General features: G+C 65.7%; 60 protein-coding genes and 1 pseudogene. 28 read left to right on the plus strand and 33 right to left on the minus strand.

Annotation, left to right across the window (positions count from 1 at the left end; all coding sequences use genetic code 11):
* Positions 1–49 precede the first annotated feature (49 nt).
* The 3 genes from NOW55_RS09545 to NOW55_RS09555 all read left to right on the plus strand — a co-directional run bounded on the left by NOW55_RS09545 (position 50) and on the right by NOW55_RS09555 (position 3,393).
* Entirely contained in the window at positions 50–1,120 is a 1,071-nt protein-coding gene (locus tag NOW55_RS09545) for a glycosyltransferase (protein WP_256399868.1), read from the plus strand.
* A gap of 71 nt (positions 1,121–1,191) precedes the next feature.
* Positions 1,192–2,094, plus strand: a complete 903-nt coding sequence (locus NOW55_RS09550) for a DUF7351 domain-containing protein (protein ID WP_256399869.1) — start codon at positions 1,192–1,194, stop codon at positions 2,092–2,094.
* A 66-nt stretch (positions 2,095–2,160) separates the two neighbouring features.
* Positions 2,161–3,393, plus strand: a complete 1,233-nt coding sequence (locus tag NOW55_RS09555; RefSeq protein ID WP_256399870.1) for an MFS transporter — start codon at positions 2,161–2,163, stop codon at positions 3,391–3,393.
* A gap of 4 nt (positions 3,394–3,397) precedes the next feature.
* Here the strand turns inward: NOW55_RS09555 and folP are convergent, their stop codons facing one another.
* The 4 genes from folP to NOW55_RS09575 all read right to left on the minus strand — a co-directional run bounded on the left by folP (position 3,398) and on the right by NOW55_RS09575 (position 9,820).
* Positions 3,398–5,872, minus strand: a complete 2,475-nt coding sequence (gene folP, locus NOW55_RS09560; RefSeq protein WP_256399871.1) for a dihydropteroate synthase — start codon at positions 5,870–5,872, stop codon at positions 3,398–3,400.
* Between the two features lie 266 nt (positions 5,873–6,138).
* Positions 6,139–8,175 carry a right-handed parallel beta-helix repeat-containing protein gene (locus NOW55_RS09565; protein WP_256399872.1) on the minus strand — a complete coding sequence of 679 codons (2,037 nt, stop codon included), beginning with the start codon at positions 8,173–8,175 and terminating at the stop codon, positions 6,139–6,141.
* Positions 8,176–8,426: 251 nt separating this feature from the next.
* Positions 8,427–9,293: a hypothetical protein gene (locus tag NOW55_RS09570; protein ID WP_256399873.1), complete on the minus strand. Its 867-nt coding sequence runs from the start codon at positions 9,291–9,293 to the stop codon at positions 8,427–8,429.
* 95 nt (positions 9,294–9,388) lie between these two features.
* Positions 9,389–9,820, minus strand: a complete 432-nt coding sequence (locus tag NOW55_RS09575) for a hypothetical protein (protein WP_256399874.1) — start codon at positions 9,818–9,820, stop codon at positions 9,389–9,391.
* 124 nt (positions 9,821–9,944) lie between these two features.
* Here NOW55_RS09575 and NOW55_RS09580 point away from each other — a divergent pair, with 124 nt between their 5' ends.
* The 3 genes from NOW55_RS09580 (at position 9,945) to NOW55_RS09590 (ending at position 11,300) form a co-directional block, all read left to right on the plus strand.
* Positions 9,945–10,286 (plus strand): ArsR/SmtB family transcription factor, encoded by a 342-nt coding sequence (locus tag NOW55_RS09580; protein ID WP_256399875.1) that lies wholly within the window; start codon positions 9,945–9,947, stop codon positions 10,284–10,286.
* Positions 10,286–10,606, plus strand: a complete 321-nt coding sequence (locus NOW55_RS09585; RefSeq protein ID WP_256399876.1) for a DUF7521 family protein — start codon at positions 10,286–10,288, stop codon at positions 10,604–10,606. Before NOW55_RS09580 ends, NOW55_RS09585 begins: the two co-directional genes overlap by 1 nt.
* 76 nt (positions 10,607–10,682) lie before the next feature.
* Entirely contained in the window at positions 10,683–11,300 is a 618-nt protein-coding gene (locus tag NOW55_RS09590; RefSeq protein WP_256399877.1) for a GNAT family N-acetyltransferase, read from the plus strand.
* A gap of 33 nt (positions 11,301–11,333) precedes the next feature.
* On the opposite strand, the gene NOW55_RS09595 is transcribed toward NOW55_RS09590, so the two are convergent.
* From NOW55_RS09595 to NOW55_RS09605, 3 genes are all read right to left on the minus strand, one after another.
* The gene (locus NOW55_RS09595; RefSeq protein WP_256399878.1) at positions 11,334–11,846 is read right to left on the minus strand and encodes a hypothetical protein; all 513 of its coding nucleotides are present in this window, start codon (positions 11,844–11,846) and stop codon (positions 11,334–11,336) included.
* 4 nt (positions 11,847–11,850) lie between these two features.
* On the minus strand, positions 11,851–12,258 hold the full coding sequence (locus NOW55_RS09600; protein ID WP_256399879.1) for a zinc ribbon domain-containing protein: 408 nt from the start codon (positions 12,256–12,258) through the stop codon (positions 11,851–11,853).
* Between the two features lie 145 nt (positions 12,259–12,403).
* Positions 12,404–12,694 carry a DUF8142 family protein gene (locus NOW55_RS09605; protein WP_256399880.1) on the minus strand — a complete coding sequence of 97 codons (291 nt, stop codon included), beginning with the start codon at positions 12,692–12,694 and terminating at the stop codon, positions 12,404–12,406.
* A 91-nt stretch (positions 12,695–12,785) separates the two neighbouring features.
* Between NOW55_RS09605 and NOW55_RS09610 the strand changes: the two genes are divergently transcribed.
* Both NOW55_RS09610 and NOW55_RS09615 read left to right on the plus strand, forming a co-directional pair.
* On the plus strand, positions 12,786–13,076 hold the full coding sequence (locus NOW55_RS09610) for a DUF7967 family protein (protein ID WP_256399881.1): 291 nt from the start codon (positions 12,786–12,788) through the stop codon (positions 13,074–13,076).
* Positions 13,077–13,145: 69 nt separating this feature from the next.
* The gene (locus NOW55_RS09615) at positions 13,146–14,828 is read left to right on the plus strand and encodes an acyl-CoA mutase large subunit family protein (RefSeq protein ID WP_256399882.1); all 1,683 of its coding nucleotides are present in this window, start codon (positions 13,146–13,148) and stop codon (positions 14,826–14,828) included.
* Positions 14,829–14,837: 9 nt separating this feature from the next.
* Here NOW55_RS09615 and NOW55_RS09620 read toward each other — a convergent pair whose 3' ends face one another.
* The 3 genes from NOW55_RS09620 to NOW55_RS09630 all read right to left on the minus strand — a co-directional run bounded on the left by NOW55_RS09620 (position 14,838) and on the right by NOW55_RS09630 (position 17,328).
* A complete protein-coding gene (locus NOW55_RS09620) occupies positions 14,838–15,815 on the minus strand; it encodes a hypothetical protein (protein WP_256399883.1) in 978 nt (325 codons plus the stop codon).
* Positions 15,816–15,902: 87 nt separating this feature from the next.
* On the minus strand, positions 15,903–17,015 hold the full coding sequence (locus tag NOW55_RS09625) for an aminotransferase class V-fold PLP-dependent enzyme (RefSeq protein ID WP_256399884.1): 1,113 nt from the start codon (positions 17,013–17,015) through the stop codon (positions 15,903–15,905).
* A gap of 73 nt (positions 17,016–17,088) precedes the next feature.
* Positions 17,089–17,328 (minus strand): YgaP-like transmembrane domain, encoded by a 240-nt coding sequence (locus NOW55_RS09630; RefSeq protein WP_256399885.1) that lies wholly within the window; start codon positions 17,326–17,328, stop codon positions 17,089–17,091.
* Between the two features lie 117 nt (positions 17,329–17,445).
* Here NOW55_RS09630 and mce point away from each other — a divergent pair, with 117 nt between their 5' ends.
* Positions 17,446–17,832, plus strand: coding sequence for a methylmalonyl-CoA epimerase (gene mce / locus NOW55_RS09635; protein WP_256399886.1), 387 nt, complete (start codon positions 17,446–17,448; stop codon positions 17,830–17,832).
* Here mce and NOW55_RS09640 read toward each other — a convergent pair.
* Positions 17,766–18,008, minus strand: coding sequence for a hypothetical protein (locus NOW55_RS09640; protein ID WP_256399887.1), 243 nt, complete (start codon positions 18,006–18,008; stop codon positions 17,766–17,768). The two genes, mce and NOW55_RS09640, sit on opposite strands and share 67 nt — an antisense overlap.
* 37 nt (positions 18,009–18,045) lie before the next feature.
* Positions 18,046–18,630, minus strand: a complete 585-nt coding sequence (locus NOW55_RS09645; protein WP_256399888.1) for an NUDIX domain-containing protein — start codon at positions 18,628–18,630, stop codon at positions 18,046–18,048.
* A 119-nt stretch (positions 18,631–18,749) separates the two neighbouring features.
* Here NOW55_RS09645 and NOW55_RS09650 point away from each other — a divergent pair, with 119 nt between their 5' ends.
* Positions 18,750–19,166: a VOC family protein gene (locus tag NOW55_RS09650; protein ID WP_256399889.1), complete on the plus strand. Its 417-nt coding sequence runs from the start codon at positions 18,750–18,752 to the stop codon at positions 19,164–19,166.
* Here the strand turns inward: NOW55_RS09650 and NOW55_RS09655 are convergent.
* Entirely contained in the window at positions 19,163–19,801 is a 639-nt protein-coding gene (locus tag NOW55_RS09655; protein ID WP_256399890.1) for an FAD-dependent oxidoreductase, read from the minus strand. The two genes, NOW55_RS09650 and NOW55_RS09655, sit on opposite strands and share 4 nt — an antisense overlap.
* A gap of 124 nt (positions 19,802–19,925) precedes the next feature.
* Here NOW55_RS09655 and NOW55_RS09660 point away from each other — a divergent pair, with 124 nt between their 5' ends.
* Positions 19,926–21,680, plus strand: coding sequence for a 2-oxoacid:acceptor oxidoreductase subunit alpha (locus tag NOW55_RS09660; protein WP_256399891.1), 1,755 nt, complete (start codon positions 19,926–19,928; stop codon positions 21,678–21,680).
* Positions 21,677–22,540 (plus strand): 2-oxoacid:ferredoxin oxidoreductase subunit beta, encoded by an 864-nt coding sequence (locus tag NOW55_RS09665; protein ID WP_256298540.1) that lies wholly within the window; start codon positions 21,677–21,679, stop codon positions 22,538–22,540. Before NOW55_RS09660 ends, NOW55_RS09665 begins: the two co-directional genes overlap by 4 nt.
* 201 nt (positions 22,541–22,741) lie before the next feature.
* Here NOW55_RS09665 and NOW55_RS09670 read toward each other — a convergent pair whose 3' ends face one another.
* On the minus strand, positions 22,742–23,398 hold the full coding sequence (locus NOW55_RS09670) for a DUF6517 family protein (protein WP_256399892.1): 657 nt from the start codon (positions 23,396–23,398) through the stop codon (positions 22,742–22,744).
* Positions 23,399–23,446: 48 nt separating this feature from the next.
* Entirely contained in the window at positions 23,447–24,079 is a 633-nt protein-coding gene (locus tag NOW55_RS09675; RefSeq protein ID WP_256399893.1) for a rubrerythrin family protein, read from the minus strand.
* 157 nt (positions 24,080–24,236) lie between these two features.
* On the opposite strand from NOW55_RS09675, the gene NOW55_RS09680 reads away from it, so the two are divergent.
* Positions 24,237–25,397 carry an MBL fold metallo-hydrolase gene (locus tag NOW55_RS09680; protein WP_256399894.1) on the plus strand — a complete coding sequence of 387 codons (1,161 nt, stop codon included), beginning with the start codon at positions 24,237–24,239 and terminating at the stop codon, positions 25,395–25,397.
* Between the two features lie 66 nt (positions 25,398–25,463).
* Complete coding sequence (locus NOW55_RS09685; protein WP_256399895.1) at positions 25,464–26,309, plus strand: AAC(3) family N-acetyltransferase; 846 nt, start codon at positions 25,464–25,466, stop codon at positions 26,307–26,309.
* Between the two features lies 1 nt (position 26,310).
* Here NOW55_RS09685 and NOW55_RS09690 read toward each other — a convergent pair whose 3' ends face one another.
* Positions 26,311–26,649 (minus strand): 2Fe-2S iron-sulfur cluster-binding protein, encoded by a 339-nt coding sequence (locus tag NOW55_RS09690; RefSeq protein ID WP_256399896.1) that lies wholly within the window; start codon positions 26,647–26,649, stop codon positions 26,311–26,313.
* A gap of 110 nt (positions 26,650–26,759) precedes the next feature.
* On the opposite strand from NOW55_RS09690, the gene NOW55_RS09695 reads away from it, so the two are divergent.
* Positions 26,760–28,130, plus strand: a complete 1,371-nt coding sequence (locus tag NOW55_RS09695; protein WP_256399897.1) for a geranylgeranyl reductase family protein — start codon at positions 26,760–26,762, stop codon at positions 28,128–28,130.
* Here the strand turns inward: NOW55_RS09695 and NOW55_RS09700 are convergent, their stop codons facing one another.
* The 4 genes from NOW55_RS09700 to NOW55_RS09715 form a co-directional block, all read right to left on the minus strand.
* On the minus strand, positions 28,131–28,559 hold the full coding sequence (locus NOW55_RS09700) for a hypothetical protein (protein WP_256399898.1): 429 nt from the start codon (positions 28,557–28,559) through the stop codon (positions 28,131–28,133). It abuts the gene before it with no gap.
* Between the two features lie 75 nt (positions 28,560–28,634).
* Positions 28,635–29,075, minus strand: a complete 441-nt coding sequence (locus tag NOW55_RS09705) for a hypothetical protein (protein ID WP_256399899.1) — start codon at positions 29,073–29,075, stop codon at positions 28,635–28,637.
* Between the two features lie 81 nt (positions 29,076–29,156).
* Positions 29,157–30,428, minus strand: coding sequence for an amidohydrolase (locus tag NOW55_RS09710; RefSeq protein WP_256399900.1), 1,272 nt, complete (start codon positions 30,426–30,428; stop codon positions 29,157–29,159).
* Between the two features lie 461 nt (positions 30,429–30,889).
* The gene (locus NOW55_RS09715) at positions 30,890–31,222 is read right to left on the minus strand and encodes an uS10/mL48 family ribosomal protein (RefSeq protein WP_256399901.1); all 333 of its coding nucleotides are present in this window, start codon (positions 31,220–31,222) and stop codon (positions 30,890–30,892) included.
* Positions 31,223–31,324: 102 nt separating this feature from the next.
* Between NOW55_RS09715 and NOW55_RS09720 the strand changes: the two genes are divergently transcribed.
* Positions 31,325–31,771: a bis(5'-nucleosyl)-tetraphosphatase gene (locus NOW55_RS09720; RefSeq protein ID WP_256399902.1), complete on the plus strand. Its 447-nt coding sequence runs from the start codon at positions 31,325–31,327 to the stop codon at positions 31,769–31,771.
* A gap of 86 nt (positions 31,772–31,857) precedes the next feature.
* Here the strand turns inward: NOW55_RS09720 and NOW55_RS09725 are convergent, their stop codons facing one another.
* Complete coding sequence (locus NOW55_RS09725; RefSeq protein WP_256399903.1) at positions 31,858–32,778, minus strand: alpha/beta fold hydrolase; 921 nt, start codon at positions 32,776–32,778, stop codon at positions 31,858–31,860.
* Positions 32,779–32,863: 85 nt separating this feature from the next.
* Here NOW55_RS09725 and NOW55_RS09730 point away from each other — a divergent pair, with 85 nt between their 5' ends.
* Positions 32,864–33,520, plus strand: coding sequence for a helix-turn-helix domain-containing protein (locus NOW55_RS09730; RefSeq protein ID WP_256399904.1), 657 nt, complete (start codon positions 32,864–32,866; stop codon positions 33,518–33,520).
* Position 33,521: 1 nt separating this feature from the next.
* On the opposite strand, the gene NOW55_RS09735 is transcribed toward NOW55_RS09730, so the two are convergent.
* Complete coding sequence (locus NOW55_RS09735; protein ID WP_256399905.1) at positions 33,522–34,157, minus strand: HAD family hydrolase; 636 nt, start codon at positions 34,155–34,157, stop codon at positions 33,522–33,524.
* 102 nt (positions 34,158–34,259) lie between these two features.
* Here NOW55_RS09735 and NOW55_RS09740 point away from each other — a divergent pair, with 102 nt between their 5' ends.
* Positions 34,260–35,321 (plus strand): DUF5787 family protein, encoded by a 1,062-nt coding sequence (locus tag NOW55_RS09740; protein ID WP_256399906.1) that lies wholly within the window; start codon positions 34,260–34,262, stop codon positions 35,319–35,321.
* Positions 35,322–35,732: 411 nt separating this feature from the next.
* Here the strand turns inward: NOW55_RS09740 and NOW55_RS09745 are convergent, their stop codons facing one another.
* The gene (locus NOW55_RS09745; protein ID WP_256399907.1) at positions 35,733–36,551 is read right to left on the minus strand and encodes an Nmad3 family putative nucleotide modification protein; all 819 of its coding nucleotides are present in this window, start codon (positions 36,549–36,551) and stop codon (positions 35,733–35,735) included.
* 16 nt (positions 36,552–36,567) lie between these two features.
* A complete protein-coding gene (locus NOW55_RS09750) occupies positions 36,568–37,074 on the minus strand; it encodes a DUF5797 family protein (RefSeq protein ID WP_256399908.1) in 507 nt (168 codons plus the stop codon).
* Between the two features lie 91 nt (positions 37,075–37,165).
* On the opposite strand from NOW55_RS09750, the gene NOW55_RS09755 reads away from it, so the two are divergent.
* The 3 genes from NOW55_RS09755 (at position 37,166) to NOW55_RS09765 (ending at position 38,565) form a co-directional block, all read left to right on the plus strand.
* Entirely contained in the window at positions 37,166–37,435 is a 270-nt protein-coding gene (locus tag NOW55_RS09755) for a DUF5789 family protein (protein ID WP_256399909.1), read from the plus strand.
* A 91-nt stretch (positions 37,436–37,526) separates the two neighbouring features.
* Complete coding sequence (locus NOW55_RS09760) at positions 37,527–38,159, plus strand: DsbA family oxidoreductase (RefSeq protein ID WP_256399910.1); 633 nt, start codon at positions 37,527–37,529, stop codon at positions 38,157–38,159.
* 79 nt (positions 38,160–38,238) lie between these two features.
* Positions 38,239–38,565 (plus strand): transcription factor S, encoded by a 327-nt coding sequence (locus NOW55_RS09765; RefSeq protein WP_256298566.1) that lies wholly within the window; start codon positions 38,239–38,241, stop codon positions 38,563–38,565.
* Here the strand turns inward: NOW55_RS09765 and NOW55_RS09770 are convergent.
* The 4 genes from NOW55_RS09770 to NOW55_RS09785 form a co-directional block, all read right to left on the minus strand.
* Positions 38,562–38,951 carry a hypothetical protein gene (locus tag NOW55_RS09770; RefSeq protein ID WP_256399911.1) on the minus strand — a complete coding sequence of 130 codons (390 nt, stop codon included), beginning with the start codon at positions 38,949–38,951 and terminating at the stop codon, positions 38,562–38,564. The genes NOW55_RS09765 and NOW55_RS09770 overlap by 4 nt on opposite strands.
* Before the next feature lie 63 nt (positions 38,952–39,014).
* The gene (locus tag NOW55_RS09775) at positions 39,015–39,206 is read right to left on the minus strand and encodes a DUF7333 family protein (RefSeq protein WP_256399912.1); all 192 of its coding nucleotides are present in this window, start codon (positions 39,204–39,206) and stop codon (positions 39,015–39,017) included.
* Positions 39,207–39,432: 226 nt separating this feature from the next.
* Positions 39,433–40,155 (minus strand): hypothetical protein, encoded by a 723-nt coding sequence (locus tag NOW55_RS09780; RefSeq protein ID WP_256399913.1) that lies wholly within the window; start codon positions 40,153–40,155, stop codon positions 39,433–39,435.
* A gap of 63 nt (positions 40,156–40,218) precedes the next feature.
* Complete coding sequence (locus tag NOW55_RS09785) at positions 40,219–41,049, minus strand: aldo/keto reductase (protein WP_368407749.1); 831 nt, start codon at positions 41,047–41,049, stop codon at positions 40,219–40,221.
* Positions 41,050–41,385: 336 nt separating this feature from the next.
* On the opposite strand from NOW55_RS09785, the gene NOW55_RS09790 reads away from it, so the two are divergent.
* Together NOW55_RS09790 and NOW55_RS09795 are read left to right on the plus strand one after the other, a co-directional pair.
* Positions 41,386–43,428, plus strand: coding sequence for a hypothetical protein (locus tag NOW55_RS09790; protein ID WP_256399914.1), 2,043 nt, complete (start codon positions 41,386–41,388; stop codon positions 43,426–43,428).
* A gap of 69 nt (positions 43,429–43,497) precedes the next feature.
* Positions 43,498–44,703 carry a DUF6498-containing protein gene (locus NOW55_RS09795; protein WP_256399915.1) on the plus strand — a complete coding sequence of 402 codons (1,206 nt, stop codon included), beginning with the start codon at positions 43,498–43,500 and terminating at the stop codon, positions 44,701–44,703.
* Positions 44,704–44,828: 125 nt separating this feature from the next.
* Here the strand turns inward: NOW55_RS09795 and NOW55_RS09800 are convergent, their stop codons facing one another.
* Positions 44,829–46,142: a hypothetical protein gene (locus NOW55_RS09800; protein WP_256399916.1), complete on the minus strand. Its 1,314-nt coding sequence runs from the start codon at positions 46,140–46,142 to the stop codon at positions 44,829–44,831.
* Between the two features lie 124 nt (positions 46,143–46,266).
* Here NOW55_RS09800 and NOW55_RS09805 point away from each other — a divergent pair, with 124 nt between their 5' ends.
* Together NOW55_RS09805 and NOW55_RS09810 are read left to right on the plus strand one after the other, a co-directional pair.
* A complete protein-coding gene (locus NOW55_RS09805) occupies positions 46,267–46,839 on the plus strand; it encodes a hypothetical protein (RefSeq protein WP_256399917.1) in 573 nt (190 codons plus the stop codon).
* A 3-nt stretch (positions 46,840–46,842) separates the two neighbouring features.
* A complete protein-coding gene (locus NOW55_RS09810) occupies positions 46,843–47,784 on the plus strand; it encodes a tyrosine-type recombinase/integrase (protein ID WP_256399918.1) in 942 nt (313 codons plus the stop codon).
* 17 nt (positions 47,785–47,801) lie between these two features.
* Here the strand turns inward: NOW55_RS09810 and NOW55_RS20770 are convergent, their stop codons facing one another.
* Together NOW55_RS20770 and NOW55_RS09815 are read right to left on the minus strand one after the other, a co-directional pair.
* Positions 47,802–48,056, minus strand: a complete 255-nt coding sequence (locus NOW55_RS20770; protein WP_368407750.1) for a DUF2321 domain-containing protein — start codon at positions 48,054–48,056, stop codon at positions 47,802–47,804.
* A gap of 42 nt (positions 48,057–48,098) precedes the next feature.
* A complete protein-coding gene (locus tag NOW55_RS09815) occupies positions 48,099–48,767 on the minus strand; it encodes a hypothetical protein (RefSeq protein WP_256399919.1) in 669 nt (222 codons plus the stop codon).
* A gap of 365 nt (positions 48,768–49,132) precedes the next feature.
* Here NOW55_RS09815 and NOW55_RS09820 point away from each other — a divergent pair, with 365 nt between their 5' ends.
* The 3 genes from NOW55_RS09820 to NOW55_RS09825 all read left to right on the plus strand — a co-directional run bounded on the left by NOW55_RS09820 (position 49,133) and on the right by NOW55_RS09825 (position 52,160).
* On the plus strand, positions 49,133–49,549 hold the full coding sequence (locus tag NOW55_RS09820) for a hypothetical protein (protein WP_256399920.1): 417 nt from the start codon (positions 49,133–49,135) through the stop codon (positions 49,547–49,549).
* Positions 49,550–49,746: 197 nt separating this feature from the next.
* Positions 49,747–50,562 (plus strand): DUF429 domain-containing protein, encoded by an 816-nt coding sequence (locus NOW55_RS20945; protein WP_390292844.1) that lies wholly within the window; start codon positions 49,747–49,749, stop codon positions 50,560–50,562.
* Between the two features lie 1,130 nt (positions 50,563–51,692).
* On the plus strand, positions 51,693–52,160 hold the full coding sequence (locus NOW55_RS09825; protein WP_256399921.1) for a hypothetical protein: 468 nt from the start codon (positions 51,693–51,695) through the stop codon (positions 52,158–52,160).
* Positions 52,161–52,172: 12 nt separating this feature from the next.
* On the opposite strand, the pseudogene NOW55_RS09830 reads toward NOW55_RS09825, so the two are convergent.
* Positions 52,173–52,421 (minus strand): annotated as a pseudogene (locus NOW55_RS09830) (tyrosine-type recombinase/integrase); the annotation flags it as partial.
* A gap of 52 nt (positions 52,422–52,473) precedes the next feature.
* Complete coding sequence (locus NOW55_RS09835; protein WP_256399923.1) at positions 52,474–53,259, minus strand: DUF8164 family protein; 786 nt, start codon at positions 53,257–53,259, stop codon at positions 52,474–52,476.
* Between the last annotated feature and the right edge of the window lie 370 nt (positions 53,260–53,629).

Genomic DNA, 53,629 nt, shown 5'->3' on the forward strand with positions numbered 1-53,629 from the left:
GAGAGCCGGGGTATTTATTATGGAACCGACTGCCTACTTGGCATAGACGATGCGTGTCGCGTTCGTCGCGCTGGAGACGGCACTCCACGTCGACAGCGAGGCGAACCGACGGCTGAAGGGAATCGCGGAGGACCTCGCGGCTCGCGGCCACGACGTCTGCGTGTTCTGTGCGAAGTGGTGGACCGGCGACATCCCGGAGTGGGAACACGAGGACGTCACCTACCGCGGACTGGTGGACGACATCGAGTCGGAGCGGAAGTTCCGCTACGCACTGCCGATGGCGGTCCGGAAGTTCGGCGCGGAGGTCGTCCACGCGGCCGGCCGGCCGGCGAAGCAGGTGTCGGCGGCGAAGAAGGCGGCGCGGGTCGCGAGAGCGCCGCTGATAACCGACTGGTACGGCGATTGCGAGGAGTACGGGCGGGCGCACCGGAAGGCGCTGAGGAAGTCCGACCGGGTGGTCACGCCGTCGGAGATGGTCCGTACGCACGTCTGGGAGCACGGCGCGGCGGACGACGGGGTCGAGGTCATTCCGAACAGTATCGACTTCGACCTGCTGCAGTCCGTCGAGCCCCGACGGGTCGCCGACGTGGTGTACGCCCGGCGGCTGGACGAGGGGGCGAACCTCGAATCGCTCCTCCTGGCGCTCGCGGAACTCCGGCAGGTGGACTGGTCGGCGGTGGTCATCGGCGACGGGCCGGAGCGGGCCGCGTACGAGCAGCAGGCACGGGACCTGCGCATCGACGACCGCATCACGTGGCTCGGCGAGTGCGACCGCGAGCAGCAGGTCGCGGTGTACCGCGGCGCGCACGTGTTCGCCCAGACCGCCCGCGAGTGCCTGTTCGCCACCGAGCTGCTGTGGGCGCTCGCCTGTGGCTGCATCGGCATCGTGGAGTACCACGCCGACTCGTCGGCCCACGAGCTGCTCGTCCGACGGGACGCCGAGTTCGACCGCGGCTTCCGCACCACGAGCGAGCAGGAGCTCGCCGCCGCCATCAGCGAGGCCGCGGGCATGGAGCGGTACACCGTGGACGACCGGTTCGCGGAGTTCGACGACCGGCAGATCCTGGAGCGCTACCTGGCGTGCTACCGCGAGGAGATGGAGTCGGTGGGGCTGTTCTGACCGAAGATTGAGGGCCCCCCGCGGGCAAGTTGGGGCGATGACGGCGGTGAGTCGATGACGGAGGTGGCTCGATGACCGACGGCTTCGACGAGGACCGCGCGCTCTCGCTGCTCGCGAACGGGGTGCGCGTCGAGATCGTCCGCGCGCTCGGCGAGGCGACCGTCGAGAGCGACGGACTCGGCTTCCTCGCGTACTCGGAGCTGCTGGCCCGCGTCTCCGTCTCGGACTCGGGGCAGTTCAACTACCACCTCGGCGAGCTCACGGGGCCGTTCGTCCGGAAGACCGACCGGGGGTACGTGCTCTCCTCGCGGGGGATGCTCGCGTTCCAGCACCTCGTCGGCGGCGGGTTCACAACGGGCCTCCGGGTCGACGCGTTCGACATCGACCAGGACTGTCACCAGTGCGGGAACGAACTCGTCGCGGAGTACGGCATCGGCTGGAGACAGCCACTGGAGCCACTGTTCACCGTCAAGTGCTGGGACTGCCGCGCGGAGTACGCCCGGACGTACGTGCCGCCACGGGGTGCCGGGGCGCGCTCGCAGGCGGAGCTGCTCGTCGCGGCCGACCAGTGGAACCGCATGGAGACCGCATCCCTCGTCCGCGGTGTCTGCCCGTGGTGCGGCGGACACGTCGACACCACGGTCCAGGAGCGCGACGGCGACCTCCCGGCGTCGGACGACGGGAAGGACCTTGAGGTGTACGTGGAGCATCACTGTCGTTCCTGCACCGGTTTTCACTACACCGCCGTCGGTGAGACGCTCCGGTACCACCACGAGGTCATCGCCTTCTTCGCCGAGCGCGGGCACGACCTCCACACCATCCCGAAGTGGGAGCTCCCGTGGGCCGTCGTCGACGATCACCTCACGTGGTACACGGACCCGTGGGACCTGTACGTCGAGGTGCCCTGCGAGGGCGACACGCTGCGGGCCCGCCTCGACGGCGAGGCACGGGTCGTCGAGACCGAACTCCTGTAAGCGAGATTACCGAAGCGCGGTTCGCAGAACCTTCTTGGTCGCCACGGCGTTCGGGGCCAAGCGGCGATGGCTGCCGCTCGCACGACCGTCCTGAAGTACTACGCCCTCCGCGCCGTATCGACCCCCGGCTTCATGTGGCCGGTGTCGATCCTCTACCTCGTCAGCCACGACGTCTCCTACGCGACGCTGGCGCTCGCTGGTGCCGCCGCCGCGGTCCTGACCGTCGTCGGCGAGGTGCCGACGGGGTACGTCTCCGACCGGCTCGGCCGGCGCAACACCATCGTCGTCGCCCAGGTGCTCTTCGGCACCTACCCGCTGACGCTGCTGTTCGCACGCTCGCCGCCCACCGTCGTCGCCGCCTTCTGCCTGCTCGGGCTCGCGGAGACCCTCCAGTCCGGCGCGGTGACGGCGTGGCTCTACGACGCGCTCGACGCCCACGACGCGACCGCCCGCTACACCAGGGTCGAGGGGCGCGGGCAGGCCATCCGGCTGGCCGTCCTCGCCGTGACGATGGTCGCCGGCGGCCTGCTGTACGCCCTGAACCCGGACCTCCCGTTCGTCGCCTCCACGGTGATGGGGAGCACCGGCGCGCTGGTCGCGACGACCCTCCCCGCGACCGGCGAGGGCGACGGGTCCGACCACCTCGGCGTCCGCGAGGCACTGACCGTCGTCCGCGAGCACCTGCTCTCGCGGGAGCTCCGGGGCTTCATCGCGCTCTCCTCGCTGGCGGTCGCCGTCGGCGTCTCCGCGCGCTCGTACGTCCAGCCCATCACGGTCGACGCGATGTCGCCGCTGCTCGCCGGGGTCACCGTCGCCGGCAGCCCCCTCCCCGAGACCGCGGTACTCGGCGTGGTCTACGCCTCCTTCACCGGGTTCGGCGCGCTCTTGAGCGACCGTGCGGCCGGCGTCGAGGCGTGGCTCGGCACCCGTCGGACCGTCCTCTGCTCCTTCCTCGTCGACGCACTGGCGATGTGTGCCGTCCTCGTCGAGCCGCTGCTCGTCGTCCCCATGATGTTCGTCCACCGGGGCGTCGTCTCGGTGCTCGGCCCCGTCAAGCGCAGCTACCTCAACGAGCAGCTGGAATCGGTCGGCCGCGCGACCGTGCTGTCGGCGGTGTCGATGGTCGTCTCGCTCGTGCAGGTCCCGGTCGGGCTCGGCGGTGGCGTCCTCGCGGACCGTCTCGCGCCCGAGGTGGCCGTCGCCGCCCTCGGCGCGCTGTTGCTCGTGACGACGGTGCTCGCCGCGCTCTCTACCCCGGTCGTCTTCGAGGAACGGGAGACGGCTGCGCCGGCAGACTGACTGCTTATTCGTCCAGCGTCTCGGGGTCCCGAACTCCCTCGGCGACGCGGACGGCGTCGACGTTCTCGTGCACGTCGTGGACCCGAATCACGTCCGCGCCGCGGTCGGCGGCGATGGCCGTCCCGGCGACCGTCGCCGGGAGCCGCTCGCCGTCTGCGCGACCGATGGCCCCGAACATCGACTTGTGGGAGTGCCCGACGAGGATGGGACAGCCGAGCGCGTCGAACTCGTCGATTCGGTCGAGCAGCTCGAACGACTCGGCGGCGGTCTTCCCGAAGCCGAGGCCGGGGTCGACGACGATCTGCTCGCGGTCGAGCCCCGCCTTCTCCGCCAGAAGCACCCGTTCGCGGAGCTGGTCGAGCACGTCGGCCACCACGTCGTCGTACGCGATGTCGTTCCCGGGGTCGACCGGCGTGTCGATGCTGTGCATCACGACCAGCGGCGCGTCGTACTCGGCGGCGACGAAGCGCATCTCGGGGTCGCCCAGCCCGGACACGTCGTTGCAGATGTCCGCGCCGGCGTCGAGCGCGGCGCGGGCGACCTCGGCCCGGCGCGTATCGACCGAGATGGGAACGTCGATACCGGCGTCGCGGACGGCATCGATGACGGGGACGACCCGGTCGCGCTCCTGTGCCGTCGAGACGGGGTCGGCCCCTGGCCGGGTCGACTCGCCGCCGATGTCGACGATGTCGACGCCGGCGTCGACCATCTCCCGCGTCCGTTCGAGTGCGTCGTCGACGGCGTCGTACTCGCCGCCGTCGTGGAAGGAGTCCGGCGTGACGTTCAGGATGCCCATGACGGCCGCGCCGTCGGTCCATGGGTAGTCGTCGGCGACCTCGTCGTCGCCGTCGAGCTCCAGCGTCTCGCGGAGCTCCCGGGCGAACTGCGCCAGCCCGTCGGGGCCGTCCGCGATGTCGTCCGCGAGTGCCTCGAACTCGGCCAGCGTGCCCATGAGAACCACGTCGAGGCGCTCGCCCTCGGTCTCCAGTCCGGAGACGGCGCATTCGCCGCCGTGGGTCAGCAGCGAGTCGCGGATCTTCGTCGCCTGCCGGCCCTGGAGTCGCGTCCGGAGCACGCGGTGGACGCCGTCTGCGCGCAGTTCCACAATCTCGTCGTCGGTGACCGCCGCGTCGGCGAGCACGTCGGTCGCGTCGTCGACGTCCCGAACTCTGGTGGGGACCTGCACCCGGGTCCAGCGCGTGCGGGCCTCCGCGACGGTGAAGAGGGAGCCCGTCACGAGCACGCAGTCGTCCGGGTCGGCGGCGTCGAGCGCCCGGTCGAGCGCCGAATCGACTGCACCGCAGGGCTGCGGGGTGTCGACGCCTGCATCCTCGAACACCCGGGCGAGCACCGCGTCGTCCTCGGCGCGCTGGAGGTCCGGCTCGCAGGTGTATACCGCGTCCGCGGCCGGCAGTCCAGCGGCCATCTCGCGGTGGGGCTTGTCGTGCATCGCACCGAAGACTATGTGCAGCGCGTCGTAGTCGAACTCCGCCAGGGTCTCGCCGGCGCGCTCGCAGGCCGCCGGGTTGTGCGCGCCGTCCAACACCGTCAGCGGCGCGTCGTCGAGCACCTCGAACCGCCCCGGCCAGTGCGCGTTCCGGAGCCCGCGGCCGAGAACGTCCTCGGTCACGGCCGCGCCCAGCTCGTCGCCGGCCTGCCGGGCCAGTGCGCAGGCGATACCCGCGTTCGTCGCCTGATGTGCGCCCAGCGTCGGCACGCGCGTGTCGACCCGCCAGTCGGTCCCGTCCGCGTCCGCGCCCGAGACCGACACCGCCGCCTCGACGTGGTTCTCCCGGCCGCCGTAGCTCGTCCGCACGGCCGCGTCGTCGTCGCCGACGGTGAGAACCGCCCCCGCCTGCTCGCGGACCGCCGCCAGCGCGTCGCCCGTCGCACCCGTGACGAGGGGGCGGTCCGCGGGCGCGACGTGGGCCTTGTCCGTCGCGATCTCCTCGACCGTCTCGCCGAGCAGCTGGGTGTGCTCCAGCGAGACGTTCGTCACCGCGCTCGCGATGGGGTCCACCACGCTCGTCGCGTCGAGCCTGCCGCCGATGCCGACCTCCAGCACGGCCACGTCGACGTCCTCGCGGTCGAACTGCCACAGCGCCAGCGCCGTCATGGCCTCGAAGAACGTCGGCGACTCACCGTCGGCCGCCCGGTCGACCACGTGCGGCTGGATGGTCGCGACGAACTCGCACATGGCCGAGCGGGGCACCTTCCGTCCGTCGACCCGAACCCGCTCGCGCACGTCCTCGAAGTGCGGCGACGTGTACAGCCCCACCGACAGTCCGGCCTCCCGCAGGACCGACTCCACCATCCGGGTCGTGCTGCCCTTTCCGTTCGACCCCGCGACCTGCACGCAGGCCAGGTCCTCGTGGGGGTCGCCGACGGTCGCGAGGAGGTCCGCCGTCGACTCCGTGCCCGGCCGCGCGCCGTAGCGCCGGAGGTCGAACAGCAGGCTCGCGGCCTCGTGATACTGCATACGCGAGCATCTTCCGGCGAGCGCTTTAGCGTGTCGGAGTCCGAATTCGGCCTCGGTCGGGAGCTGTGTCGTCGGTGGCGCGAACAGCGAGACGGTCCAGCTAGCCGTGGAACGTTCTCGAATCGACGTCAGCCAGAAACCCGCGACTCTCTCGGGGATGTCGACGATGTCGTCACCAGCCGGACGGACCCGCACCGACCGGCAAGGAGTTTACAATATGTGTAAACTCTCGGGTCGGGGCGCTCGCGGCGTCTCGAACCAGCGCGTCACTCGATCTGGCAATCCCCGGCCGCGTTGCCGCGGAACTCGTTGACCTCGCAGGCGTCTCTGTTGACGGTGCCGTCCGCGTGGACGAAGAGGCCCCAGTTGCCACCGTCCAGCAGCTCGCTGTTCCGCAACGTCAGTTGCGCGGTGCGCAACCGCGTGCCGACTTCGACGGTCCCCGGGTGGTCGCCGCCCCCGCCGTACTCGACGACGACACGGGCAAGCAGGTTGTCGGCCGAGTCGGAATCGCGTACGTGGACGCCGTTCCACCAGCCCGGCGTCGACTCCGTGCCCGTGAACACGATGGGGTCCGACTCGGTGCCCTCGGCGACGAGGATGCCGCGCTCGTTCACGACGAGACCACCGGACTCCTCGAACCGCAGTCTGGCCCCCGCTTCGATGTCGAGTCGGGCCTCGACGACTTCCACCACGTCGGAGATGTGATACGGGACGCCCAGCGACGGGAACGTCCGTGACTCCGTGTATATCGGCTCCCCCCGAACGACCACGGCGTCCTCGCCGTTGCCGGTGAACGAGGACTCCGGGTCCAGCGAGTGGACGTTGTCGGCGGTCGTCGCCACGGGTCCCGCCGCGTTGTCCGTGTAGACGTTGCCCGCAGACGTGGGCGTCTGCCCGTCCGAATGGACGTACAGCCCGTACGCTGCGCCGTGACGGAGTGTGCAGTTGGTGAGTTCGATGCTCGCGGTGCGCAGCCGCGTGCCGACCTCGACGGTCCCCGAGCGGTCGCCGCCCCCGCCGTACTCGACCACGCAGTGGTTCAGGACGTTCTCCTCCGCATCCGAGTCGGAGAGGTGGATCCCGTCCCACCAGCCCGGCTCCGCCGTCGTGCCCGTGAACGTGACCGGTTCGTCGGCGTTCCCGTCGGCGACGAGGACGCCGTCCTCCCACACCTCGAATCCGGTCCCTTCCCCGAACTCGACCGTCGTTCCCGGCTCGACGGTGAGGGTGGCGGCGACTTCGACCGCCCCGGTGACCACCCAGCGCGTGTCCGCCGTGAGCGTGCGGTCCTCGCCCAGGTAGCCGGAGAGCTCCGCCGTCTCCACCGGTTCGTCGGGCGTGGCCGTCCCGTCCGCGTCGGGTGCGGGCTCCCAGCCACCCGCCGGGAGCAGGACGCCGCCGGAGTCGAGGAGTGCGAGGCTGTCCTCGTCCAGGTCGTCGCGCCGTCGCATGAGCATCGAGTTCCCCTGTGCGTACGCCATGTCCGCCCTGAACAGCGTGTCGCCGGGGAACAGCGCGTCGCCAGGGAACAGTGTATCACCAGGGAACAGCGTGTCGCCAGGGAACCAGGTGTCACCGGGGAACAGTGTATCACCGGGGAACAGTGCGTCGCCGGGAAACAGAGCGTCGCCGGGGAAGTACGAATCACCGGCGGCGTACACGGCGGCCCGCTGGAGCACGGCCGCGTCGGCCTCGCTCCCGGTGTCCAGTGCATCCCCGGGGAACAGCGTTCCGCTGTTCTCCAGGAACGTCACGATCTCTCCCTCGGGAACGCCTTCGCGCACTGCGTTTGCGACGTATCGACCCTCCACGGCCTCGATGTCCTCGTCGACCAGCGCGTCTCCGGGGAAGAGTGCGTCGCCCGGGAACCGGGCGTCGTCGGGGAGTGCGTCGTCGAGCGCCGAGAGTTCGCGTTCGTCGAAGCTGTCGCCGGGGAAGAAGAAGACGCCCCCGTCCAGCGAGAGCGAACCGGGCGCTGCAACCGTGCCGTCCTCGACGAACACGTCCCCGCCGACGGCCACCTTGTCGTCTGCCGTCATCGGCGTGTACGACGGGTCCTCGACCGGTGGGTCGAGGATCTGTGCACCGGAGACGGCCATCGCCACCTCCTGGGCCTCGATGTCGCGGGTCGTCCTGTAGAACTCGTGGTCGTCCGCGTCGTCCCGACCCTCCTCAGACGTTCGCTCCGACGTCGGTTCAGTTCGGGTACGCGTGGGTGTCCCACCGTCGTCCGACTGTTCGGTACAGCCGGCGACGGCTGCCACCGTTGCGACCGCCAGAAGCTCGCGCCGTTTTAACATACGCCATATGTTAGGTCACTCAGTAAAAATGTTCTGCCCAGTGGTCTGTTCCCTCACTTCGTTCGCAGCCGGGACGGAGGCCGGGAACTCGCGTTCGACAGAAACCGACGGTTCCCGGGTTTAGCTAGCCCTGATGGCGTAGCTTGCTGTGGTTTCTGGCAGTCGCTATCTGTGGCTCCCTACCTGACGCATTACGTAGTCGACCACCGACCAGTCGGGCTGCCCATACTTTGGACGCCACGGAGACCGGGTCACGACAGCCAGCCCTGGAGCCAGAACACGCCTTCGACGTCGTCGCCGGGTTCGGGCACGTAGCCGTCGCAGACGTGCTCGGCGGCGTAGAGCGAGATCTCGTAGTCGGTCCCGTGGGCGTCGCGAAAGAGGGGCACACGGCAGCGGTAGAGGGTCACGTCGCCGAACTCGCACTCGCGCACCGACTCGATGCGGGTCTGGAACACGTAGTCGTCGACGTCGCCGCCGTCGAACGGGACGAAGCCGGCCATGCCAGCGGTGGAGAACTCGTGTTCGTCGTCGACGGTGAGCGTCTCGTCGTCGGCCGGGTTGAGGTCGTAGCAGAGCGCGGCGAGCTCGACCTGGCGGGGGCCCTCGATGGGTTCGTCGATGGTGACGAAGTTGGTGGCGAACAGCGAGACGGTGGCGTCGCCGAGGGTGCCGGTCAGCTGGGCTTCGGCGCCGTTGGCCCACGGGACGACCGACTGGACGGTGAGCTCGTGAGTGAGACCCTCGGCGACGGGGTAGGCGGTCCACAGCTCGCCGCCGGTGCTGGTGACGACCAGCGTGGAGACGGGGCCGGCACCGGCACGGTAGCCGACGACCGGCTCGCCGTCGCCGGTGCGCCACTCGGTCGGCATCCCGGACTCGACCGCGCCGCGGATCGTGCTGATGACGTCCATCTGCCCCGTCGTCACGGTGTCCCAGTGGCTGCCGTGGCTGCCGCTCTTCTCGTCCTCTGTGGCCTCGTTGACGCCGCCACGGGCGCGGCCCTCGGGGTCGGACGCCGGCTCCGGTGCGACCTCGGCATCGTCGTGGCCGGTCGCCGGCTGTGGCTCGGGGTCGTCGCCGCCGAAGAGGCCCCGGACGCGGTCGAACAGTCCCATGTCTCGGACTGCGTGGCGACGCGTGAAGGGCTTTCCGTCGTGGGGGCGGCCGGCATCAGCAGGGGTGGGGGCGTGCGGAGGGTGGACTGCTGGTGTCAGACCGCATTCGACAGGTCGGCCCGCAGCTCGCCCAGAATCGTGGTGGAGAGCCCGGCGACGAGGCCGCCGAGGACCGCGAACCCGACGAACGTCCCTGCGACGAGACTGGCGATGGCGACCTCCTGCCAGAACGTGAGGAGTTCCGGTGCGGCGGTGTTGATGCCGACGTGGACGCCGTTCTCGTGGTAGCCGACTGGCGCGAACGCACCGGCGCTGGCGAGGTAGACCAGGGCGGCCCACGGCAGCGAGCCGAGGAGACCGGCGATACCGCCGGCGACCGCACCGCGCAGGGGGTCGGTCGTGCCGCGGCCGGCGAGCCAGCCGCCGAGGGCGGCTCCGATACCCGTGGGCGCGGTCACCAGCACGGCGACGCTGCCGAGGAGTACTCGTGCGATCCGCGTCGGGAGAGGTGGCTTCGAGCGTGCCATCTATGTCCCGACAGATGCGGGCGACGGGTATCGTCCCGGCCGGCTGGCTTCAGGGGCTGAAGCCAGCCGAAACGTGGAGGATGGCCGAACAGTTATTGTGTGCTGTGGAGATGTCAGATTTGCCGTGTCCGACTCGCCAGACGTCGCCGCCCTCACGGACCTGCTCGCCGACGACTGTGCCCGACAGATCCTCGTCGAGACGAAGGAGCAGGCGTGCTCGGCGGCCGTGCTCAGCGAGCGGATCGGGGTGTCCGAGCCGACGGTGTACCGGCGGCTCGAACGGCTCCGTGCGGCCGACCTCGTGACCGAGGAGGTGCAGGTGGTCACCGATGGGAAGAACTTCAGCGTCTACCGCGCACAGCTCGACGGCGTCGAGTTCGACCTCACCGAGGACGGGTTCGAGGTCACCGTCTCGCGCCGCCAACGGATGGCCGACCGGTTCACGCAGCTCGTAGAGGACATGTGATGATGCTCGAACTCCCACTCCAGTCGTTCGACCTGGAAACGCTCAGTCTCGCCCGCCAGCTCAGCGAGATAGTCACCATCGTGCTCGGACTGGCGATCAGCTACATTGCCTACCGCGGCTATCGGCGGAACCAGAGCCGTGCGATGCTGTTCGTCGCGGCGGGGTTCGTCCTCATCATCGGCATCCCCGCGGTCGTGACGGTACTCCTCTACTTCCTGCTGGACGTCCCCATCGAGATCGTCAACAGCGTCGGTCAGGTGAGCGAGCTCGTGGGGATGACGGCCATCCTCTACGGCCTGTGGACCCCCCGCAGCGGCTGAACCGGACGACGGGACGGCACGACCGACAGACGGGATTGGGACAACTCATATTGTGTTCGGCCTGCTATCCTGCATCATGTACGTCCGGGACGCGAAAAACAGGGAGGAAGTGTGGTTGCTGGACCACATCGAGGCCATGGGACTGGACGGTACGGCGTTCCGGTCGCGCGATTACGTCGTGGCCATCGACGAGGAGGCCGGCTCGAAGGCCGGCTTCGGACGCATCCGTGTCCACACCGCGGGCGACGGAGAGCGCACACAGAGCGGGCGGCGAGACCCCGACGAGGACGACGTCTGCGAGCTGACGAGCATCGGCGTGCTCGAGGGGTGGCAGGGCCAGGGCGTCGGCGCGCACATCATCGAGCGGCTGGTCGAGTACGCGGGCGACGCCGGCTTCGAACAGGTGTACGCGCTCACCGACGAGGGCGGCTACCTCGCGCAGTTCGGCTTCGAGGCCATCGACGTCGACGACCTGCCGCCCGTGCTGCAGGAGCGCCTGACCGAGAAGCGCGAGTCGACGACGCCTGACGCCCGGCCGATGCGCCTCCGGGTGACGGAGCTCACCATGCCGACCCGGTTCCGCGAGCGGTTCAAGGAGGCCGGAGAGGAGGAGTCGCCGGAGCCGGAGGAGACGCCGGAGGACTTCGGCATCGACCCGGAGAAGGCGACGTACAAGTACGATACGGGGCGATAGGGCGTCGTTCCGCCCTGCGAGGCCCCCTCCGTCTCAGGGGGTGCCCAGCTTGTCGTGTCGCTGGTAGAGGTAGGCCGCACCGACGACGATGTTCACCAGCCAGACCGCCAGCAGGACCACCCAGAGAGCGGTGCTCGGTCGCCAGTCGCTGTTCGCGCAAACGTACTGCATATCGAAGTAGGCGGCGAGAGGGAGTCCGAACCAGGCGAGCAACGTGAGGAACCCACCCAGCGCCCCCAGCGCGTCCGGTGCCGCACCGGCGATGACGAAGACGACCACCCACAGGCCGGTGCCGCCCGCGACGGCGTACCACCAGTTCTCGGAGACGGAGCTCTCGTACTGGCGGGGCGGCGTCTGGTGCGGGGACGATGCCCCACCGGACCCGGTCCCTTCCGCCGGAGAGCGGGACGACCGTCCCGGCGGCGGTGCGGTCGGTTTCTCGTTCTTCACGCCGCAGTCCGGGCAGATCTCGGCCGCCTTCTTGATGCGGTCGCCGCAGTTGCGACAGAACATCTCGTCGACTGCCTTCTGTCTCTTCTCGGCCATCGACTCACCAGGTTTCCCCGTGGCGGCGGAGTTCGCTCCGGGCGTTCCCGATGATGCTCGAGGTGTGTATCGGGACGATGATGACGCCGAACAGGAGGTAGTTGAACGTCAGGAAGTTGATGATGGCCAGCCCCGTCTTCCCGACCATCAGGTAGCCGACCGGCGAGAGGAAAAAGCCCATGAGGGCGACGATTCCCTTGTCCTTCCGGGCGACCTTCCGCAGCTCGTACGTCCGGGCGTCCGGCAGGCCCGACCCGCGAGGGCTGCGTCGTTCGGGTGCCGGCTCGATCTGGCGGACCCCGCACTCCGGACAGATCTCGGCGTGTTCCTTGATGACGACGCCACAGCTGGTGCAGAACACCTCGTCCGGGCCGACACCGCTTCGGACCTCACCATCGTCCCTTGTTGACATTACAGACTGAGTGACAGGCGGATGGAACAAAGCGCTTGTGCCCGTTTTCCACCGGTTTCGAGTGCTGGGTTGCGACCGACGGACAGGGGTGTGACGGCGGATTCTCGTCAGTCGAGCGTCGGGCGGGTACCGGGGTCGACTGCCATCACTCGGTGCCGGCGAACTCGTCGTCGGTCCGGTCCCCGACGAAGCCGTACTTGAACGCGATCCAGCCGAGGAAGCTGATGAAGAGGATGGGCGGGAGGATCATGAAGCCCCAGAGCGGGTCGAGCCCCCACCCGAGCAGGAGCACCACGTCCGCGAGGCCGAGCGCGAGGAACGGCGCGATGAACAGCGCGGCCTGCTTGCGCGACACCTCGTCGTCCTCATCGGGGATGGGTGCGCCGGCCGGGTCGACCGTCGAGTCGGGCGTCGCGCGGTCGTCGGTGCCGTCCATGGCCGACGGTCGGGTCCGGACGAGCAAAAGTGCCGCGGTACCACCCTCGGAGGGACGACAGAATCTCGACGGCCGAGCCCGTAGTACGGGTATGGACGCAGAGAGCGAGGCCGAGACCCGTCGCGTGTGGCTCGTCGAGCGCACCTACTCGGACGACGAGCTGAACATCGTCATCCTCACCTACGCGACGCCTGACGGCGAGTGGTATCACCGGAAGGAGCGCGCATTGACGAGCTTCACCGGCGACCAGCGTGAGACGCTCGCGGCGCTCGACGTGTCCGTCTCGAACCTCGGCCGGGTCGAGGACGACGAGGAGCGCGAGTGGTTCGCGACGGAGGCGTCGCGGATGCAGGCGGCGCACGAACCGGACGACGCCGTGTGAGCGGGAATCGTTCGACCGTTTCCGTCGGTTCGTCAAAGGTTAATGCGGAGGCCGTCGTGGCTTCGAGTAATGTTCGACGAAGACGACCTCGACGCCATCCGCTCCGCCAAGGAGGAGTGGGAGGCGGACGAGGTCGAACCGGTCGTCGACCGGTTCGGCGAACGCAAGGAGACGTTCACGACAGACACGGGGGGCCACGAGGTCGACCGGCTGTACACGCCGGACGACGTGGGTGACCTCGACTACGAGGACGACCTCGGCTACCCCGGGCAGGAGCCGTACACCCGCGGCGTCTACTCCACGGGCTACCGGGGCCGACTGTGGACGATGCGCCAGTACGCCGGGATGGGAACGCCCGAGGAGACCAACGAGCGGTTCAACTACCTGCTCGACGAGGGACAGACCGGGCTCTCGATGGCGTTCGACCTCCCGACACAGATGGGCTACAGCTCCGACGCCGCGATGGCCGCCGGCGAGGTCGGCAAGTCGGGCGTCGCCATCGACACGCTCGCCGACATGGAGACGGTGTTCGACGGCATCCCGCTCGACGAGGTCTCCACGTCGATGACCATCAACGCACCCGCGTCGGTCCTGCTCGCGATGTACATCGCCGTCGGCGACCGCCAGGGCGTCGACCGCGAGGAGCTCCGGGGCACCATCCAGAACGACGTGCTGAAGGAGTACATCGCCCGGAACACGTACATCTACCCGCCCGAGCCGTCGATGCGCATCATCACGGACATCTTCGAGTTCTGCGCCGACGAGACGCCGAAGTTCAACACCATCTCCATCTCGGGCTACCACATCCGCGAGGCCGGCTCCACCGCCGCACAGGAGATCGCGTTCACCCTCGCCGACGGCATCGAATACGTCGAGACGGCGCTCGACGCCGGGCTGGATGTCGACGAGTTCGCGCCCCAGCTCTCCTTTTTCTTCGCCTCCTACAACAACATCCTGGAGGAGGTCGCGAAGTTCCGCGCCGCCCGCCGGCTCTGGGCGAAGCTGATGGAGGAGCGCTTCGACCCGGAGAACCCGAAGTCCAAACAGTTGAAGTTCCACACTCAGACCGCCGGCTCCACCCTCACCGCCCAGCAGATCGAGAACAACATCGTCCGCGTCGCGTACCAGGCGCTCGCCGCCGTCCTCGGTGGCACGCAGAGCCTGCACACCAACGGGAAGGACGAGGCGCTCGCGCTCCCGACCGAGGAGTCGGTGCGGACCGCGCTGCGCACCCAGCAGATCCTCGCCCACGAGTCCGGCGCGGCGGACACCGTCGACCCGCTCGCCGGCAGCTACTACGTCGAGAACCTGACCGACGAGCTGGAAGAGGAGGCACGCGAGCTCATCGGCCGCATCGACGAGAAGGGAGGGATGCTCGAAGCCGTCGAGAGCCAGTGGGTGCAGCGCCAGATACAGGACACCGCCTACGACCGGCAGGAGGAGATCGAGGAGGGCGAGCGCGTCATCGTCGGCGTCAACGAGTATCAGGTCGACGAGGAGCCCGAGATGGACCTAGAGGAGGTGACCGAGGAGGACGAGCGCCGCCAGCAGGAGCGGCTCGCCTCCGTGAAGGACGACCGCGACGACGAGGCCGTCGAGGCGACGCTCGATGCGCTGCGCGGGGCCGCCCAGGGCGACGACAACCTCATGCCGTACATCGTCGACTGCGTGAAGGCGTACGCGACGGTCGGCGAGGTCTGCGACGTGCTGCGCGACGAGTTCGGGGAGTACCACCCCGGCAGCGCGCTCTGAGGGCGGAAACTACTCGCCGCCGAGTTCGAAGTCCGCGTTCCACGTCGCGCGGCCGACCTCGGTGTCGCCGTCGTTCGTGCGGTGGACGACCGAGACGTGGGCGGGGAAGTCGGCCTCGAAGCCGACGGTCGCCTCGTAGTCGACCTGGCCGACGCACTCGACGCAGCCGTCGACGTCGTTCTCCGTGGCTTCGAGGACGAGCTCGAACACGTCGGACTCGTCGTCGTAGCCCGACTCGGCCACGTCGACCGAGTAGCAGGGCGTCGGCGTGATGAACGTGCCCTCGACGGACACCTCCTCGTCGCCGTAGGAGACGGTCGCGGTGTGGTCCTGCGCTTCGGCGCACTGGCCCTCGCCCTGTCCGACGCCGATGGTCCGCGCGGCCGGGCTCGGGCAGGCCATCATCGTGCTGATGCCGCCGGTCTCGACGGACCAGTCCTCGGCGACCGTGATGGATGTGAAGCCGCTGTTGCACTCGAAGTCGCCGTGGTCGAGCTGGTGCTCGGTGAGGGTGCGGCCGTCGCCCTCGACGGCGAGGGTGTACTCGGCCGGGACGTAGAACACGACGGTGACGTAGGCGTCGGCCGAGAGCGTCGTGGTGCCGAGGTCGCGCAGCTGCAGGTCGTCGGACGACCCGGGGGTCGGCCGGGTCACCTGCAGCGCGAAGTCGCGCTCCTCGTCGGCGTCGTTGCGGACGTGGACCGGAACGGGCTTGTTGTTGTCCGCGAAGGCGACGCCCTCGGGGGAGCCGATCTCGAAGCGTGCGGCCTCGGTCTGCTCGTCGGGGTTGAAGTCCGAGCCGTCGTCGTCATCGTCGTCGGTGCCGTTCGGCGTGTCGGTGCCGTCGTCGTCGCCGGTCGTCGTGCCGGGCTCGTCGGTCGTCGGTTCGTCGGTGCCGGGGCCGCCAGCGCCGGTGTCGTCGATACAGCCGGCGACGCTCACCGCGCCGATGCTCGCAAGCGAACTCAGGAGGGTCCGTCGCTTCATACCCGGCTATACTCCCTCGGAGGGATTAACCCCTCTCCAAGCTGAAACGGGTCTTTTACCGGTCGAAACACCGGTCAAAGACGGCTTTCACCCATCGAGGGCGTCGAGGAGCGCGTCCACGTCGTCGGCGGTGTTGAACACGTGGATGGACGCACGGACGACGCCGGTCGTCGGGATGGAGCGGACCTTGATGCCCCGTTCGGCCACCCGCTCCACCGTCGCCTCGGGGTCGTCGTCGGCGAACGAGACCAGCCCGGTGTGGTACTCGCGGGGCGAGACGAGCCGGCCCTCGTCGAGGCCCGCCTTCAGCCGGTCGGTCAGGCGCTCGACGCGGGACTGGACGGTGCCGAGGCCGATGTCTTCGATGGTCTCGATGGCGGCCTGGAGACCGGCGTACGGCGCGGGTGCGACGGTGCCGAACTCGAACCGCCGCGCGCCCTCGACGTACTCGTAGGGGTCGGCGTACGGGTCGACGGTGTTCCGGTAGCCGAGCTGTGCCGGTGCGAGGGTCTCGGCGAACTCGGGGTCGACGTAGAGGAAGCCCGCGCCCCACGGTCCGAGCAGCCACTTGTGGCCGGAGGCGGCGACCGCGTCGGCCCCCCACTCCGTCACGTCGATGGGGTGCTGGCCGGGCGACTGGACGGCGTCGACGACCACGCGGGCCCCGGCGTCCTGTGCGCGCTCGGTGAGTTCACGGACCGGCGCGCGCACGCCGGAGGTCCAGGGGACGGAGCTGAACGTCGCGAGCGTCGCACCCTGCACCGCGTCCTCCCAGTCGTCGGGGTCGATCCAGCCCTGGTCGGTCTCCACGACCCGCACCTCGACGCCGTACTCGTCGCGGAGGCGTCGCCAGGGGAGGATGCCGGCAGCGTGCTCGACGTCGGTCCGCACGACCACGTCGTCCGAGTCCCAGTCCATCGCGAGCGGGAGCCGGCTGATGCCGTCGGTCGTGCTCCCGGTGAGCGCGACGTTGCCGGGGTCGGTGCCGATGTGCGAAGCCACCGTCGCGCGGGCCCCGTCGAACAGCTCGAAGGCGGGTTCGTACATCCCCGGCCCCGCCGCCGACTCGAACTCGTGGAACTCGTACCACGACTCGGTCGCGTCGACGACGTGGCGGGGACTTGGCCCGCTCGCGCCGGTGTTCAGGTAGATGATCTCGTCGAGGACGGGCATGTCGTCGCGGAGCTGTGATGGGTTCATGATGTGTCGTGTGTGTCGAGGCTATGAGTGGGTTTCTGCTTCGGCAGTGAAAACGAGGCGGGTGCGCGGCGGGTCAGTTCCCGCGGCGCAGGGTGCGGATGCCGAGGAGGCTGTACGCCGGGCAGGTCTGCGTGTAGCCGGTGACGAGCAGGACGAGCCCGACGACCGCGAGTAAGAGCGGTGCGCCGACGGTCGCGACGGTCCCGCTGCCGACGCTCACGGCACCCGATCCGACGACGATGGCGACGACGAGGAGCACTGCGCCGAGGAGGAGGCGGACGAGACGGTCTGTGGAGCCGACGTTGAGTTCCATACCAGTAATATTGTATTGTTGTCCCATAAATGCACACCACTGTTCTCGGTCCGTGGGAGCGACGCGACGGGGGCCGGAGTCTGTACCTTCTTGTCGGTGCGACGTGTCGGGTCGGGTATGCAGTTCGATCATGCTGGCGTCGCGACAGACGACGCGATGGGGATGGCGGAGCTGTACGGTGACCTGTTCGGCCTCGAGATCGCCCACGAGGAGGAGTTCGACGGGATGCACGTCGTCTTCCTCGACGTGGGCAACGGCTACTTCGAGCTCCTCGAACCCCTGGATTCGGGCGGCACGATTGCACGGTTCCTCGCGAACCGTGGCACGGGTATCCACCACTTCGGGCTCGCCACCGAGGACATCGACGCCGCCCTCGACAGGGTCCGGGAGTACGAGGTGCGGCTCATCGACGAGGAGCCGCGGCCGGGCGCGTGGGGTCACGAGGTCGCGTTCCTCCACCCGAAGGACACCGGCGGCGTACTCGTGGAGTTCGTCCAGCACTGAGCCGCCGTGAAGGCCTTCGAGGCCGACGCGTTGGCCCACCGGGAGACCCGGTCGCGGAACGGCTCGTACACCGGATCAGGCGGGTGCTCGGGGTCGAGCCACCGTGTCTCGACGACCTCGTCGTCGCCGAAGCGGTCACGAAGTCGGGCGAGTTCGCCGTCGACGTCGTCGCGCATCCGGTCGCCGATGTCGTGCGATGGCCCCCTTCCCGGGTCATGGCCAGTCGTGGGCGCGGTCCTCGATGGCGGGATGGAGGTCGTCCGGCAGTTCACGGAACCAGCACGCGCCGTTGAGCTCGCTGCTCTGGATGGCGACCTCGCCCTCGACGTAGTCGGCCTCGAAGAACGTGTAGAGCAGGTGTACCTCGCTGCCGGTCGACTCGTGGGTCCCGATGACGCGCTCCGCGAACAGGACGTCCGAGACCGAACAGTCGATGTCGACCTCCTCGCGGACCTCGCGTTCGGCCGCCTCCTCGGAGATCTCGCCGTCCTCGATGCCGCCGCCGGGGACCCCCCAGTGGCTCGTCCCGCGACCCATGATGAGCAGGACGCGGTCGCCGTCGTCTGCCGCCTCCTCGGGCATCGACTCGGAGAGTGCCGGGGCCTCGTCCTCGTCACGGCGGATCCAGCAGTACGCGCCCCCGATGTAGTCGTAGGCGTCGACGTCCGCCGTCCACCGCTCGTACTGTGCCTGACTGAGCGATTCCCGTTTCTCCACGACCGGGAACGCCACGTAGCGCTCCTGGAGGCGGTCGAGTCGGCGGTCCACCTCGGCCTCGTTGATGTACTCGGGCGGCATGGACTGCGTACGAAATCGGAGCGTCGACTAATAGCCGTCGAAATCCAGTCGTCCACGAGTCGACGGAACGCCGCCGGCGGACCGAAACTGAGCTCTCCGCCGCCGACGTCCCCAGGGGTATGACGAGCAACGAGACCGCGGTGAAGGAGATCGGCGAGCTGGCGCTCCGGGTGGTCGACCTCGACGAGATGACCGAATTCTACCGGGACGTGGTCGGGCTCGTCGTCCTCCGGCGGTTCGAGGGGAGCACGTTCTTCGAGCTCCGGGAGGGCCACGGCGGACACACCCAGATACTCGCGCTGTTCGACCGCTCGGGTCAGGCTGACTACGTCCCGCCCGCACCCGCACGGACGACCGTCGACCACTTCGCGTTCACCGTCGACCTCGCCGATTTCGAGGCCGAGCGTGAGCGGCTGGAGGTCCTCGGCGTCGACCTCGACTTCGCGGAACACGAGTGGGTGTCGTGGCGGTCCCTCTACTTCTCGGACCCCGAGGGGAACCGCGTGGAGTTCGTCTGCTACGACGAGTCCATCTAGCCGAAGCTCTCGACGTTCGCCTCGTCGGCGTCGAGGCCGGCCGTCTCGAGCGCGTCGGTCGCACGCTCGCAGAAGTCGGCGAATCCGAAGACGAAGACGGTGCCCTCGTCGCCGTACTCGCCGATGGCGTCGCGCAGGTCGTCGTCTACGTCGTCGTCGAAGACGTGGATCGTCGCGCCCGCGCCTCCGAGTGCGTCAAGACGGTCCGTGTGGGCCGGGCCGTCGTCCTGATACAGCACGACCGCGTCGTGTCCGTGGTCGACCGCGCGCTCGGCGATGGCGACCGCGGGGCCGATACCTGGGCCACCAGCGACGACGACCACGTCGCCCTCGTCGTCGTAGCTGACGTTCCCGAACGGCCCCTCGATGGTGAGCTCCGCGCCGATGTCGAGGTCGGCCAGCCACGGTGAGATGTCGCCGTCCGGGTCGACCCCGACGGTCAGCTCGAACGTCCCGTCCACGTCGGGCGAGGAGAGCGTGTAGTACCGCGACAGCTCCTCGCCGTCGACCGTGGCACGCACGAGCACGAACTGGCCGGGGAGTGCCTCGAACCCGTCCGGTGTCTCCACATCTATCGCGACGGTGTCAGGCCCCACCGTCTCCACCGCTGCGACCGTAACGACCCTCTCGTCCATGGTCGGCGGTACCCATGGCACCCGTAAAGGCGTTCCTCTCCCGACTCGCGGCAAAACCGTCCTCGGCCCGTCGTCGGGTGTTTCAGAAGCCTTTTGCTCCCACGCTCGGTAGCCACAACACAACATGGCCGAGGACTTGAACTGGGCTATCGGTGGCGAGGCCGGCGACGGCATCGACTCCACCGGTAAGATATTCGCCCAGGCCCTCTCACGGGCTGGACGGCACGTATTCACCTCGAAGGACTTCGCGTCGCGTATCCGCGGTGGCTACACCGCGTACAAGATCCGCACGTCGACCGAACAGGTCCAGAGCGTCGTCGACCGACTGGACATTCTGGTCGCACTGACACAGCGGACCATCGACGAGAACCTCGACGAACTCCACGACCAATCCGCCGTCATCTACGACGGCGAGCGTTCCTGGGAAGCCGAGTACCCGGAGTACATCACCGGGGTCGACGTCCCGCTGAAATCGCTCGCGGAGGAGGCCGGCGGCGCCATCATGCGCAACATCGTCGCGCTCGGGGCCGCCTGCGAGATCACCAACTTCGCCATCAAGAACCTGGACGAGGCGCTGGAGAAGCGCTTCGGCTCCAAGGGCGAGAAGATCGTCGAGAACAACAAGAAGGCCGCCCGTCTCGGTCAGGAGTACGTCGCCGAGAACTACGACCTCGACGTCGACTACGACCTCGACGAGACGGACAACGACTACGTCCTGCTCAACGGTGACGAGGCCATCGGCATGGGCGCCATCGCCGCCGGCTGCCGCTTCTACGCCGGCTACCCCATCACCCCCGCGACGGACGTGATGGAGTACCTCACCGGCCGCATCGACGAGTTCGGCGGGCACGTCGTCCAGGCCGAGGACGAGCTGTCCGCCATCAACATGGCCCTCGGCGCTGCACGCGCCGGCGCACGCTCGATGACCGCGACCTCCGGGCCGGGCATCGACCTGATGACCGAGACGTTCGGTCTGGTCGCGACCAGCGAGACGCCGCTGGTCATCGTCGACGTGATGCGCTCGGGTCCCTCGACCGGGATGCCGACGAAGCAGGAGCAGGGCGACCTCAACATGACCCTGTACGGCGGCCACGGCGAGATCCCCCGCTTCGTCGTCGCGCCGACGAGCATCGACGAGTGCTTCTGGAAGACCGTCGAGGCGTTCAACTACGCCGAGAAGTACCAGACGCCGGTCTACCTCGTCGCCGACCTCGCACTCGCCGTCACCGAGCAGACGTTCCCGCCGGAGGCGTTCGACATGGACGAGGTCGAGGTCGACCGCGGCAAGGTCGTCGACGACGACACCGTCGGCGAGTGGCTCGACGACGAGGGCCGCTTCCGGGCCCACGCCAACACCGACGACGGCGTCTCCCCGCGTGCGTTCCCCGGCACCATCGACGGTGCCCACATGTCCACCGGCCTCGAGCACGACGAGCTCGGTCGCCGGACCGAGGACACGAACGTCCGCATCGAGCAGGTCGACAAGCGCAACCGCAAGGTCGACACCGCGCGCGAACAGGAGGACTGGGACTACCGCGAGTTCGGCGACCCCGACGCGGACAGCCTCGTCATCTCCTGGGGCTCGAACGAGGGCGCGATGCGCGAGGCCCTGGGCTACCTCGACGAGCGTGGTATCGACGTGCGCTTCCTCTCGGTGCCGTACATCTTCCCGCGCCCCGACCTGAGCGAGGAGATCGCCGCGGCCGAGACGACCATCGTCGTCGAGTGTAACGCCACCGGGCAGTTCGCGAACCTCATCGAACACGACGTGCTCGAGCGCGTCGAACGCATCAACAAGTACAACGGCGTGCGGTTCAAGGCCGACGAGCTGGCCGACGACATCGAGGAGAAGCTCGCAACGGAGGCGAAAGCACAATGAGTTCAGACGTAAAATTCACCGACTTCAAGTCCGACAAGCAGCCGACCTGGTGTCCGGGGTGTGGTGACTTCGGCACGATGAACGGCATGATGAAGGCGCTGGCGAACACGGGCAACGACCCCGACAACACGTTCGTCGTCGCCGGCATCGGCTGTTCCGGCAAGATCGGCACCTACATGCACAGCTACGCGCTCCACGGCGTCCACGGGCGCGCACTCCCCGTCGGCACCGGCGTCAAGTTCGCCAACCCCGACCTCGAAGTGATGGTCGCGGGCGGCGACGGCGACGGCTACTCCATCGGCGCGGGCCACTTCGTCCACGCCGTCCGCCGGAACCCGGACATCACCTACGTCGTCATGGACAACCGTATCTACGGGCTGACGAAGGGCCAGGCCTCGCCGACGAGCCGCCAGGACTTCGAGACGAGCACCACACCCGAGGGCCCCAAACAGCCCCCGGTCAACCCGCTCGCGCTCGCGCTCGCCTCCGGCGCGACGTTCATCGCGCAGTCGTTCTCCAGCGACGCGCTCCGTCACGCCGAGATCATCGAGCAGGCCATCGAGCACGACGGCTTCGGCTTCGTCAACGTGTTCAGCCCCTGCGTGACGTTCAACGACGTCGACACCTACGACTACTTCCGCGACTCGCTGGTCGACCTCCAGGAGGAGGACCACGACCCGACCGACTACCAGTCCGCGAAGGAGAAGATCCTCGAGGGCGACAAGGAGTACATGGGCGTCATCTGGCAGGACGAGGAGAGCGTCCCGTACCACGAGACCCACGGCGTCACCGAGAACATGGCCGACATCCCCGACGGCGCCGCCGACGGGACGATGGACCTGGTCCGGGAGTTCTACTAGACCATCTTTTTGCCGCTCGGGTTCTCGCTGCGCTCGAACCGCTCGCGGCAAAAACATGGATGAAAAAGGCCGGCGACTCGCTCCGCTCGTCGCCGGTGAACCGCGCTCGCTTCGCTCGCGCGGACGTTCTCATATTTTGTCTCGGCTCGCATCACTGCTGGTTGTTCGGTGGCATCCGCCTTCAAGGACAGACAGCCGCGTTCACTCCTCGTCGCTGTGTTCGATGTTCTCGATGAGTTCGAGGATGTCGTCGCGCTCGTCGGGCAGCTGGGTCGGGTGGCCGCCGATGGCCACGACGTAGTCGTCGCCGTGTTTGACGACGGAGACGTAGACGTTCACCTCGACCTCGCGGCCGGCGAAGTTCGTCGTCGTCGTGAACACGGCGACGTCGGTCTGCTGGCCGAGCATCGTGGCCTGCAGGGTGTCGGTGCGTTCGGCACCCGAGAGGTCGCCGTATGCCGTGTCGTACTGGCCGACGAGTTCGGTGAGTACCTCGCCCTCGCTCATGTTGGCGATGGGGTTCTGCGGTTCACCCACCACGTCGACCTCGTGGGTCGAGACGACCGCGAACACGCCGACGGTCTCGTCGATGAAGTCGTCCTGCTTCTCGTACTGCGCGACCCAGTTCTCGATGACGACGGTCCGATTGCCGAGGTCCTCGCTGGTCTGTTCGATGACCTCCTGCTCGACGGAGGCCTCCGTGTAGCCCGTCCCGCCGTCGCCGAGCGCGCTGTCGGCGACCGTCGCCCGGTCGGCGCTGTAGGTCAGCGGCTCCTCGCCGGTGATGAAGCCGATGCAGCCGGCACCAGTCAGCAGGAGGGTCACGGCGAGAACCGTCGCGAGGCGTCTCGAAGCCATGCTTCGTCCCTCGCCACCTCCGGCAATCAAGGTTCCGGCCTCTCCCGCTCAGCAGATGGGTTTCGGGTCGACGCCGAGCTCGGTGAGCGAGTCCGCGTAGTCGTCGTAGGCGAGCTGGACGACGTACTCGGCGACGGCCTGGGCGCGCTCCCAGTCCGCGTCGGTCTCGCAGTGGGTGTCGAGGAGTTCCAGCCCGGCGGCCAGCGACTCCTCGGTCTCGCTCCGGAGGTCGCGGAACAGGTCCGCCTTCCCGGCGTCGGCCTCGTTGACGAAGAAGCTGACCACCTGGAGATGGGTGCGGAGGCTGACGAGGCCGCGTCCGACGAGCCCTGCTGCAGCGCGTTCGACGGTGTCGTCGCGGTCCCGGAGGTACGCGTGCATCGGGCCGACGCCGTCGGGTTCGACGGCGTCACCGAGGGCGTCGACGACGCGCTCGTAGTGCTCGGCCTCCTGGGCGGCCACGTCCGCGAACACCGCGCTCGCCTCGTCGTCCGGCTCGTCGTCGGCCCACGATTCGAACGTCTCGCGGGCGAGGAACTCGCTGAACGCGGCGGCCCGGAGGACGGCTTCCTCGGACAGGTCCGCGTCGGTCAGGGCGACGAGCAGCTTCGAGGAGCCGAGTCGGTCGAGCTCGGTGGCCCTGGCCGACTCGACCGACTCGCGGAAGGCGGTCGCGTCCATGCCTGACGTGTCGGCCGGTGTCGGCTTCAACGTTGTCCCACACCGGTCGTTTCCGCGTTCCACCGTGTCTACAGGTGGGGCGGGCCGAGTGCCCGGGGGGTCGAGCTCGAGGGGTTCACGCACGGTTTTTATCCGCCCGCCGAGCGTACTGCGGGGTATGAGTGTCCCATCCGAAGCTGGCGGTGAGACCCCCTCGCTCGACGCCCGCGAGCTCGACGAGCTGGTGCGCTCCGGCGAGCCGTTCACGCTGCTCGACGTCCGCGACCGCGACGAGTTCGAAGCGTGGCACGTCGACGGTCCCGGCGTCACCGCAGTCCAGGTCCCACACGTGAAGTTCGTGCAGGCACAGGTCACCGGCGACGTGGACTCGCTCGTCGGCGAGGGCCCAGTCGAGCCCATCGTCGCGGTCTGTGGCCACGGCGAGGCGAGCGCACACGCCGCCGAACTCCTCGTCGATGCCGGCTACGACGCCCGGAACCTCGCCGGCGGGATGGACGCCTGGGCGCGTCTGCTCGTTGGCCGCGAGGTCGAGGGGGCCGCGGGCACCGTCGTCCAGTACGACCGGCCGTCGAGCGGCTGTCTCTCCTACATGGTGGTCGACGGCGACGAGGCCGCCGTCGTCGACCCGCTACGGGCGTTCGCCGACCGGTACGTCGCCGACGCGAACGAGCGCGGCGCGGACCTCCGCTACGCCATCGACACCCACGTCCACGCCGACCACGTCTCGGGCGTGCGGGCCGTCGCCGCCGCGAGCGACGCCGAGCCCGTCCTCCCCGAGCTGGCCAGGGAGCGCGGCCTCGCGTACGACGCACGCCCGCTGGCCGACGGCGAGTCCCTGGCGGTCGGCGACACGACCATCGAGGCCGTGGCGACCCCGGGACACACCACCGAGATGACGACGCTGGTCGCCGAGGGCGTGCTGTTCACCGGCGACGGGCTGTTCGTCGACGGCGTCGCCCGGCCCGACCTCGAGGAGGGCGACGAGGGCGCGGCGGAACTGGCGGCCGGCCTGTACGACTCCATCCAGGAACGGCTGCTCACCTATCCAGACGCGATGGTCGTCGCGCCGGGGCACCGCGACGACGAGACGCCGCGCGCCGACGACGGGACCGTCACCGCGACGCTCGGGACGGTACGCGACCGCGTCGAGGCGCTCTTGCTCTCCCGGGAGGAGTTCGTCGACTACGTGCTCGCCGACCTCCCCCCACAGCCCAACGAGTACGAGCGCATCATCGAGACGAACCTCGGCCGCGAGAGCCTGGACGACGGGACCGCCTTCGAGGTCGAGCTCGGGCCGAACAACTGCGCGGCGCGATAGCCTGCGAACGGTTCGCATGGGGGCTGAAGACTTTTATCGGCCGCACGGCGACTCCACAGCAATCAGATGAGCGACGTGCTGCCAGCGGAGATGAGCGAGGAACCGATCACCGTCGACCGAATCGTCACTGACCTGCGCGAGCTCGGGCTGTCGGCGGGCGACACCGTCTTCGTGCACAGCTCGCTGTCGGCCCTCGGGTGGGTCAGCGGCGGCCCGGCCGCGGTCGTGGACGCCCTCCAGCGGACCCTCACCGAGGACGGGACGCTGGTGCTGCCGACGTTCACGGGCGACTACTCCGACCCGAGCGGCTGGCAGAACCCGCCGGTCCCGGACGAGTGGGAGCCGACCATCCGCGAGACGATGCCGCCGTTCCGGCCCGAGTCGACGCCCTGTCCCCGGATCGGGGCCATCCCGAACACGTTCCGGTCGTACCCCGGCGTCGTCCGGAGCGACCACCCCGTCGTCTCCTTCGCCGCGTGGGGTGCCGACGCCGAGGAGATCGTCCTTCCACACCCCGACGACGAACCGCTCGGCGAGGGGACACCGCTCGCGCGCCTCTACGACCACGACGCGACGGTGCTCATGCTCGGCACCGACTACGCCACGGCCACCTCCTGTCACCTCGCGGAGTACCGCGGCGAGTTCCCGAAGGGCCGCGAGACCGGCGGCGGGCCGGCCATCCGCGACGGCGAACGGGTCTGGCTGGCGTTCGACGACGTGGCGCTGGACACCGCCGACTTCCCGCTGGTCGGTGAGGCGTTCGAACGGGAGTGCCCGACGGCGGTGACCGTGGGGCAGGTCGGCGAGGCCGAGACGCGGCTCGTCGACCAGCGTGCGCTCGTCGACTTCGCTGAATCGTGGTTCGAAGAGAACAGGCCGGAGTCGCTCGAATCGACGGCCGAGTCGGCGTAGCTCAGTCGTCACCCGCGGCGGCTTCGCTCGATTCGGCGCTCGTCGCGGCGTCGTCCTCGATGCTCGGCGGGTACTTGCCGCGGTCGAGTTTCAGGTCCGAGGCGGGGCGTGCCATACAGGTCAGTGCGAAGTCCTCCCGCTCTTGCTCGGTGAGGCCGCGGGCGGCGGGCTGGACGACGTCGCCCTCGACGATCTCGGCGGAGCAGGCCAGACACATCCCGACCCGGCAGGAGTACTCCTGTGCGATGCCCTCCTCGATGCATCGCTTCAGGATGGTCTGCTTGTCGGAGACGGTGATGGACTCGCCCGTCCCCACGAACTCGACGGTGTAGTCGGTCATGACTTCGGCTACAGCGGTTCCGAACAAAACTCTTTATCCACTTTCTGGGTTCCGAGCGACGACAGAAACGGGAGTAAAACGTTTTTTCCCTGCGGCTTCGACGGGTGAGCATGACAAGCCACGAGTTCGACGTCGTCGTCGCCGGCGCGGGGACGTCGGGGTGCTACGCGGCGGCGACCATCGCCCACGAGGGCTACGACGTCGTCGTCGTCGAGCGCAAGGACGCGGAGGAGGCCGGACACATCGCCTGCGGGGACGCACTCAAGGGCGCGGACGCGTTCCCTGAGGCCATCCCGAAGGAGAAGCTCGAACCCGCCTTCACGAACACCGGCGTCGACCACGGGCGCTTCGAGATCCCGCAGGAGGACACGGTGCTGGAGATCCCGGTGCCCGGCGAACTGGCGGTCATCGACCGCTGGGAGTACGGCCGCTGTGTCATCCAGGGCGCGAAAGAGGCCGGCGCGACGTTCCACTACGACACCGTCATCCAGGACGTGACACAGGACGACGACGGCGTCGTCACCGGCCTGAAAGCGAGCAAGAAGGGCGAGTCCGTCGAGTACGAGGCCGACATCGTCATCGACGGCGCGGGCGCGCTCTCGCTGCTGCAGGACACGGTCGACTTCTCCGGGTCGACGTTCGACACCAACGTCAACTACTCGCAGTTCTGCTCGGCCTACCGCGAGATCGTCCGCGTCGAGGAGCCCGTCGAGTGGGACGACGCGCTGGTGTTCAAGCCGACCGAGCGCGCCGCGGGCTACCTCTGGTACTTCCCGCGCACCGACACGGAGATCAACGCCGGGCTGGGCTTCCAGATGACCGAGGAGCCCATGGAGCTCGTCGACGACCTGAAGAAGGACCTCCGCGACCGCGAGGAGTTCGCGGGCGCGGAGGTCGAGGACAAACTCGGCGCTGCGCTCCCGACCCGACGACCCTACGACTCCGCGGTCGCGCCGGGCTACATGGCCGTCGGCGACGCCGCCGGACACGTCAACCCGACCACCGGCGGCGGCATCGCCGGGGCGGCCTACGCGGGCAAGTACGCCGGCGAGCAGGCCATGGAGGCCATCGAGCAGGGCGACGTGAGCGAGGCGGCGCTCTGGGAGTACAACGAGCGCGTCATGGACCACTTCGGCGCGCGCTACGCCGCACTCGACGTGTACAACATCCTCTCGACCGCCGTCGACGTGGACGACCTGATGGGGCTGCTCGCGTCACTGCCGGGCGAGAAGCTCGCCGAGGCGCTCTACGAGGGCAGCACCGAGATGAGCACGCTGTTCAAGGCCAAGCTCGCGGTCAAGAGCTTCGGCTACTGGCGGAACATCCTCCAGTTCTACCGCACCAAGCAGTGTGCCGACGACCTGCTGGACCACTACGAGCACTACCCGAGCAGCCCCGGCGAGTTCGAGATGTGGCAGGAAAAGCGCGACACGCTGATGGAGGCGGTGTACGAGACGACCGGTGCGGAGCCGAAGTACTGACTACCGCGACCTGGTCCCGATCTTCGTCGCCTGTTTGTCGCTCACGTCGGCGCGCTCGACGTCCGGGGTGAACGCGTCACCGCTCATCGCCAGCGCCGCGAGCGCGCCGCCGTTGGCGACGAACGCGAGGACGCTGCCGCCGGCGCCCGTCGTGACGATACCCCAGATGTTGACGGTCGCCGCCAGCGCGAACAGCAGCATGCCGACCGGGCGCGACCAGGTTCGCATCTGGAACAGCGCGCCGGCGACGAGCATCCGGAGCAGTCCGAACAGTTTCATCGCGCCGCCGAACGCGACGACGAGTGGCGATTCGAGCGATGCGCCGACGACCAGTAGTAGGCCGCTGTCGACCAGCGTCCAGAATCCCCCGAAGGCCGCGACGAGCGCCGCGAAGGTGACCGTCGTCGGCCGGTACGTCGGTCTTCCCATGGAAACCAGTTAGTAATATGAAAACAAAAAGGTGTGGCCTAAATTTTTCGTCCGACCATGGGATAGAATGCCTGCTCAGCGGTAGCCGGTGCCGATCTCGGTCGCGTGCATCTCCGAGGTGTCGGTGCGGCTGGTGACGAACGCCTCGCCGGCGGTGAGCAGGCCGACGGTGGCGATGCCGTTCGCGATGCAGAGCACCAGCGGGACGATGCTGACGCCGAACGTGACGAGTGCGTAGCCGCAGGTGACGGTCCACGCGAGGTGGAGCAGGACGCCCGGCGCGCGTGCCCAGCTGTAGTGCTGGTGGACCGAGGTCGTGACGAACGTCTGCAGGAATCCGGCGGCGAGCGCGGCGATGGCGAGCGTCCACGCGCCGTACTCGGCGACGACGTCCAGTGCCGGTTCCACCCCGAACGGTCCCAGCGCGAGTCCCACGACCACCAGTACCGACGCTGTGAGCCCCCCCACGAGCACCGCCGCCGAGAGACCGACGGTTCGGACAGCTGTATCGGACATTAATTTTGTCCAATGAGACGGTATCAAATAATACTTTCGGAGACACCTTCGCGAAAGAATTGGGGAAATTAATCCTCGTTGTCAGGGGCGCTCCGCTGCGACCGTCTCGATGGCCCCGGCGAGCACGTCGACGCCGATGGGGAGGGAGGCCTCGTCCACGTCGAACGTCGCGGTGTGGTGGCCGCCGGGGTGGTCCGTGCCGACGCAGACGTACGCGGCGAGGCCGCCGCGCTGCTGGACCGCCTGCATGAGGAACGTCGCGTCCTCGCTGCCGCCGAGGGCGTCCCGGTCGACCACGCGCTCCACGTCGGCGTTGCCGCCCGCGATGCGGCCGACGATGTCCACGAGCTCCTCGTCGCTCCGCGCGGATGGGGCCTCGCCGCCGACGCTGGTCTCGGACTCGCAGCCGTGCATCGCCGCCGCGTTCTCGATGACGCGGTGGGCGCGCTCGTCCATGTAGTCCTTCAGCTTCGTCGTCACGCCGCGGACCTCGCACTCCATGGTGGCCTCCTCGGCGACGATGTTCGTCGCGTTCCCGGCTTCGAGGTGCCCGACGTTGACCCGCGTCGCCCCGTCGGAGTGCCGCGGGATGGCGTAGAGGTTCTGGACGGCGGTGGCGACCGCCTGCACCGCGTTCTCGCCCTCCTCGGGCTTCGCGCCGGCGTGGGCGGGCTCGCCCGTGAACCGCACGTCGATGTGCTTCACCGCCAGGAACTCGTCGATGCCGCAGACGACCTCGCCGGTCGGGTGGTCGAGCCCGAGATGCAGCGCGAAGAGGTAGTCCACGTCGTCGAGGTGGCCCGACTTCGCCATCGCCTTCCCGCCGCCGACGAGCTCCTCGGCCGGCTGGAAGAACAGCTTCAGCGTGCCCGCGAAGTCGCTCTCTTTCACCGCCTCCAGCACGCCCAACCCGATGGTCGCGTGGCCGTCGTGCCCGCAGGCGTGCATCGCGCCGGTCTCCGACCGGAAGCCCTCCGCGGCGGGGACGTGGTCCTCGGCCGTCGACTCCTCGCGCGGGAGCCCGTCGATGTCGACGCGCAGCCCGACCGTCGGGCCCGCCCCTTGCTCGACGACCGCGACCGCGCCCGTGTGCCCGCCCCGGAGGCGTTCGAGGATGGACTCGTCCGCGCCCGCGTCGAGCGCCCGTTCGTACCACGATTCGAGCTCCGCCTCCGGGGGGACGGCCATCCGTTCGTCCGTATTCAGCGCCTCCGGGCCGACGTACAGCTCGTCGACGCCGATGGCCTCCAGCTCCTCGACGATGCGCGCCGTCGTCCAGAACTCGCGCCACGCCGGCTCCGGCTGGCGGTGGAACGCCCGCCGCAACGCGACGAGCCTGTCTCGGTCTACCATGTCCGGCCCGACGCGCCCGAGCCACTTAACCGCGGAGTTGCCGCCGCGTGTTTCCGGGTGTGGCGTCGCGTGTGACGGCCGAGAGTTTACGATATTTGTAAACCTTCACGGGCGACAGCGCCGAAGCAGCCGGGTGGCGCGCGGCTGTCTCGGAATCGCGGCGCGATTCCGATGGCCAGTGAGAGCTTGCTCTCACGCTGGCGAGACTGCGCGAGCGGTGCGGGGTTCGGGGTGAACGCTGGCGAGCGAGAACCGCGACTGCGAACGGGGAGCGTGCGACCCGTGAGCCCTGCGAGGGCTCCGCGAACGCAGTGAGCGGAGGCCAGCGAGACGACGGAGGAGCACAGCGTGGGTCCCGGGAGCCGAGCGGGAGTGGTTTTCTGGCTGTTCGAGGTGCCACTGTTTGCAACTGGAGAGGTCAGCGGAGAACGACCGAGAGAATATTGCCCGGCGAAGACCGATTACGAGCCCAGCCCGCGAATCTGTTCGACCTCGGCGGCGACGTGGACGGAGTCGGGGAACGCCGAGCCGGCGGCGATGGTGTGGGCGAGGTCGTCGTGGCCGACGATCTCGATCTCGCGCTTGTAGACGGTGTAGTCCCAGGCGTCGAACTGCGCGCCGTCGGCGCTGGTGGGGCGTTTGTACGTCGGGACACGGAGTCGGTCCGGTGGTGCGGAGTGGGGGCCTTTCATCTCCGCACCCTTGCGGGAGACGCGCTCGCGGATGTCCTCGACGACGCTGTCGAGGGCGGCACGGTCCCCGCTCTGGAGTGTGAGGCGTGTGACGAAGCTCATGGTCGTATTGGTACTGGTCGCGGCTGAAGGTCAAAAACCCATTGAGACGCGTCGGCAACCGGTCCGATATTCTCTTAACTGGTGACCCTTTACAAAGGGGTAATGGCAGTCGAAGCTACGAGCGCAGGTGCCATCCTCTTTCGCGACACGCGGGGCCGGCGCGAGTACCTTCTGCTCAAGAGCCGCCCTGGTGACTGGGAGTTCCCGAAGGGCGGTGTCGAGGGAGACGAAGAACTCCAGCAGACGGCTATCCGAGAAGTGAAAGAGGAAGCAGGCATCCACGACTTCCGTCTCATCGACGGATTCAGAGAAGAGTACGACTACGTCTTCGAGGCGGGTGGGGACACCATCCACAAGACGGTCCACCTGTTCATCGCCCGATCGTACGAGGCCAGCGCGGAGCTCTCGACTGAGCACCGCGACCTCCAGTGGCGGGACTACGAACAGGCGGTCAACACCGTCACGCAGGACGGTCCCCGCGACATCCTCGAGGACGCACACGAGTTCCTGAACGAACTCGAAACAGAGAAAGAAGCAGGCGACGACTAGTCGCCACCGGCTCCGCGAGCCGTCTCGCAATCGTCTCTCCCATTCTACCCCTCCAGCGACGCCCCAGCCTCCGGCTCGGCCCGCTCTCACTCGATGCAGGCGTCGAGCACCGCCTCGCGGTGCTCCACGAGGGCGGTGGCGTGGTCGGCGTCGACGACGGTCAGCTCGGCGCGGGCGGCGTCGGCGACCCGCCGGGCGTCGGCGACGGGGACGTTCGCGTCGCGCTCGCCGTGCCAGCAGTGGACCGGGACGTCGACGATCGACGGTTCGACGGGCCAGGGCTCACCGAGCAGCCGCGTCTCGCGGACGAAGCCGGCCCGCCGCGGACCTACGCCCGCGACGAAGTCTCGCCGGAACGTCTCGGCCTGCGGCTCCGACAGCGCGGCCGCGCCCTCGCTGTCGGTGTACTGCGAGACGACGACCGACGGGGAGCCGCGGTCGGCGACCCAGCTCTGCGCGCGGACGACGCCGGAGAGGAGTTGTGGCGTCCGGGTCGCCAGGGTCCCGAGCAGTCGTTGCACCGCGGGCTGGTCGGTCTGAAGCGATGGCGGCGCGACGCCGGAGACGCTGTGGACCACGTCGACGCGGTCGGGCTGGCGGCCGGCCAGCGCGAACGCGACCGCCGCGCCGCCGGAGAACCCGACGACCGGGGCGCTCTCGACGGCAGCGTGGTCGAGGACCGCGACGAGGTCGGCCGCGATGTCGGCGATGTCGGCGATGTCGGCGTCCTGCCCGGGCTCGGACCGGCCGTAGCCGGGGCGGTCCGGGGCCAGGACCCACAGACCCCGCTCGCGTGCCGCCTCGTCGAACAGCCGTGCCAGCACCCGTGAGCCGGGCGTGCCGTGGAGGAACAGCACGGGCGCGCCGTCGGCGTCCCCGTACTCGGCGTAGGCGACAGTGCGGCCGTCCGCGGTGGTGGCCACGGCGGGACCGACCGCCCCGTCGTCGGGACCGTCGGGACTCTCGACGTCATCGGGCGCGTCCTGCAGGTCGGACGACTGGCTCATACGAACACGTTCCCGCCGAACCGGAGAGGAGTTTGGGCCGCATGGATGCGGTGCTTTAAATAATATCGCCGCACAGTCCCCGACAGTGCGCCGTGTCACCTTCGCCGTCGACTACCCGCCGTCGCTGGCGCATCCGATGCACCGACGGCTCGACGAGAGCGCGGTCTCCCGCGCCGAGCTGTTGATGTGGGGGCCGATGGACACCGTGACGACGCTCGCGTGGTACGACGGGACGCCCGGCGCGGTCCGGTCGCTGCTCGACCCGGTCGAGAGCATCACGGCGGTCGACCTCGTGGCGGGCGACGGGGGCACCTACGCGTTCGTCCACCAGACCGAGTACGAGCTCGGCGCGCCGGTGCTCGACCTCGTCGCCGACTCGGGCGTCGTCTTCCTCCCGCCGGTCACGTTCGAGGCGGGTGGCCGGGCGCGCGTCGAGGCCGTCGGCGAGAGCGAGTTCCTCGCCGAGTTCCACGCGGACCTCCGCGAGCACGTCGACGCGACGGTCGAGCGCGTCGCCGACTTCCGGCGCTGGTCCACGCCCGCGGTCGATGTGACGCCCCGCCGGCACGAGGCGCTCGCAGCTGCTGTCGCCGTGGGATACTACGACGTCCCGAGAACCGGGAGCGTCGCCGACGTGGCGGCCGAACTCGACTGCGCGGCGAGCACCGCCGGCGAGCTGCTCCGGAAGGGGGAGGCCGCGCTGGTCCGGGGGTTCGTCGGCAGGCCACGTCGCCAGAGCTGAGTTACCGCAGGAGCTCCCCGTCGTCCGAAGCGAGAACCCCCGGCAGGTCGGCGAGCGACGAGATCCGGACGTCGGGCTCCCGGTACGGCGTCTCGTCGTCCTCGTTCTCGACCCACACCGAGGTCATCCCGAGACACTCGCCCATCATGAGGTCCTCGTTGTACTCGTCGCTCACGAAGGCGACCGATTCGTCGCCCTCGGGGAGGCACTCGAAGTAGCCCTTCGGATGCGGCTTCGGCCGGCGGATGTCCGAGGAGACGACGAGGTCGTCGAAGCAGTCGAGGACGCCGTGCTCCGAGAGCACCGTCTCGACCCACGGGCGGACCATGTTCCCGAAGAGGACCAGCGTGTGGTCGGCCGCGAGCTCCCGGAGCACGTCGGCGTGCGCCGCGGGGAACTCGGGGTCGAGCCACGTCCGGTCGAGGTACTCACGACACGCATCGTGGGACGCTCCCGAGAGCGTCGCGAGGAGTTCCACGTACGCGTCCGTGCGCTGGATGAAGCCGTCTCGGAACGCGAAGTAGGCGAGCCAGCCGGGGTAGGGCTCCGTGTCTGGGTCGACGCCGAGCAGGTGCGCGTGGTCGCGTTCGTCGCCGTGCTCGACGATGACGCCGCCGTAATCCAGGACGAGATGCATGGGAACTTGGGTGACTCCCCAGGCAGTGTTCAATCTGTCGAACCGGTGTCCCACCGTCGCCGAGCCGTAACGGCTTCGGCGCTCGAACGCACAGGGGGGAGCATGCTCCCCGGCGAGGACACCGAGTTCGCGTTCGAGCTGCGGGTCTGTCGCTGGGCCGAGCGCGCGTGGGAGCCCGCCCGCGAGGACTCGGTCGTGCTCGTCGCGCGCCAACTCGGGACCCGCGACCGTCGCTGGGACACCCTCATCTTGGAGTGCGACCCCGAGGGTCTGCGCCAGCGGGCGAACTTCGGGCTGGACGCGCTCGACTCGGACCTGCTGCACGTCGTCCGGCACGCGCCCGACGACTGGACGTACTACCGGGACGCCCTCCCGTACCCGGGCTACCCGTGGCGGTACGTCCGCGAGGCGCTGCACCGTGCGGCCGACCGCGGAGTCGTCGAGACACGCAAGTCCGGCAACCGAATCGAGTGCCGCCGGAGGTGGGCCTACCCGGACTGGTGCCGACGCATCGTCGCCGTCGAGAACAAGCCGGACCTCGACGCCAGCGCCGCCGACGCGCTCGTCTCGCAGCTGGAGCACGACGTGGCGCTCTCGCTCGCCGACGAGGCCTGGGTTGCGACGCGCGCGACCGGCGGTGCCGTCGAGCCGGTGCTGTTCGAGAACCTGCCCGTGCAGGCCGGTATCCTCACCGTCGACGTGGGCGACGGAGACGGCCGGCCCGCGTCCGACGCCAGCGTCGCCTGGCACGCCCGCTCGCTCGCCGTCGACGACCCCGGCACCCGCATCCTCGAACGGCCCGACGGCTCCGAGTTCGACGCCTCCGCCGCCCGGTTCGAGTACGCCGACCCCGGGTGGAAGGCCGACAAGCGCCGCGAGATCGCCGAGCGCGCCTACGCCCGTGGCTGGCGCTCGTACGTCGACACGATGCGTCCCGACTGCCGCCACTTTCAGGCCCGGGAAGACGGCGCGCTGCTGCCCTGGTGCGATGCGAACGGGCGCTGTCAGACCGCTGGCGAGTGCTCGGGTCGTTGCTCCGAGTTCGAGCCCGAACCGCCCGCCTGGCGGACGAAGGGCTGGCCCATCGAGGGCGGGCCGGGCGCGGCGACGAAGCGACTGCTGGCGCGTCGGCGGCGGGGACGGCGGCCCGGGCTGGAGGAGTGAATTTCCGGAGTGTCGGAACCTTCACTTTCCATGTGGCGCGCGCTGGCTCGCGTGCCGAAGGCCGCGAGCCATTCCGCGCGAGGGATGAGAAGCGCAGGGAGCGGTCACGAGACGCGAGCGTCTCGTGGGCCCACCGGAAATCTCCGATTTCCGGGGACGCTAGCGACTGAGCATCGCAAGAGGCTGGGGAGGCATGAGGTGCGGTGCGGCCGTGGCCGGGTGGGACTGAAAGGGGCGAGGGGCTCGGCGAACCCCGACGCAGTAAGCACCGCAGGCACGAGGAGCGCAGCGAGTCGCGGGAGCCGAGCCCCTCGGGGATTTCTGGCTGTTGTCGTTACCAGCAACTCCAACGATTACCGAGAATTTCTGGCTGTTCACTGCGTCCGTAGCCACAGAACTCGAACCGTCTCCTCACCACTCCAGCGCCCGTCTCCGAAACGTCTCGGCGTCCAGGTCACAGACGATAGCGGGCTTTCGAATCACACCGGCCTTCTCCGCCCGTTTCGCAGAATCAGGAGTATGCGCGGGCTTCGTCACGGCGAACCGACGCACGAACTCGTCGTCGAGAAAGTAGCCCCGCCGGTCGCCGTCGAACGCCGAGAACGTGCTCATGGGCCTCCCGACGCGCTCGAACAGCCCGCCCTCGTCGCCGTCGAGGAGGACGACCCGGCGGTCGTCCCGATACGGCCGGCCGTCCACCGCGCGCTTCGTGTGGGCGTTGTCGGGGTGTCGGGCCAGCTTCTCGCGCTTCGTTGCCCGAGAATCGTCGGCCTCGACGACCGTCACCCGAGAGACCCGGAACCAGCCGACGAGGTAGCGGTGCAGCCGCCCGTCCGCGTCCTCCAGTCCGGCGTAGAAGCCGACTGCATCGTCCCCATCCGCGTCCAGCGCGGCGAGGCGGTTCACGTAGCCGGGGCGGTGCTCGCCGTAGGTCAGCGCGTCGAGGTTCGGGTCGTCGTGAGGCGGATAGTTGGCGATGGCGTCGGCTTCGGTCACCGGGGTCGCGTCGCCGCCGGGGTCGGGCACCAGCCTGGCGAGCAGGTCGGCCATGGTGCCGTCGCCGTACCGCAGCGGACGGTCGCCGTAGGTTCGGCGCTCGCTCGTCTCGCGGGTCTTCTCCGGGATGGGGACGTACTCGAACGCGCCGTCGGGGCCGACCGTCGGGACGCGCGAGTCGCGCAGCTCGACGTTGGTCGTGTCGGCACCGATGCCACAGCAGACGACGGTCATCGGGGGCGCGCCACGGCTACGAGTCGTTCACCGTGACCTCGAACTCGTCGCGGGCGACGGCGAGGCGGAACGTCGGGACCGTGGTGTAGACGACCTCGACGACGTCCTTGCGGCGGAGGGACTGGAGCGCGTCGCGCACCTCGTCCACGTCGGGGTCGAGGCCCGCGTTCTCGCGCAGGGTGCGCAGGACGCTGACGACGCTCTGGCCGTCCTCGTCTGGCCCGGCGAGGCGGTCGAGGATGGCGGCCTGGAGCGCGGGTACCCGCACGGCACTCGGCGTGCCGCCAGGCTCGTCGCCGGCGGTGACGCCCGGCTCGACGTCGACGAGTTCGGCGGCCTCCGCGGTCGCCCGGATGAGGCTGTTGTCGTCCCGGAAGTAGTACTCCTTCAGCTCGCTTTCGAGGAAGCTGTGGACCTCGCTCCCGCTCTCCATCCCCCACCGCTCCTGCAGCTCGCCGTTCTTCGTCGGCTGGAGCTCGACGATGTCGGCCAGACGCTCGCGCGCCTCATCCGAGAGGGTCATTGCGCGTCGGTACGGTCAGGCACTATTTGGGCGTTCTGTCTCCGGGTGAGTCGACGCCACGCTCAAGGGGGAGTGATCCAAACGGGCACACATGACACGGCATGTGGAGTACGCACACATCGAGGCCGTGCTCGACGACCTCTCCTACCCGGTGCTCCGGCCCGACGCCGCGGCGGACCTCGAGGACGTGACGCTCGTGCTCGCCGAGGACGAGACCAACCTCGGGGTGCTCGTCTCGGAGACGGACAGCGACGCGTTCCGGACGCCGGAGGACCTGTTGGTCGAGCTCGAGGACACAGTCGGTGTGGCGAACGAGGCGGTCCGCGCGCCCGCCGCCGAAACCGATGGCGACGAGGGGTGAGACCGTCTCGAACTCGGGTGCCGAGGACGGTCGTCCGCAAGCCACGCACGGTTGGGTCTCGCTTTTGACGCTCGGGCCCGTAGTCCGGACAATGACACGCGAGCACGGAGACACCGTGACGGTCTACGCCGACTACGTCTGTCCGTTCTGCTACCTCGGACGCCACGCGCTGTCGCTGTATCAGGACACCCGCGAGGAGCCCCTGCGGGTGGAGTGGCACCCGTTCGACCTCCGGGCCGCCCAGCGCGGCCCCGACGGCGAGCTGGACCTGAGTGTGGACGACGGGAAGGACGAGGCGTACTACGAACGCGCCCGACAGGGCGTCGAGCGCCTCCGCGAGAAGTACGGCGTCGAGATGACCGTCGACGTCTCCCGTGACGTGGACTCGCTCTCCGCCCAGTTGCTCTCGCGGTACGTCCAGGAGCGCGAGCCGTACGACACCTGGCGCGCCCTCGACGAGGCGCTGCTGGCGGCGCTCTGGCGCGACGGCCGCGACATCGGCGACGCGGACGTACTCGCCGACGTGGCGCGTGCGGTCGGCATCGACGAGCAGATGGTCGAGACCGCACTCTCGGACGACGCGAACCGCGACGCGCTCGCCGAGGACTTCGCCGCCGCGAAGGCCGCCGGCGTCACCGGCGTCCCGACGTTCGTCCACGACGGCCATCAGGCCCGCGGTGCGGTGCCGCCCGAACAGCTGGAACGGCTCGTCGAGGGCGTCTGAGGCGTCGCTGCAACGGACTGGTCAGCTGACCGGACAAGCGGGTCGCTTAAGTCCGTTCGACGGCGAACGGACGGGTACGATGGAGTTCTGTGATGAATGCGGTTCAATGATGAAGACGGAGGGCGACGAGTGGGTCTGCGGGAACGAGGAGTGTGGCTTCTCGAAGCCCCGCGACGCCCAGTCCGAACAGGCGATGGTCACCACACAGGGACAGGAGGAGTCCGAGGTCGTCGACGTCTCCGACGCCGAGAACAAGGGCCTGCCGACGACGGAGTCACACTGCCCGAAGTGTGACAACGACGAGGCCTACTGGTACATGCAGCAGATCCGCTCGGCCGACGAGTCCGAGACGCGCTTTTTCATCTGCACCGAGTGCGAGCACAAGTGGCGCGAGGACGACCACTAACCGTACAGGAGCGTCCACAGCCCCCCGAGCCCCCCGAACACCACCGAGGCGAGCAACAGCCCCGCCCAGTTGAACCCGCTCAGCGGGTAGCCCAGTCCCGGGCCGAGCAGCAGTAGCGCGCCCGCCAGCAGCGCCGGCGCGACGGTCGCCAGCGGCCGCCGTCCGTCGCGTCCCAGCCAGCTGATGGCGACCAGACACAGCCCGAAGGCCACCGCCAGTCCGTACACCACCGGGACGACGGCTGCGGGGTCTATCTGCGACCCGAGGTCCGACGTGACCGGCATCGCGATGAAGACCAGTCCGAGCAGTCCCGACAGCGCGGCGAAGACGCGCCCGACCAGTTCGGGGTCGACGGGGAGTCCCGTGGCTTCGGTGGCGTCGCTCATGGCTGGAGCGTCGAACGCCTGCGAGGAATGGGTTTCGTTACGGTCGCGTATCGACTCGGCCGGTCAGTGCGTCGCCCGGTACTCCCCGTGGGCCACGCCGATACCCAGGCAGACGAGCCCGAAGACGAGCATCGACGGCGTGACCATCATGAGTGTCGTCTCTGTCGGCATCACCTGCATGGCGAGCAGTGCGCCCGTCCCGACCACGATGAGTGCCAGGAACGCCACCGCGGTCTTCGTCTGGTCGAGTTCCATACCCGGGCCTGTGGACCGGAGATAGATAATCGGTACGGAGCCAGTGATGTTCGCTGTGAGTGCTGCGGCCCCCACGAGCCCCGCTGGGCTCGTCGTGCCTGCGGTGTCTGAGCACGAGGCGCTGGGACCGATCCGACGCCCTCCTCCTGGTCGCGCAGTCTCGCCAGTCCCACTCCGGGCCGGAGAGTTCACACCGGAGACACCCGAACCGGTCCGCCGAGTCCCCCTACTCGGTCGGCCGAACCAGGTTCGCGAGCGTCACGAGCACGCCGAGCACCCAGCCGACGGGGACGGAGACGCCGAGCCAGAGCAGCACGTAGGCGACGCCGGTGAGGTCGTACTCGGTGCGGAGGTACTCGTTGATGCCGCCGACGGCGAAGACGTTGTCGAGGAACCAGATGGCCAGCGACTCGCTCTCGGTGAACACGAGTTCGCCGAGCGCGGGCGAGTAGAACGCGGCGACGACCGGCGGGAGGAACACGGCGGTCGTGGCGAACGGGTACGCGAGGACGACCGTGGTGACCCGGCCGCCGACGCGGGCGAAGGCGAGCGCGAGTCCCGCGGAGAGCGTCGCGACGCCGGCGGCGACGACGACGGCGAGGAAGCCCGTGAACGTGAACCGGACCCACGCGGCGGCCGAGAGCGCACCCCAGAGCAGCGCGACGAGGAGCACGGTCCCGACGAGCCCGAGTGCCGAGGAGAGGTCGTCCAGCCGGTAGGCGTTGTACCGGGCGACAACGCCAGCCAGTGCGAACGGGTAGACGAGCGCGACGGCGAGCGCGCCGACGGCCGCCCAGCCGTTGTACGCGAGCTTGCCGCCCGTCGTCTCGGGTTTCCACTTCCCGAGGACGGAGTCGTCGGCACCGCGCTGTCGCGGGAAGAACAGCTCCATCCAGGTCTCGTGCAGTCGCTTCAGGTCGACGCCCACTGCTCCGACGAACCCGGCCATACCAGTTCGGTTCGGCCCCGTGGCGTTTTACTTTTCGGCTGGTATCGGGAGCGTAGTCGGTCGCTACCAGGGCGCGAAGTCGGGGTCGACCTCGCGCTCGCGCTCGTCGATGGCGTCGATGGCCGCCACGTCGTCCGCGTCGAGGTCGACCGACAGCGACGCCCAGTTGTCGCGGATGTGTTCCTCGCTCGTCGCCTTCGGGATGGCGGTGACGCCCTTCCGGCGGAGCCACGCGAGGCTGACCGCGGCCGCGCTCGCGTCGTGTTTCTCGGCGATGCGCTGGATCTCGGGTACGTCGAACACCTTCCCGCGGGCCAGTGGCGAGTACGCGACGACGTTCACGCCGGCGTCGTCGCAGTGCGCGCGGAGCTCCTCCTGCGGGAGCAGCGGGTGGCACTCGAACTGGTTCGCGAACACGTCCGCGTCGAGGGTGTCGATGGCCTCGTCGACGTGCTCGGGCTCGAAGTTCGAGACGCCGACGTTCTTCACCTTGCCCTCGTCGACGAGCTGGTCGAACGCCGACAGCGTTCCCTCCGGGTCGTACTCGCCCGACGGCCAGTGGACGTACAGCAGGTCCACGTAGTCGACGCCGAGCTTCTCCAGGCTCGCCTCGGTGCTCGAGAGCACGTCGTCGTGTTCGAGGTTGCTGATCCACACCTTCGTCGCGAGGAACACGTCCTCGCGGTCGACGTCGGCCTGAGCGATGCCGTCGCCCACGGCGGCCTCGTTGCCGTAGGCCTGCGCGGTGTCGATGTGGCGGTAGCCCATCTCCAGTGCGGTCGCGACGCTGTCGGCGCACTGGTCGTGGTCCTCGTTCTGCCACGTGCCGAGGCCGAGCACCGGCATCCCGTCGGCTTTGGGGACGCTATCCGGGGTGAGTGTATCCTGAGACATCGTACCCGAAAGGAGGCGTCTGACGTGGAAAGGGGTTGTGGATTCGGCGAGCTGTCCGGGCCGACCCCGCTGTCGAGCACCCGTCCATCCAGCATCCGCGAGGACGTTCGTGCTAACAGAACTATTTCCTTCGTACCGATTTACATATATTGGATGTCAGGCACACGCTATCGACGGTCGCCGTGAACTTCGATTCTCGAACCAGTCGCCGTTAGTGCGAATGGAATCCAAAATACTGGTCCAGTGTGATACGGTATTCGTTCGGACCCTCCGGAATTAACTGGAGAATTATAAAATAGAAATACATAAAACGAGAGAGTTACTTCCGACCGTTGTATGTTTGGTAATCACCGTTCGAATGGGGTATCGCGACGGAAGGTTCTCAAGTCCACTGCTGCGACCGGTGCGGCCGCCTTCGGTGCCGGTTCTGCCGCCGCCGGGAACACGCCGGCGTCGGACGACGTGACCGTCTTCGGTGACGCAGACGAGGTCGTCGACACCGGCGACCGCGTCGTCACCATCCGCGCGACGGACACGGTGAACTACGAGTTCAGCGTGACGGGTGTGCTGACACCGACAGGCGCACCGGCGGACGCGGTCGAGCGCGGGACGGCGTCGAACCGGCTGGACGGCGGGACGCACACCTTCCGGTTCTCCGGCGAGTTCACCGCCTTCGAACTCGACGGTACTGCCCGCGTCACCGTCGACGACCAACCCTTCGACGTCGACGCGTTCCCCCAGCAGACCCTCGAGATCGTCCCGGACGGAGCGGTCGACTTCGACGTCTCGGCCAGTGGCGCGGTGGAGGTGACCCGCGGCTCCGCCGACAGACCCGGTGCCCGTCGGGCAACCGGCACCGCGCGCCGGAGAGTCGTCCTCTCCTACGCCGGGGAACTGACCTACCTCGTCCTTGACGGCGACGCGCGTCTCCGGAAGAACGGGACGACAGTCACCCCGGAGGAGGTCCTCCCGTCGACCCTGCCCGGCGAGTTCACCGTCACGACCGGCGACCGGCGGAGCGAGTACACCGTCACGGTCACCGGCGAGACCGACCACACGGGTGGCGTCGGGACGCACGACGGCAGCGGCGTCGTCTCGGACGTCGTCGAGGGCAGGGAGACCGTGCGCTACAGCGGCCGTCTCGAGAGCGTCGAACACGACGGCGCGACCGCCGAACTCGTTCCGGATGCCCGACGGGTCGTCTGTACGGCTCCCGCCGACGCGGCCGCCGAGTTCACCCTGCGTTCGACCGAGACGTTCATCCACGACGGCGCGGTCGTCGACGAGCCGACCGTCACCGTCGACGCCGGTGAGACGGCCCGTATCAAGTACTTCGGGACGGTCACCGAGCTCGGCGTCGACGACGTGACGGTGGCCTTCGACGACGACGCCGATCTGGCGGCCGAGCGCTCCATGCAGCTTCAGACCGCGGCCGAGTTCGAACGCGACCCGGCCTTCGACCGTCTCGCCCGCGCGACCGATGCCCGCATCCGCCACGACGCCGCCGGACTCGTCGCCATCTCGGTCGGGAGCACGGCCGTCGACGACGCCCGCCCACGGACGTTCGTCGGCTACGAGTTCGCGGACCTCGACCGTGGCGACCGAGGACTGCTCTCCTTCGGTCGCTTCGACGACACGGGTGCACTCTACAACGCGCGGAACACCTACGAGTGGCACACCGAGTACGACACCTTGGACAGGCTCCGCTACGACGGACTCGTACTCGACGGCGAGGTTGAGAGCGCGGGAATCGAGACGGAGACCTACGACTACGACGTCTCCGAGTCCACACTGCGAGCCCAGCAGGACGTCGAGTCGAATCTCTCGCTCGACCCCGGCGACTGGCTCGAAGGACTCTGGGACGGCATCACCGACGTGGCGAGTGACCTCGCCGGCGTGACCGCCAGCGCGCTCGACTCCGCCATCGACGCCGCCGTCAACGCCGCCTCGAACGTCTCGGTGGAGGACATCGCCATCCAGAGCGGCAAGATTGTCGCGGACACCCTGCTTGCGATCCAGAAGCTCGCCGAGGAGTTCATCGACAACGGCTGGGTGAAGGCCGTCTGGAAGCTCCGCTTCTACGGCTACACCTCCGTGGTCTCGCTGGCAGGCAGCGGCGTCTTCACCGAAATCGACCAGGGCGATTACGACTGTGCGGGGTGTATCGGCGTCGTCCGCCTCGGCATCGACGTCGGCGTCTGTACCCTCGGCGTTACTGCCGTCTGCGGGGCGGTCGGCTTCCCGACCGCCGGGCTCGGTGGCGTCGCCTGCGGCGCAGTCCTCGGCGCGGCCTGTTCGTACGCCTCGATGGCCCTGCCCGATGCGAAAGCGATGTGTGGCCAGCCCAACGACGTCCCGTACGCACTGGACATCTGCTGACCGGCCGCGGCTCGCCTCGACGACCACCGACCGTCACCCGCCGGTCCGTCCGCGGCCCCCGACGTACCCATGTCTCCGACAGACGACCACACCACGAGACGGCTCGAACTCGCAGCGCTCGTCGTAGCGAACGCCCTCCCCGTCGTCGGCGTCCTCGCGCTCGACTGGACGGTCTCGACGGTGCTCGTACTCTACTGGCTGGAGACCGGGGTCGTCCTCGCTCGCGGCGCGGTGGCGGGCCTGTTCGCGGGACGTCCTCCGGCAACCGAGGCCGGCCTCTGGGCACCCTTCGAGGACCTCGCCGACAAGCGCGGCGGCATCGACCTCCCTGCCGGACTCCCCCCGGTGTCCCCCGGGAACGTGCCCGCCGTCGTCGGGACCCTCTGGGTGCTGCTCCTCCTCTGGCCCCTCGGGGGCGTCGGCCTGGCCGTCCTCGGTCCCGACCGTCTGCTGGCGGCCGGGACCGCGGGGACCGTCGCGCTCGCGCTCGTCGGAATCGTCCTCGCCAACGCCGTCGACCTCGCCGACGCGGTGCGGTCCGGGCGCTACACCGACCGCCCCGTCCACGCGGCCATCCCGCGCGGGCGAATCCTCGGCCTGCTCGTCCTGCTACTCGCCGCTGCGGCGTTCGCGAACCCCCCGAGGGACGCGACCGTCTCCGGCCCGCCTCTCGTCTTCGTCGCCGTCGTGGGTGCGAAGCTGCTCGTCGACCTCGGCGGGCTGCTCGCCGCCACTGGGTCGGTCCCGCGGCTCTCGCGACTCGTCGACAGGGCCGCCGAGTCCCCGACGCCAGCGGCGGTCGACGTCCCCGACGGCGAGCCGACCGACCGCGTCCGGACCGACGCGACCGCCGTCAGGCTCCGGGGCGTCGGCCTCGGACTGGTGTACGCCGTGCTGCCACCGTCCGGGCTGGCGTTACTCGCCGGCTGTTTCTTCGCGTGGGTGGTCGCCGGACCACCCGGCGCTGTCGTCGTCGGCGTCGCGGTCGTCGGCGGGAGCGTCCTCGTCCGTGTCCTGGAACAGAAGGTGCTCTACGGTCACCTGGAGTACCGCATCTACGACGAGGGCGTCCTCGCCTACGACCGATTGCTCGACGAACCACAGTGGTTCGTCCCCAGGCACGACGTGGTGGACACCCGGACGAGTGACGGTCTCCTCGGGGACCGACTCGGCTACGGAACGGGAGTGCTGCGGTTGCGGCGTCGCGAGGGCGCGGACGCACGGCTGGTGTTCCTCTCCGACACGGAGCGGGTGCTGTCGAGTCTCGGACGGTGATTCGGTCGACTCCGACGGTGATTCGGTCGACTCCAACGGTGGCCGGGGAGAAGAACCTCAGTCGCTGATGAACTTGTTTCTGTGGCTTAGGTGCGTCTATGGGATGTACCAGTACGTCTGTCCCTCTAAATTGAAGCGCGTTTCAACCAGTACTCTTCTGGAGTTCCTCTAAATATGTACACGTCCGCTCCAACCTCCCGTATTTCAGGAATACGTTCTTTTTGATCGTCAGTAAAGTAAGCTGTGTCATCTGGGTCAGTCGTATACTTAACTTCGACAATCAGTACCGAATCCTCCCGCCGAAGCCCGTCTGAATATTCTTCAACAAATCTGGTAAGGTCGTCGGCATCGCCCCAGACCAAGAAGTCTGGGAATCCACTGCTGTCGGCTACTTCATTGGCGATCTCTTTTGCCCTGTCTGGCGGTTTGGCATATTCGGCTTCTAATTGAGCAAGTCGTTCCTCATAGCTTTCTCTGTCCAAGTATTCTGGTTGCCCTTTCCTGGCGTGGTGAAGTTGCCAACGAACGCTAAACAATTTACTTGCACTCCAACAGGATAGATTGTATTGCTCGCAGAGATTTCTGAACGTAGATTCAAATTCTTGTCCCGCCTGATTTGCTTTAATCCCTGCTCTACTTCGCGGGCTCAGGACATGCATATTGTCGCGAGCATAGTCCTGCAATCGCTGTGTTATTCTGGGAAATACATGTGCCGTAACAGGCATCCATTCTGATGTAGCTGTTCGAATATCTCCGAGTGTTTCGACTGAGTCAAATCCGCCCATCCCAACGAATTGATCTGCGAGATCGGACTGTAACTGGTCGGCTCTATCATGCGAAAGGCCTCGACGCGAGTTGAAAATACAAGGGACACCCTTCAACTTGATTCTATCTTCCCTTGGAGATCGTGCACCACCTGGCCCAAAACGGTCTGGATAATCTGATGCACGCCATATCGAGAACTGCCAGCAAAGTTTTCTACTCAGTATTGGCTCGCCGTCGTACCTGGTACGACCCTCGGAATACAGTTCTTCTAAATCAGCAAGGTGTATCTCTTGTACCCAGTTTGAAAGTGGATCCTCTTGGACAAGCTGTTGTAGACGCTTTGAATCGTCTCTATTTCGTGTGCCGAATACTATGTATTGGTCGTCGAAAACCAGCTCCAAGAGCAGTACTATCTGAATCTTTTCAGCAAGCAACTCTCCCATTTCCATCGCTGCTTGCATGGTGTCGAATCGATAGGAAATCGCCCAGTTCAGATCATCCGAATCCGTCTCAATCCAGAGCTCGATACTATCGTCGGACTCGGATATTGATATTTCCCGATGATAACCAGCGTCGCTGAGAAAGCATGAGAAGCAAACTTCTATTTCGTCAGTGGTTGGTTCGGCTATTGACCGGTTGATTTCACCTCCACATTCTGGACATTGAGATTGCACTGGATTTTGGTAGATTATTCAGGACAATACTTCTGTCGGCAGTTGTCGAATTGAACCACAGAATTGTTTCCACATCGATGGTGCATGAACGTTATACACCAAGAGGCTAACCAGCCTGGCGACAATGCCAGACAACGACCAAGAGTACGATAAGGAGAGTGTGAACCTATGGGTCGATCCAGAACGGAAAGCACGCTGGAAGCAATTCGTGGACGAGGAAAGCGACTTCCAGTACTTGTCTCAACTCATCCGGAAAGCAGTTGAGCGCGAAATCCAGCAGAGTGACGACGATGGAAAGGCGGTCGAATTATCTGAGAATGTTGTTGGCCACTTCGATAACCTCCAGAACAGCATTGCCGAACTGGAGCAAGTCATGCAGGAAGCCGAGAAGCGGCTGTCTGGAATTGAGAGGGAGGTGAGGGACGACCCACAAGTGCGGCAGCTTGCTAACGAGGTGTTTGAGATACTTCCGTCTATGGACGAGATCAAGCACTACGAAATTCACATCGCTGACGGTGCAACCCCACCCGAACACATAGCGCCGAGAGCACAGGCAGGAACGGTCGAGGGTATCGCTGATTCGCTCGATATTGAGCCACACGAGGTCAAAGCTGCTCTCGACCGGCTTCAGCAGGACACCCACCAAGTTCACACTACAGACTGGAACGGTGAGACGCGCTACTACAAGGGGGAATAACTCATGGACGACTGGATTGACCGGCACCTTGAACGGGTGAAGGCAAAGAAAGCAGAATCGTCCTACGAAACGCACTACTCCAATCTCAAGAACTTCAACTGCTGGCTGGAGAATCAGGACGAGCGGTTGACAGAACTCAGGACGCTCGATCTTGAGGACTACTTCCTAGAGCAGATGGAGCAGGGCTATGCACCAAACACTATCGCAAGTCGTTACGAGTCAGTGCGGGCGCTGTTCAATCGACTCTCAGGCCGGTTCGAAGCTATTGAGGAAAACCCATTCGAGGATTTGGAGCGAAAGGAGTTCGTTGAGAAGGACACCAAGAAACACAACAACGCCGACCTCGTCTACGTTACTCCTGACGAGAAGGAAGCGATGTGTGAGAACGCACCGGCACCGAGGCTACGAAACGAACTGATTATCCGGTTGATGTGGCAGACTGGTATTCGAAAAGTCGAACTCAACGAAATCGAACTTGATGACCTGGATCGAGAAGAACGCCGGATAGAAGTCTGGTCAAACAAGAGCAAGGAATGGCGTTCGGTGTTCTATCAGCCGTCACTCGATATATTGCTCGACCAATGGCTAGATAACGGTCACCGGGACTCCTACATGCCCGCTGCATCGTCCCCGTACTTGTTCGTAACCGAGCGGTCCGAACAGCTCCACGATTCGACGGTGACGGACAAGGTTGTGAAGCCTGCCGCCGAAGCGGCCGGGATTCAAGAAGTGATGTACCAGGACCAAGGCGGGTGCAAACGGTATCGGGTCACGCCTCATGCGCTTCGTCACGGCCATGCAGTGACTGCACTGAAATCGGATATCGACGTGCGCCGCGTTCAACAACACCTAGGTCACTCTTCGTTGGACATCACGATGGAGTATCTCCAATTTATTGACGAGGACGTAAAGGAAGCATACGACCGGTTCGGTAGGAAAGACTGAACAAACTAGGAATCGCCTCAACTCTGCTGTACCCACGGATATGCTTCACCACATCCGTGACAATATGAGGGTACATCCTTATCAAACGAGCCAGCGACACCATCAACCTGATAATTTCCTCTGATAATTGAATCGCATTCTGGACACTGGTGGATTGTTTCAGACCCACACTGTTCGCAGAAATCTTGTCGGGTAGTTGGTTGGGAATCGTAGTATACAGTAATCTGATGGCCATTCTCAGCGCAAACTTGCATTGGCTCGTAATCTGCCATGTACAAGCATTCTAATTAATCCGTGAAAACAATTTTGCCCACCTATTTCCGGCGAATGTCATATTTTTCACCTGCCCAAGCTGCGAACGGTCTTCCCCGGTCTTTCACACCAAATTCCTTGAAGACCTCTAATTCAGACAGGTCCATTCCATTAGGAACCTCTAATATAGTGGCCTGCTCTTCACTATATACAATCGCATACCTCTCCTCCATCCGAATCGAGTCAATAATGTCTGCATCTTTACTGAAGTCTAGAATATTATTGGGGATTTCAACGGCTTCACCTCCCAGCGATAGCTTAAACTCCTGCTCAGGCATATTAGCCGCGGACACTGAGATTGTGATGATATATTCTCCCGGACGGATCTCGTGACGAGCCTCTTTCGGATAGTCAAAAGACGTTTCTCTCTCCGGCGAAGCAGTCAATATCGTATTATCTTCCGGCCTTAACCAGAACACATCTAACAATCTTCTGCTATCTCTGGATATTGATATTGAATGAGGATAGCTAGTTTCGTTCCACCTTGTCTCAAACGAATTTGAGACATTACTAAATTCTACTCTGGCCGAACAATCCTGTGCATTCTTTAGACCATTATTTCTGACTGGGATTCTAACCGCAATCAAATTTTGGCTGGTAATTCTCCGTTCCTGCTCGACGCTGTAGCAGTTTTTAGGATAACGTGTGACCTCTGGCTCCTCAATTTTCATATGCGGTTTCCTAACCAAACTGAGGACCTCAAATAGGACTAGAGGTGTCGCACCAAGCAATGAACCAATTACGACATCAGGTAAGTTAATACAGGCCTCAAGTATCCAAATGGCGGATATGATTGAGATTGTTACAACTGCAACCTTCGAATATTGTTTCGTTCGATAACTAACCATAGAGTACTTTGGGTGCATTTCTCTTGTTAATTTGACGAAATCTCAATGAGGATTGGTAAGAAACATGAACTATAAGTTAGTCTTGGCGGTTCGATTTTCCGGAGGTGATAGGGACTCACCGACGAAAACACCCGTTCCGGTCGAAACTGAGAGCGCCAATCAGACAACCTCAACTCAAGAGAAAATCCATGAGCGAAAGCGAAACCGAATCCGCGGAAGCAGAGTTCGACAGCAAAGAAGCGTTCTTCGCGGCCGTCCGAGATGGCGGCGCAGTCCTCGGAGAGCTGGAATACTACACCGAAGGAAGTGGCTCAGCTACGAGCTACAAAGCACGTACGGATGACGGCGAGGTGGAGGACATCAAGAAGTCCGACGTAGAATCTGCGTGGGAGGAGCACCACGACGCCGAACCCAACGACGAATCCGGCGAGGAGGACGACGGCTCCGAACAAGTGCATCTCGGGACGTTCTACTTCAGCAAGGCCAACTGGGACACCGACCAGGACCGTGAAACGCTGGAAGAAATGCTCGAAGAAGCTGGTTGGTACATTGATAGCGAAGTGGACTCCGGTGGTTACCGAGTCAAGACGGAGCGGGAGACATAGAGCCATGCAGTACGACAAGTGGAGTGACGAACCACTGGCCGTGTGTGACGAGTGCGAAGAGCTGTTCAATTGGCGCTCAAGTAACCGGACCGGTATCTGCCCACGATGTGAAATCCGTAGGGATCGTGGACGGGGTTGACCGGCAGATCAATCTGATTCATCCAAAGTAATTTCAGTCCGCTTACTCAGGGTTGCTTATGTCGTCAGGCCGCGACCGAATATTCGGTATAGATTTCAGCGGGTCGAAAAGGCCAGGCAGATCTATCTGGATCACAGAGGGAAAAATTCAGAATAAGAATCTGGACATAATAGACTGCCAACCCGCAAGTGATCGCTTTAACAAATCGACCCGAGATGATGTATATCAAGAACTTCGGAACTTGGTCAAGTCGCATCCTGCAGCGGTTTTTGGCTTTGATTTCCCATTCAGCCTTCCAGAGCCAATAGTCAACCACGTCATTTCCTGGCCCCAACATTTAGCAGATCTCGAAAAACGGCTTGCGAACAAATCAGCCAAAGAATTCCGGAAGAATTGCGTTGGTCGAGCAACAGTCAAATCTGGTCAATCTGGATATCTCCGACGTGAAACGGACTGGCGTTACGGAGGCCAATGCCCATATCAACCGCAGCTCCAGTCCCAGACGTTCTATGGTCAGAAAGATCTGCTCCGGCCATTAATCACGAACCAGGAAGCCAAGGCCCTGCCGATGCAAAATAGGTCTAACAACCATCCCTGGCTCATAGAGGTCTATCCTGCAGCTACGTTGAGCGCGCTAGGGCTGTATAGACAGGGGTACAAAAATCACCCTGAGTCATCAGATCGACGTGCGGAAAATATCAATGGATTACGAAGCCATGGTGCTCAGATTAGCAAGTCGGTTGCAGACAAAGCCCGAAAATCCGATGATGCACACGATAGCATCACGGCGGCCGTCGCAACGTTTCGTGCGTATCTCGACGGATTTCCAGTAGCTAATCGTGGAGCTGATATTGAGGGTCAAATCTTCCCATAACTTGATTGGTCCGGTGCAGTTCCCTGTAGGAATGTTTGTAGCAGGATGGTCGCGAGCCTTAACGCGGGTATAGATAATTATGGCCTTTACACAAACGCCTGTAAATGGAATAATGGCCCTGTGCAGTGTGGCGGTTTCCTTGAAACGATTGTGTATAGCTTAGTTCTCTACATGTAGGGAAGATAAGATCCACAAGAGGAGGTGGGACTGTTCTCCGCATAAATGTAATATCTAGGTTAGCCGGTAGTTAGCATTGGGTCAATATGAAGAACCACACTACAGTCACAGTCCACGAGGATACACATCTTGCCCTCAAGCGCGTTTGTGAGATCCATGAATACGAGTCGATGCACCAGTTCATCCTACAGCAGGTGCTGAAAACGGACGAAGCCAACGAGCAAGTCGCGATCCCGACTGGTCTGCGGCGAGCCTTGGAACGTAGAGCGAACGATTTCGACGAATCAAGCCTGACTACTCCGGCAAATGACCCGAAGTAATCCCCGATCCAGCGATAGCACTGCAGACAATCAGACCAAGAGACAGCGGCGACAACACGGTTCCAATACGTCGGATAAGCCAGACAACGGAGCAGGGAAAGGAACGCGGCCTCATGGCACTGCTGGCATCTCTCTATCCATGCCGGGCTATGCACAAGCCGAGGCACCGAGCCTCATTGAAACGTTGGTGGACAGCGACATTCCTGAAGAAGTCGAACGGCTAGTTGGATCCGAGCTTAACCAGGATCACATTCTTGCTAATCTCAATGAGGTTGAACTGACGTGGTGACGGTATACGTTGCTGAATAATTTTGAGATGGTTCTTGCATCACACCCACCTCAAGAGTCGATTTGGCAAGGGCGGGATATGCGAATGGAAGCGGGTCTAAATGACGGACGAACTGCGCTTACTCCGGAACAGATACACCAGCTCCGAGATTCGTTCGACGCTGCCTACGAACGGGCGACTCGATCTCGAGGGGGATGGCAACAGCGACTTCTCTCCGAACAGCAGTCAGAGCGACGTATTATCAAAGAGCGCGAACAAGCACAGGAAGATCGGAGTTGGCTATCCAAGCTGATAGGTTAAATTGATAATCTAGTGACGGTGTCCTTACCAACATAGTTGTCGTTATGGCAATCACAGTAAATACCCTCGGAGAAGTACCAGAGGGAAGTGGGTACATCGTTGAGGTTGGGTTAGAGGGGACTAACCACCCAGCAAATCAGATAGATCGAGACCGGATTCGTGATGAGTTGGGAATCGGAGAGTGGTACGTCAGAACCGGAAATCGGACCGAAGAACAACAGCTGACTGAACAAATTGAAGAGCACGTCAGTCATACTCGACTTCCAGCCTATCTTATCCTACCAATCCATCCAGAAGAGGCCGATGAAGCCGTTGTAGTTCACTTGGATAATGTTGAATCGGAACGATTAGCTTGGGAGATACTGCAGATCGCAATCTCGAATATGCGTGAATTGAGTGAAAAATCGGACCCAAGAGCGTCGAGTTTAGCGAATCAAATATCAACAGACGATAGTTTGAAAGTACTCTCTGTTGGCGCAAATATCATAACCGTAATTCAGTTCGTTGCTTGAGAATTGCATTAATCAAACTCTATCGAAGTGGTCGTAAACCTTCTCGGTGGTCTGGATCGTTACGTGGAGGAGGCGGTTTCGCACGTCGTAAAGGGTATTTTCATCTTCGCGGTTGAGCATTCTATAGGCAACTGAATGCCGCAGGGTATGCGGTGTCACGTCCGTTGGCTCACCATTACCCCGAACAGTATGTGGCCGGACTTCAGCCCCTACTGCTGCCCGGCTCACCACATCTGGTACGGCCTCAGTGGTCATACGCTCCGGATGGAGACAAGGAAGCGACCACGCTAAATGTCTGAGAGAGTGGAATTTTCTATAGCAGCCCTAAGACCGCTTCAATGATTGCTGAAATCACGCCGGTGTTGTAGATTAATGAAAGAACGGCTGCTATTCCGGCTAACATGGCGATTCTCGTTGGCCATGGCTCCAGACGTTCTCGCCGACTGTTGACGTGGATGGTTTCTATCTTGTGGCAGTTGGAAACTTCCTCCTCATCCCCATATGTGAATATGAGATGGATGTCATAATCACCTGGTTCGGCGTCTTCATCAATATCGAACGTCAATAATAGCGGGTATTCGCCATCTGGAGTCATCGCCTCAGCGGTTGTACGTGGGAAAAGCCGGGGGAGAATCTCTTCCGCGCCCTCAATTTGATTCTCTGGAGTCTCCATATTGCGCCCCCAGGTAATGTCATCAACGAAGAAAACATCCGGGACCCCGAAAGTAGTCCCAACGGCGTGGAACTGGATGGTTTCGGCCATATCCTGTCTGAAAGCCTCCTTGCCTAGAATAATTTGCCTGATCTCGTTTTCCTCAGAGTCAACAATTCCGTTTACTGGAGAAACAGCTGCGCCATGAGCGCCATCGAAAATATCCGGATGGTGGTGATAAACAGTTAGTTTGTGTCTGTCTGGAAGTCCATATCCACAAATAAACAGAGGGATGTGGAGTTCGTCACCAGGATTCACCGATGCGGACTGTGGGAGAGCGACTAAAGTAAAGCTGGATGTCGCCTCTGGAACAGCCAGGGCCTTATCTAATTCCTCCTGGACCCACTCAGGTGTGTCACCCCAAAGCTCCCGAGTCGACTCATCCATCTTGAATGGGATATTCAATCCGGTCTCTTGTATTTAAGGGATTCTTGGATAGCTTGTGAGGTCAACTTCTGTAGCAAATCAGCTGGTAGAAGAATATGTGACCATCCAGGAACGAGTTATCAATCGTTACTCACTGGCCTGCGCCGACAGCTTGATTTCCCAGCAAGGCGGGCGGCTCCTCCTGAGTAATACCTCCTCGGCGATAGCCTAGTTGTCCTGACCCGCTGAACCTCGAAATACACCACATCGTCCTACTTCGCAAGGCACTCGTCGAGGATGACCACGAATCCCTGTATCTGTATGGTTGGGGACCTTCAGGACCGGTTTCGTCCACTTCGCACATCCACTCGCCGCCGGGCTTGACGGGTTT

Source organism: Haloarchaeobius litoreus, from assembly GCF_024495425.1.
GTDB lineage: Archaea > Halobacteriota > Halobacteria > Halobacteriales > Natrialbaceae > Haloarchaeobius > Haloarchaeobius litoreus.

Bases quoted from the DNA above. Each gene is read 5' to 3' on its own strand.
- NOW55_RS09545 (WP_256399868.1), top strand. From the start codon at position 50: ATGCGTGTCGCGTTCGTCGCGCTGGAGACGGCACTCCACGTCGACAGC.
- NOW55_RS09550 (WP_256399869.1), top strand. From the start codon at position 1,192: ATGACCGACGGCTTCGACGAGGACCGCGCGCTCTCGCTGCTCGCGAAC.
- NOW55_RS09555 (WP_256399870.1), top strand. From the start codon at position 2,161: ATGGCTGCCGCTCGCACGACCGTCCTGAAGTACTACGCCCTCCGCGCC.
- folP (WP_256399871.1), bottom strand. From the start codon at position 5,872: ATGCAGTATCACGAGGCCGCGAGCCTGCTGTTCGACCTCCGGCGCTAC.
- NOW55_RS09565 (WP_256399872.1), bottom strand. From the start codon at position 8,175: ATGTTAAAACGGCGCGAGCTTCTGGCGGTCGCAACGGTGGCAGCCGTC.
- NOW55_RS09570 (WP_256399873.1), bottom strand. From the start codon at position 9,293: ATGGGACTGTTCGACCGCGTCCGGGGCCTCTTCGGCGGCGACGACCCC.
- NOW55_RS09575 (WP_256399874.1), bottom strand. From the start codon at position 9,820: ATGGCACGCTCGAAGCCACCTCTCCCGACGCGGATCGCACGAGTACTC.
- NOW55_RS09585 (WP_256399876.1), top strand. From the start codon at position 10,286: ATGATGCTCGAACTCCCACTCCAGTCGTTCGACCTGGAAACGCTCAGT.
- NOW55_RS09590 (WP_256399877.1), top strand. From the start codon at position 10,683: ATGTACGTCCGGGACGCGAAAAACAGGGAGGAAGTGTGGTTGCTGGAC.
- NOW55_RS09595 (WP_256399878.1), bottom strand. From the start codon at position 11,846: ATGGCCGAGAAGAGACAGAAGGCAGTCGACGAGATGTTCTGTCGCAAC.
- NOW55_RS09600 (WP_256399879.1), bottom strand. From the start codon at position 12,258: ATGTCAACAAGGGACGATGGTGAGGTCCGAAGCGGTGTCGGCCCGGAC.
- NOW55_RS09605 (WP_256399880.1), bottom strand. From the start codon at position 12,694: ATGGACGGCACCGACGACCGCGCGACGCCCGACTCGACGGTCGACCCG.
- NOW55_RS09610 (WP_256399881.1), top strand. From the start codon at position 12,786: ATGGACGCAGAGAGCGAGGCCGAGACCCGTCGCGTGTGGCTCGTCGAG.
- NOW55_RS09615 (WP_256399882.1), top strand. From the start codon at position 13,146: ATGTTCGACGAAGACGACCTCGACGCCATCCGCTCCGCCAAGGAGGAG.
- NOW55_RS09620 (WP_256399883.1), bottom strand. From the start codon at position 15,815: ATGAAGCGACGGACCCTCCTGAGTTCGCTTGCGAGCATCGGCGCGGTG.
- NOW55_RS09625 (WP_256399884.1), bottom strand. From the start codon at position 17,015: ATGAACCCATCACAGCTCCGCGACGACATGCCCGTCCTCGACGAGATC.
- NOW55_RS09630 (WP_256399885.1), bottom strand. From the start codon at position 17,328: ATGGAACTCAACGTCGGCTCCACAGACCGTCTCGTCCGCCTCCTCCTC.
- mce (WP_256399886.1), top strand. From the start codon at position 17,446: ATGCAGTTCGATCATGCTGGCGTCGCGACAGACGACGCGATGGGGATG.
- NOW55_RS09640 (WP_256399887.1), bottom strand. From the start codon at position 18,008: ATGCGCGACGACGTCGACGGCGAACTCGCCCGACTTCGTGACCGCTTC.
- NOW55_RS09645 (WP_256399888.1), bottom strand. From the start codon at position 18,630: ATGCCGCCCGAGTACATCAACGAGGCCGAGGTGGACCGCCGACTCGAC.
- NOW55_RS09650 (WP_256399889.1), top strand. From the start codon at position 18,750: ATGACGAGCAACGAGACCGCGGTGAAGGAGATCGGCGAGCTGGCGCTC.
- NOW55_RS09655 (WP_256399890.1), bottom strand. From the start codon at position 19,801: ATGGACGAGAGGGTCGTTACGGTCGCAGCGGTGGAGACGGTGGGGCCT.
- NOW55_RS09660 (WP_256399891.1), top strand. From the start codon at position 19,926: ATGGCCGAGGACTTGAACTGGGCTATCGGTGGCGAGGCCGGCGACGGC.
- NOW55_RS09665 (WP_256298540.1), top strand. From the start codon at position 21,677: ATGAGTTCAGACGTAAAATTCACCGACTTCAAGTCCGACAAGCAGCCG.
- NOW55_RS09670 (WP_256399892.1), bottom strand. From the start codon at position 23,398: ATGGCTTCGAGACGCCTCGCGACGGTTCTCGCCGTGACCCTCCTGCTG.
- NOW55_RS09675 (WP_256399893.1), bottom strand. From the start codon at position 24,079: ATGGACGCGACCGCCTTCCGCGAGTCGGTCGAGTCGGCCAGGGCCACC.
- NOW55_RS09680 (WP_256399894.1), top strand. From the start codon at position 24,237: ATGAGTGTCCCATCCGAAGCTGGCGGTGAGACCCCCTCGCTCGACGCC.
- NOW55_RS09685 (WP_256399895.1), top strand. From the start codon at position 25,464: ATGAGCGACGTGCTGCCAGCGGAGATGAGCGAGGAACCGATCACCGTC.
- NOW55_RS09690 (WP_256399896.1), bottom strand. From the start codon at position 26,649: ATGACCGACTACACCGTCGAGTTCGTGGGGACGGGCGAGTCCATCACC.
- NOW55_RS09695 (WP_256399897.1), top strand. From the start codon at position 26,760: ATGACAAGCCACGAGTTCGACGTCGTCGTCGCCGGCGCGGGGACGTCG.
- NOW55_RS09700 (WP_256399898.1), bottom strand. From the start codon at position 28,559: ATGGGAAGACCGACGTACCGGCCGACGACGGTCACCTTCGCGGCGCTC.
- NOW55_RS09705 (WP_256399899.1), bottom strand. From the start codon at position 29,075: ATGTCCGATACAGCTGTCCGAACCGTCGGTCTCTCGGCGGCGGTGCTC.
- NOW55_RS09710 (WP_256399900.1), bottom strand. From the start codon at position 30,428: ATGGTAGACCGAGACAGGCTCGTCGCGTTGCGGCGGGCGTTCCACCGC.
- NOW55_RS09715 (WP_256399901.1), bottom strand. From the start codon at position 31,222: ATGAGCTTCGTCACACGCCTCACACTCCAGAGCGGGGACCGTGCCGCC.
- NOW55_RS09720 (WP_256399902.1), top strand. From the start codon at position 31,325: ATGGCAGTCGAAGCTACGAGCGCAGGTGCCATCCTCTTTCGCGACACG.
- NOW55_RS09725 (WP_256399903.1), bottom strand. From the start codon at position 32,778: ATGAGCCAGTCGTCCGACCTGCAGGACGCGCCCGATGACGTCGAGAGT.
- NOW55_RS09735 (WP_256399905.1), bottom strand. From the start codon at position 34,157: ATGCATCTCGTCCTGGATTACGGCGGCGTCATCGTCGAGCACGGCGAC.
- NOW55_RS09740 (WP_256399906.1), top strand. From the start codon at position 34,260: ATGCTCCCCGGCGAGGACACCGAGTTCGCGTTCGAGCTGCGGGTCTGT.
- NOW55_RS09745 (WP_256399907.1), bottom strand. From the start codon at position 36,551: ATGACCGTCGTCTGCTGTGGCATCGGTGCCGACACGACCAACGTCGAG.
- NOW55_RS09750 (WP_256399908.1), bottom strand. From the start codon at position 37,074: ATGACCCTCTCGGATGAGGCGCGCGAGCGTCTGGCCGACATCGTCGAG.
- NOW55_RS09755 (WP_256399909.1), top strand. From the start codon at position 37,166: ATGACACGGCATGTGGAGTACGCACACATCGAGGCCGTGCTCGACGAC.
- NOW55_RS09760 (WP_256399910.1), top strand. From the start codon at position 37,527: ATGACACGCGAGCACGGAGACACCGTGACGGTCTACGCCGACTACGTC.
- NOW55_RS09765 (WP_256298566.1), top strand. From the start codon at position 38,239: ATGGAGTTCTGTGATGAATGCGGTTCAATGATGAAGACGGAGGGCGAC.
- NOW55_RS09770 (WP_256399911.1), bottom strand. From the start codon at position 38,951: ATGAGCGACGCCACCGAAGCCACGGGACTCCCCGTCGACCCCGAACTG.
- NOW55_RS09775 (WP_256399912.1), bottom strand. From the start codon at position 39,206: ATGGAACTCGACCAGACGAAGACCGCGGTGGCGTTCCTGGCACTCATC.
- NOW55_RS09780 (WP_256399913.1), bottom strand. From the start codon at position 40,155: ATGGCCGGGTTCGTCGGAGCAGTGGGCGTCGACCTGAAGCGACTGCAC.
- NOW55_RS09785 (WP_368407749.1), bottom strand. From the start codon at position 41,049: ATGTCTCAGGATACACTCACCCCGGATAGCGTCCCCAAAGCCGACGGG.
- NOW55_RS09790 (WP_256399914.1), top strand. From the start codon at position 41,386: ATGTTTGGTAATCACCGTTCGAATGGGGTATCGCGACGGAAGGTTCTC.
- NOW55_RS09795 (WP_256399915.1), top strand. From the start codon at position 43,498: ATGTCTCCGACAGACGACCACACCACGAGACGGCTCGAACTCGCAGCG.
- NOW55_RS09805 (WP_256399917.1), top strand. From the start codon at position 46,267: ATGCCAGACAACGACCAAGAGTACGATAAGGAGAGTGTGAACCTATGG.
- NOW55_RS09810 (WP_256399918.1), top strand. From the start codon at position 46,843: ATGGACGACTGGATTGACCGGCACCTTGAACGGGTGAAGGCAAAGAAA.
- NOW55_RS20770 (WP_368407750.1), bottom strand. From the start codon at position 48,056: ATGGCAGATTACGAGCCAATGCAAGTTTGCGCTGAGAATGGCCATCAG.
- NOW55_RS09815 (WP_256399919.1), bottom strand. From the start codon at position 48,767: ATGAAAATTGAGGAGCCAGAGGTCACACGTTATCCTAAAAACTGCTAC.
- NOW55_RS09820 (WP_256399920.1), top strand. From the start codon at position 49,133: ATGAGCGAAAGCGAAACCGAATCCGCGGAAGCAGAGTTCGACAGCAAA.
- NOW55_RS20945 (WP_390292844.1), top strand. From the start codon at position 49,747: ATGTCGTCAGGCCGCGACCGAATATTCGGTATAGATTTCAGCGGGTCG.
- NOW55_RS09825 (WP_256399921.1), top strand. From the start codon at position 51,693: ATGGCAATCACAGTAAATACCCTCGGAGAAGTACCAGAGGGAAGTGGG.
- NOW55_RS09835 (WP_256399923.1), bottom strand. From the start codon at position 53,259: ATGGATGAGTCGACTCGGGAGCTTTGGGGTGACACACCTGAGTGGGTC.